Source organism: Paraburkholderia sp. GAS206C, assembly GCF_050435645.1.
GTDB lineage: Bacteria > Pseudomonadota > Gammaproteobacteria > Burkholderiales > Burkholderiaceae > Paraburkholderia > Paraburkholderia phenazinium_B.
Genome location: NZ_JBNDKR010000002.1, coordinates 341,779 through 399,449, shown reverse-complemented (window position 1 = coordinate 399,449; position 57,671 = coordinate 341,779). Strand labels below are relative to the sequence as shown.

51 protein-coding genes and 4 pseudogenes (2 of these 55 only partly in view) are annotated in these 57,671 nt (G+C 59.5%); 38 read left to right on the top strand and 17 right to left on the bottom strand.

Annotated elements, in window-relative coordinates; all coding sequences use genetic code 11:
- The 18 genes and pseudogenes from P3T20_RS06200 to P3T20_RS06115 form a co-directional block, all read left to right on the top strand.
- On the top strand, positions 1-2,073 hold the 3' portion of the coding sequence (locus P3T20_RS06200; RefSeq protein WP_429286392.1) for an ADP-ribosylglycohydrolase family protein. It extends 24 nt beyond the left edge of the window; the window shows 2,073 of its 2,097 coding nt (coding positions 25-2,097); its start codon lies beyond the left edge, outside the window; the stop codon is at positions 2,071-2,073.
- A 243-nt stretch (positions 2,074-2,316) separates the two neighbouring features.
- A pseudogene (locus tag P3T20_RS06195) lies at positions 2,317-2,583 on the top strand (transposase); the annotation flags it as partial.
- A 1,210-nt stretch (positions 2,584-3,793) separates the two neighbouring features.
- Positions 3,794-4,153: a hypothetical protein gene (locus P3T20_RS06190; RefSeq protein ID WP_429286391.1), complete on the top strand. Its 360-nt coding sequence runs from the start codon at positions 3,794-3,796 to the stop codon at positions 4,151-4,153.
- Between the two features lie 300 nt (positions 4,154-4,453).
- Complete coding sequence (locus tag P3T20_RS06185; protein WP_429286390.1) at positions 4,454-4,723, top strand: hypothetical protein; 270 nt, start codon at positions 4,454-4,456, stop codon at positions 4,721-4,723.
- Positions 4,723-5,049 carry a hypothetical protein gene (locus P3T20_RS06180; protein WP_429286389.1) on the top strand — a complete coding sequence of 109 codons (327 nt, stop codon included), beginning with the start codon at positions 4,723-4,725 and terminating at the stop codon, positions 5,047-5,049. The genes P3T20_RS06185 and P3T20_RS06180 overlap by 1 nt, the downstream gene beginning before the upstream one ends.
- A gap of 914 nt (positions 5,050-5,963) precedes the next feature.
- Positions 5,964-7,442 (top strand): AAA family ATPase, encoded by a 1,479-nt coding sequence (locus tag P3T20_RS06175; RefSeq protein ID WP_429286388.1) that lies wholly within the window; start codon positions 5,964-5,966, stop codon positions 7,440-7,442.
- Positions 7,349-7,924, top strand: coding sequence for an AAA family ATPase (locus P3T20_RS06170; protein WP_429286387.1), 576 nt, complete (start codon positions 7,349-7,351; stop codon positions 7,922-7,924). The genes P3T20_RS06175 and P3T20_RS06170 overlap by 94 nt, the downstream gene beginning before the upstream one ends.
- A gap of 1,929 nt (positions 7,925-9,853) precedes the next feature.
- Entirely contained in the window at positions 9,854-10,270 is a 417-nt protein-coding gene (locus tag P3T20_RS06165; protein WP_429286386.1) for a hypothetical protein, read from the top strand.
- The gene (locus tag P3T20_RS06160; RefSeq protein ID WP_429286385.1) at positions 10,255-10,596 is read left to right on the top strand and encodes a hypothetical protein; all 342 of its coding nucleotides are present in this window, start codon (positions 10,255-10,257) and stop codon (positions 10,594-10,596) included. The genes P3T20_RS06165 and P3T20_RS06160 overlap by 16 nt, the downstream gene beginning before the upstream one ends.
- 77 nt (positions 10,597-10,673) lie before the next feature.
- Positions 10,674-11,663, top strand: a pseudogene (locus P3T20_RS06155) (IS4 family transposase); the annotation flags it as partial.
- A gap of 62 nt (positions 11,664-11,725) precedes the next feature.
- Positions 11,726-12,025 carry a type II toxin-antitoxin system RelE/ParE family toxin gene (locus P3T20_RS06150; protein WP_429286384.1) on the top strand — a complete coding sequence of 100 codons (300 nt, stop codon included), beginning with the start codon at positions 11,726-11,728 and terminating at the stop codon, positions 12,023-12,025.
- A 1-nt stretch (position 12,026) separates the two neighbouring features.
- Positions 12,027-12,314, top strand: a complete 288-nt coding sequence (locus tag P3T20_RS06145) for an addiction module antidote protein (protein WP_429286383.1) — start codon at positions 12,027-12,029, stop codon at positions 12,312-12,314.
- Between the two features lie 243 nt (positions 12,315-12,557).
- Positions 12,558-13,070 (top strand): hypothetical protein, encoded by a 513-nt coding sequence (locus tag P3T20_RS06140; protein WP_429286382.1) that lies wholly within the window; start codon positions 12,558-12,560, stop codon positions 13,068-13,070.
- Between the two features lie 159 nt (positions 13,071-13,229).
- On the top strand, positions 13,230-13,625 hold the full coding sequence (locus tag P3T20_RS06135; RefSeq protein WP_429286381.1) for a hypothetical protein: 396 nt from the start codon (positions 13,230-13,232) through the stop codon (positions 13,623-13,625).
- Positions 13,626-13,885: 260 nt separating this feature from the next.
- Positions 13,886-14,380, top strand: a complete 495-nt coding sequence (locus P3T20_RS06130) for a hypothetical protein (RefSeq protein ID WP_429286668.1) — start codon at positions 13,886-13,888, stop codon at positions 14,378-14,380.
- A complete protein-coding gene (locus tag P3T20_RS06125) occupies positions 14,377-14,649 on the top strand; it encodes a hypothetical protein (protein WP_429286380.1) in 273 nt (90 codons plus the stop codon). The genes P3T20_RS06130 and P3T20_RS06125 overlap by 4 nt, the downstream gene beginning before the upstream one ends.
- Before the next feature lie 3 nt (positions 14,650-14,652).
- Positions 14,653-15,699: pseudogene (locus P3T20_RS06120) on the top strand (methyl-accepting chemotaxis protein); the annotation flags it as partial.
- Positions 15,700-15,990: 291 nt separating this feature from the next.
- Complete coding sequence (locus tag P3T20_RS06115) at positions 15,991-17,130, top strand: LysR family transcriptional regulator (RefSeq protein WP_429286379.1); 1,140 nt, start codon at positions 15,991-15,993, stop codon at positions 17,128-17,130.
- Here P3T20_RS06115 and P3T20_RS06110 read toward each other — a convergent pair.
- Positions 17,017-18,321 (bottom strand): Nramp family divalent metal transporter, encoded by a 1,305-nt coding sequence (locus tag P3T20_RS06110; RefSeq protein ID WP_429286667.1) that lies wholly within the window; start codon positions 18,319-18,321, stop codon positions 17,017-17,019. The genes P3T20_RS06115 and P3T20_RS06110 overlap by 114 nt on opposite strands.
- Positions 18,322-18,483: 162 nt before the next feature.
- Entirely contained in the window at positions 18,484-19,740 is a 1,257-nt protein-coding gene (locus P3T20_RS06105; protein WP_133891140.1) for a cupin domain-containing protein, read from the bottom strand.
- A 334-nt stretch (positions 19,741-20,074) separates the two neighbouring features.
- On the opposite strand from P3T20_RS06105, the gene tatA reads away from it, so the two are divergent.
- The 3 genes from tatA to P3T20_RS06090 all read left to right on the top strand — a co-directional run bounded on the left by tatA (position 20,075) and on the right by P3T20_RS06090 (position 22,128).
- Entirely contained in the window at positions 20,075-20,296 is a 222-nt protein-coding gene (tatA, locus tag P3T20_RS06100) for a Sec-independent protein translocase subunit TatA (protein WP_429286378.1), read from the top strand.
- 47 nt (positions 20,297-20,343) lie between these two features.
- Positions 20,344-20,940, top strand: coding sequence for a Sec-independent protein translocase subunit TatA/TatB (locus tag P3T20_RS06095; RefSeq protein WP_429286377.1), 597 nt, complete (start codon positions 20,344-20,346; stop codon positions 20,938-20,940).
- 132 nt (positions 20,941-21,072) lie between these two features.
- Positions 21,073-22,128 (top strand): hypothetical protein, encoded by a 1,056-nt coding sequence (locus P3T20_RS06090; protein WP_429286376.1) that lies wholly within the window; start codon positions 21,073-21,075, stop codon positions 22,126-22,128.
- A 19-nt stretch (positions 22,129-22,147) separates the two neighbouring features.
- Here P3T20_RS06090 and P3T20_RS06085 read toward each other — a convergent pair.
- From P3T20_RS06085 to P3T20_RS06050, 8 genes and pseudogenes are all read right to left on the bottom strand, one after another.
- A pseudogene (locus tag P3T20_RS06085) lies at positions 22,148-22,719 on the bottom strand (GDP-mannose 4,6-dehydratase); the annotation flags it as partial.
- A 274-nt stretch (positions 22,720-22,993) separates the two neighbouring features.
- The gene (locus P3T20_RS06080; protein WP_429286375.1) at positions 22,994-23,305 is read right to left on the bottom strand and encodes a hypothetical protein; all 312 of its coding nucleotides are present in this window, start codon (positions 23,303-23,305) and stop codon (positions 22,994-22,996) included.
- Positions 23,306-23,788: 483 nt separating this feature from the next.
- Entirely contained in the window at positions 23,789-24,082 is a 294-nt protein-coding gene (locus P3T20_RS06075) for a hypothetical protein (RefSeq protein WP_429286374.1), read from the bottom strand.
- Between the two features lie 245 nt (positions 24,083-24,327).
- Positions 24,328-24,732: a hypothetical protein gene (locus P3T20_RS06070; protein WP_429286373.1), complete on the bottom strand. Its 405-nt coding sequence runs from the start codon at positions 24,730-24,732 to the stop codon at positions 24,328-24,330.
- Positions 24,733-25,103: 371 nt separating this feature from the next.
- Complete coding sequence (locus tag P3T20_RS06065) at positions 25,104-27,287, bottom strand: alpha/beta hydrolase domain-containing protein (protein WP_429286372.1); 2,184 nt, start codon at positions 27,285-27,287, stop codon at positions 25,104-25,106.
- A 229-nt stretch (positions 27,288-27,516) separates the two neighbouring features.
- Positions 27,517-28,056, bottom strand: coding sequence for a GNAT family N-acetyltransferase (locus P3T20_RS06060; RefSeq protein WP_429286371.1), 540 nt, complete (start codon positions 28,054-28,056; stop codon positions 27,517-27,519).
- A gap of 283 nt (positions 28,057-28,339) precedes the next feature.
- A complete protein-coding gene (locus tag P3T20_RS06055) occupies positions 28,340-28,954 on the bottom strand; it encodes a hypothetical protein (RefSeq protein WP_429286370.1) in 615 nt (204 codons plus the stop codon).
- A gap of 589 nt (positions 28,955-29,543) precedes the next feature.
- Entirely contained in the window at positions 29,544-30,647 is a 1,104-nt protein-coding gene (locus P3T20_RS06050) for an alpha/beta hydrolase (protein ID WP_429286369.1), read from the bottom strand.
- Between the two features lie 301 nt (positions 30,648-30,948).
- Between P3T20_RS06050 and P3T20_RS06045 the strand changes: the two genes are divergently transcribed.
- Positions 30,949-31,569, top strand: coding sequence for an MCP four helix bundle domain-containing protein (locus tag P3T20_RS06045; protein ID WP_429286368.1), 621 nt, complete (start codon positions 30,949-30,951; stop codon positions 31,567-31,569).
- 521 nt (positions 31,570-32,090) lie between these two features.
- Positions 32,091-32,816 carry a hypothetical protein gene (locus tag P3T20_RS06040; protein ID WP_429286367.1) on the top strand — a complete coding sequence of 242 codons (726 nt, stop codon included), beginning with the start codon at positions 32,091-32,093 and terminating at the stop codon, positions 32,814-32,816.
- Between the two features lie 197 nt (positions 32,817-33,013).
- Here the strand turns inward: P3T20_RS06040 and P3T20_RS06035 are convergent, their stop codons facing one another.
- A complete protein-coding gene (locus tag P3T20_RS06035) occupies positions 33,014-33,799 on the bottom strand; it encodes a lysozyme inhibitor LprI family protein (RefSeq protein WP_429286366.1) in 786 nt (261 codons plus the stop codon).
- A gap of 151 nt (positions 33,800-33,950) precedes the next feature.
- Here P3T20_RS06035 and P3T20_RS06030 point away from each other — a divergent pair, with 151 nt between their 5' ends.
- Together P3T20_RS06030 and P3T20_RS06025 are read left to right on the top strand one after the other, a co-directional pair.
- Positions 33,951-34,625 carry a hypothetical protein gene (locus P3T20_RS06030; protein ID WP_429286365.1) on the top strand — a complete coding sequence of 225 codons (675 nt, stop codon included), beginning with the start codon at positions 33,951-33,953 and terminating at the stop codon, positions 34,623-34,625.
- Between the two features lie 19 nt (positions 34,626-34,644).
- Complete coding sequence (locus P3T20_RS06025) at positions 34,645-35,169, top strand: hypothetical protein (RefSeq protein WP_429286364.1); 525 nt, start codon at positions 34,645-34,647, stop codon at positions 35,167-35,169.
- 266 nt (positions 35,170-35,435) lie between these two features.
- Here P3T20_RS06025 and P3T20_RS06020 read toward each other — a convergent pair whose 3' ends face one another.
- The 3 genes from P3T20_RS06020 to P3T20_RS06010 form a co-directional block, all read right to left on the bottom strand.
- Positions 35,436-35,747 (bottom strand): hypothetical protein, encoded by a 312-nt coding sequence (locus P3T20_RS06020; protein WP_429286363.1) that lies wholly within the window; start codon positions 35,745-35,747, stop codon positions 35,436-35,438.
- A gap of 383 nt (positions 35,748-36,130) precedes the next feature.
- Positions 36,131-36,610 (bottom strand): alpha/beta hydrolase, encoded by a 480-nt coding sequence (locus P3T20_RS06015; RefSeq protein ID WP_429286362.1) that lies wholly within the window; start codon positions 36,608-36,610, stop codon positions 36,131-36,133.
- 372 nt (positions 36,611-36,982) lie between these two features.
- A complete protein-coding gene (locus P3T20_RS06010; protein WP_429286361.1) occupies positions 36,983-37,564 on the bottom strand; it encodes a hypothetical protein in 582 nt (193 codons plus the stop codon).
- Between the two features lie 306 nt (positions 37,565-37,870).
- Here P3T20_RS06010 and P3T20_RS06005 point away from each other — a divergent pair, with 306 nt between their 5' ends.
- Both P3T20_RS06005 and P3T20_RS06000 read left to right on the top strand, forming a co-directional pair.
- On the top strand, positions 37,871-38,641 hold the full coding sequence (locus P3T20_RS06005) for a molybdate ABC transporter substrate-binding protein (RefSeq protein ID WP_429286360.1): 771 nt from the start codon (positions 37,871-37,873) through the stop codon (positions 38,639-38,641).
- A 246-nt stretch (positions 38,642-38,887) separates the two neighbouring features.
- On the top strand, positions 38,888-41,119 hold the full coding sequence (locus P3T20_RS06000) for an alpha/beta hydrolase domain-containing protein (RefSeq protein WP_429286359.1): 2,232 nt from the start codon (positions 38,888-38,890) through the stop codon (positions 41,117-41,119).
- A 212-nt stretch (positions 41,120-41,331) separates the two neighbouring features.
- Here P3T20_RS06000 and P3T20_RS05995 read toward each other — a convergent pair whose 3' ends face one another.
- Positions 41,332-41,508, bottom strand: a complete 177-nt coding sequence (locus P3T20_RS05995) for an NIPSNAP family protein (RefSeq protein ID WP_429286358.1) — start codon at positions 41,506-41,508, stop codon at positions 41,332-41,334.
- An 820-nt stretch (positions 41,509-42,328) separates the two neighbouring features.
- On the opposite strand from P3T20_RS05995, the gene P3T20_RS05990 reads away from it, so the two are divergent.
- The 8 genes from P3T20_RS05990 (at position 42,329) to P3T20_RS05955 (ending at position 51,103) form a co-directional block, all read left to right on the top strand.
- Positions 42,329-42,838, top strand: a complete 510-nt coding sequence (locus P3T20_RS05990) for a hypothetical protein (protein WP_429286357.1) — start codon at positions 42,329-42,331, stop codon at positions 42,836-42,838.
- Positions 42,839-43,520: 682 nt separating this feature from the next.
- On the top strand, positions 43,521-45,524 hold the full coding sequence (locus P3T20_RS05985) for an AAA family ATPase (protein ID WP_429286356.1): 2,004 nt from the start codon (positions 43,521-43,523) through the stop codon (positions 45,522-45,524).
- Between the two features lie 365 nt (positions 45,525-45,889).
- A complete protein-coding gene (locus P3T20_RS05980) occupies positions 45,890-47,935 on the top strand; it encodes a M3 family metallopeptidase (RefSeq protein WP_429286355.1) in 2,046 nt (681 codons plus the stop codon).
- Positions 47,936-48,036: 101 nt separating this feature from the next.
- Entirely contained in the window at positions 48,037-48,183 is a 147-nt protein-coding gene (locus tag P3T20_RS05975; RefSeq protein WP_429286354.1) for a transposase DNA-binding-containing protein, read from the top strand.
- Positions 48,184-48,289: 106 nt separating this feature from the next.
- Entirely contained in the window at positions 48,290-49,312 is a 1,023-nt protein-coding gene (locus P3T20_RS05970) for an IS110 family transposase (protein WP_429286353.1), read from the top strand.
- A gap of 279 nt (positions 49,313-49,591) precedes the next feature.
- Positions 49,592-49,822: a transposase DNA-binding-containing protein gene (locus P3T20_RS05965; protein ID WP_429286352.1), complete on the top strand. Its 231-nt coding sequence runs from the start codon at positions 49,592-49,594 to the stop codon at positions 49,820-49,822.
- Positions 49,823-50,525: 703 nt separating this feature from the next.
- On the top strand, positions 50,526-50,744 hold the full coding sequence (locus P3T20_RS05960; RefSeq protein WP_429286351.1) for a ribbon-helix-helix protein, CopG family: 219 nt from the start codon (positions 50,526-50,528) through the stop codon (positions 50,742-50,744).
- Entirely contained in the window at positions 50,738-51,103 is a 366-nt protein-coding gene (locus tag P3T20_RS05955) for a type II toxin-antitoxin system VapC family toxin (protein WP_429286350.1), read from the top strand. The genes P3T20_RS05960 and P3T20_RS05955 overlap by 7 nt, the downstream gene beginning before the upstream one ends.
- Positions 51,104-51,783: 680 nt before the next feature.
- On the opposite strand, the gene P3T20_RS05950 is transcribed toward P3T20_RS05955, so the two are convergent.
- Positions 51,784-52,722: a hypothetical protein gene (locus P3T20_RS05950; protein ID WP_429286349.1), complete on the bottom strand. Its 939-nt coding sequence runs from the start codon at positions 52,720-52,722 to the stop codon at positions 51,784-51,786.
- Between the two features lie 2,189 nt (positions 52,723-54,911).
- Here P3T20_RS05950 and P3T20_RS05945 point away from each other — a divergent pair.
- The 3 genes from P3T20_RS05945 (at position 54,912) to P3T20_RS05935 (ending at position 57,388) form a co-directional block, all read left to right on the top strand.
- Positions 54,912-56,042: an integrase domain-containing protein gene (locus tag P3T20_RS05945; RefSeq protein WP_429286348.1), complete on the top strand. Its 1,131-nt coding sequence runs from the start codon at positions 54,912-54,914 to the stop codon at positions 56,040-56,042.
- Between the two features lie 10 nt (positions 56,043-56,052).
- Positions 56,053-56,424: a hypothetical protein gene (locus P3T20_RS05940; RefSeq protein ID WP_429286347.1), complete on the top strand. Its 372-nt coding sequence runs from the start codon at positions 56,053-56,055 to the stop codon at positions 56,422-56,424.
- A 103-nt stretch (positions 56,425-56,527) separates the two neighbouring features.
- On the top strand, positions 56,528-57,388 hold the full coding sequence (locus tag P3T20_RS05935) for a hypothetical protein (protein WP_429286346.1): 861 nt from the start codon (positions 56,528-56,530) through the stop codon (positions 57,386-57,388).
- A gap of 55 nt (positions 57,389-57,443) precedes the next feature.
- Here the strand turns inward: P3T20_RS05935 and galE are convergent, their stop codons facing one another.
- Positions 57,444-57,671, bottom strand: partial view of a UDP-glucose 4-epimerase GalE gene (gene galE / locus P3T20_RS05930; protein WP_429286345.1) — the 3' end only. The gene runs 801 nt beyond the window's last position; only the last 228 of its 1,029 coding nucleotides appear in the window; its start codon lies beyond the right edge, outside the window; it ends in the stop codon at positions 57,444-57,446.

The window sequence follows — 57,671 nt, the reverse complement described above, 5'->3', positions numbered from 1 at the left end:
GAACGTGTCTATGCCGGCGTCCTGGGCAAGCTGATCGGCGTGTTCCTTGGCCGGCCTTTTGAGAACTGGACTCATCAGCGCATCATGGCCGAACTCGGGACCATCGAGTACTACGTGCACGACCGCCTAGGTGTCCCGCTTGTCGTGACCGACGATGACGTCGCAGGCACCTTCACGTTTCTGCGTGCGTTCGATGAGCATGGCGTCAAGCCGGAACTCTCGTCCGAGGAAATCGGCAAGACCTGGCTCAACAATATCGTCGAGAACCGGGCGATTCTCTGGTGGGGCGGCAGCGGGAACTCCAGCGAGCACACCGCGTGGCTGAACCTCAAGCGCGGCATTCCGGCACCCGCTAGTGGCTCCATTGAGGTCAATGGGCAAACCGTCGCGGAGCAGATAGGTGCGCAGATCTTCATCGACGGCTGGGCCATGGTCTCGCCTGGCCAGCCCGAACTAGCGGCGCGCCTCGCAGAACAGGCCGCCACGGTGAGTCACGACGGCGAGGCCGTGCATGCGGCGAAACTGCTCGCCGCCATGGAAGCCGAGGCTTTCGTTTCAGACGATGTCGAGCATCTGCTTGAAGTCGGACTTTCCGTGATTCCCAAGGATAGTCTGATCGCCCGCCTGATCAGCGACGTGCGCCACTGGCGCGCTGAACTGCCGGAGTGGCGCGATTGCCGGCAACGCATCCAGGATCATTACGGCTACGACAAATTCCCGGGCAACTGCCATGTGGTGCCCAATCACGCGCTCATCATTATGAGTCTGCTTTACGCACCAGACGATCTGCAAAAGGCGCTCATGATCGTCAACACGTCCGGCTGGGACACCGACTGCAATTCGGGCAATCTCGGCTGTCTGCTGGGTATCAAGCTCGGTCTCGCGGGGGTGGATGCGGGACCTGACTGGCGCGGCCCCATCGCGGACCGGATGCTGATCTCTTCAGCCGACGGCGGCAGCGCGGTTACCGATGCGGTACGAATCGCGTATCAGATCGCGGGTTTTGGCTACCAGCTCGCGGGCATGCCCGCCCCGGATGCACCGAAGAACGGCGCGCTTTTCCACTTCTCCTTGCCGGGCAGCGTGCAGGGTTTCGAGGCCGATTCCGGGAAGGGCTCGCCGGGCGCATTGAGCGTGGAAAACAGCGATGGCGCGCTCGCCTTGCGCATCAAGTCGCTCGCGCCGGGTCAGACGCTCGCGGCGATGACGCCGACTTTCTCGCCATCCAATGCGCCGCAAATGCCGGTGTATGAGTTGATGGCCACGCCGCTCGTCTACTCGGGGCAATGGATCGAGACGAAGCTTGCCGCCGAGCCTGACAACGCGGCGCCGGTGTCCGTCAATCTGCGGGTGAAGGTCTACGGCAAGGGCGATACGCTGAACACGATCGACGGTGAGCCACAGACGCTGTCACCGGGACAAAGCACGCTATTGCGCTGGCGCCTGCCCGATACCGGAGGCCAGCCGATCCAGCAGATCGGCTTCAGTCTGACGACCGCCGCCCCTCAGGCGAGGGGGACGGTGCTGGTCGACTACCTGCGGGTTGACGGACCGCCTGAGCTTCGTCTGCGTCGTCCCGACGAGGGGGGCGATTTCTGGCGCTTCGCCTGGATCAACAGCGTGAGCATCTTCAGCAAGAATTTCCCGGCTGCGTTCCGCATCTCGCAAAGCGTGGGCGAAGGCATCATCATTCACGGCACGCGGCAGTGGGGCGATTACACAGTGTCGTCGAGTATCGCCGTCCATCTGGGGCATGAGGGTGGATTGGCATTTCGGGTTCAGGGACTGCGCCGCTTTTACGCCATGCTTTTATCGCGCGATGGCTATCTGCGCCTCGTCAAGGTCAGGGACGGCAAGCGGACGGTGCTCGCAGAACAGGCGTACGCGTGGGCGCTCGAGCGGCCCTATCAGATGTCGGTGACGCTGAATGGTAACCAGATCGGGTGCTCGATCGAGGGACAATCCGTGTTCTCGGTTCGCGACGTCATGCAGCCTTATGAAAACGGGGGAATCGGACTTTTGATCAACGAGGGGGCGCTATCGACATCAGAGATCCGCGTGAACGGCAACTGACCGTGAGGCGGGCTCCGGGCGATCGAGGGGAGGGCGAAGCGGGGCCGGCACCTTTGCGGACCACTGTGCCTGGGCATTCAAAGCGACAGTAGTTGGTCGGCTACGGTTATTGATAAGACGGGGTAGGTTGATTTACGAGTCAATATGGTAAGACGTTCGGGCGAAGCCGCGAACATTCCTCTTGACCTTGCCCCCGAAAAACGAATCCCTTGCTGAGTGTGTAAACTCAAGCAAGGAGAAACGATGACGGTCAAGGCAAAGCGGGCGCAGTACACGCTCGAATTCAAACTGGAAGCAGTCCGGCTGGTGAAGAACGGCCAAAGTCTGACTGCGGTGTCAGCGACGCTGGGCGTGGTGCAGCAGACCCTTCACAACTGGGTCAAGGCGGACAGGGAAGGCAAACTGGTCGGAGCCGGAGCGAAGCCGGTCAGTCCAGAGCAGATGGAACTGGCGCGGTTGAGAGCGGAAGTGTCTCGCCTGAAGATGGAGCTCGACATCACAAAAAAAGCGGCAAGGCAAAGATCGATGGGAAGCCGAGCAATTCGGCAAACCTGACGGAATTGATCTGCGCGCACCTTGGTTCGCTACCGCGCGATGGTTGGGCCCGCTGCTTCCGCCGTCGCTGACCGATGACGCACCGTTGTAGGCAGCGTGGGAGATGGTTGTGAAGGCGACCCTAGCCAAATGCACTGGCGCGAAGGGTACAGTCGAAGGCCTGAACGATCCGGATGGCGAGTACGCGGCCTCTCACATGAGGGACGATGCGACCATCCAGATTGCGCGCTGGCATATGCCGGACCTGATATGCCCAGGTAAAACTCACGCCGTGTGGGTTGAACAGAGGTAGCTTTTCGTAGGGGGAGAACGGAGATGGTAGCGATCTGCCTGACGGTCGATGAAGGGAGCGCCTCCGCCTGCGCGCGCTCAGCAAATGGACCCAAAGGAATAAAAATGACAGCTATGGTCACCGGGTGGCCGCCGTTCATGCGGTAGTGAAAACGTTGTTAGACGAAGGCACGTCAGTTGACGAATACAAAACGGCTTTTGTCCGATGCTCGATGAACCGCAAAAAGAAAACGGTTATCCGCCATCGTTGCTGACGGGCTATACGGGAAGCCGGTTTGCATGCCCGACGCAGGCAGGTTGCTTTCAATCCAGGCGGATCGCCTCAACGCCCGCGATGACCGCGAGTTACCGCTGCTCGGTCGCGCCGGGGTTGTGCTGGCACAGGAGGGTCGGCCGGCTCAAACCAGCGACCTGCGTCGATCGTGCATACCGAATCTGCATCGAAGAGGTGCCTGACGCGGCTTCCATTGCTGCTCCCCAATTTCCCCAACGGGACCGCTTTCGGGCTGCACGATCTGGACTTGCCTCGCATGACCGGACATGTGATCACCATAGGTTGGCGAATCTGCTCACTGGCGAAATCCGTGTGCGAGCGGTGTTCAAGGGTGCGCTGCGGATTCGCCCGGGCGTACCGCTCAACCGCCATAGTCAGGTTCTCTCAGGCCGCATTTCTTTCCTGCCCTGGCCACCCATGAGACTTGTTCTCTTTTCATCGTTTTGACGACACCGCAAACCATCTCGTTGCTGTGCAGACTGCTTTGCTTTCCGAAACGCTGTTGTTGACTTGCATTTTTGCCGGCGTACCTGAGACTGGGTTCGTGGGTTCGATCGACGAACGCACGATCGTGTTCTAACAACAGCCAGGAGAAATCACATGCAGAAACGTCAACGTTGCTCCCGCTTTTCTGTCGTCAATTCGGCTTACGCTGAACTGCCACGCCCGGTTCATTGGCTTATTAACGGCGTTGGCGTGCTCAGTCTGGCCGCTCCTCACGTCTTCTCATTGCTGTCGTGGTTTCTGATCACTTGGGGTATCGACACACTGCAGTGGGTCCTGGGACATGGTGGAAGAGGCGCCGTGTTCGTGCTTCTCGACATGCTGAAATTCGTTACGTCGGTGTTCACGTTGGCATTCGCCCTTGAGCTCTGGTCAAGCAGGGCTGAGTGGACTGAAGAGGTCTACCAGATTGTCGACGACAGTTGTGAAGAGTTCTCCAGCCTGTTTCGCCGATGAGCCCCGCTACCGGTCATCGCCCGGGTGGTTTCTGTGGCCGTGTAACACCGTATTCGCAGTCATTGACAGCGATGCCTGACGCTTTCGCGATTGCCGGGCGGCCCGGCTGTTCCGTTTGCGACTGTTTGATCTCTCGGGTTCACATGACACTGCGAAACGTGCGCCGACGAGCGCGTGCGTTCCGCTCATGCAAAAGGATTGACCATGAATTTTCTCATCCTCGCAAACGTTCCGTTCGATCGCGCACAAGAAAGCACTGCATCGTGCAGTAGCGTGCGGTCTCGCGGTTCGAGGTTCCTGTTGTTTGACGATCCGGCCCGGCTGCTAGAGGCATTGACCGTCCAGCGGATGGAGATTGTCACGATGCTTCGGGAAGAAGGCCCAATGACGGCGGAGTCGATCGCGTCGCTCCAGGCTCGCGAAAAGACGGCGGTCATGCGCGACCTGGAAGCCCTCCTCGACCTTGAAATTCTCGACCTCGACCGTGACGCAAGCTACCTGTTCGGTTTCAGCGGCATACGCGTCATATTGCAGTTTCCACATCGCGGACATAAGGAAAGGGGGGCCTGATGAACGCGGAACGAAAAATGCCATGCACTCCGAAGGACACAGGCGAAGTGCTGATCGTGCGACTGGAATATGAGTCGGTGGAGGAAGACGGAACTCTGCCCTGCGGAGCGTGCATCGACGTGGAAGGTGCGTATCGCGTCGGCACCGTACCGGAAAAAGGTGGTGCGGACGGATGTGGATCCGTCACTGCATATTGGGCGCTCTTTCTGTTCCCGCGTGACGCACTTGGCAATGTCGTCGGATGGCTGATGCTTGCTAACGATGCGAGCTCACTTCCTGACGCGTTGCCTGGAATTCACACCGCCGGAACACCGAGGCTACATTGAGGCAAGAGGTGGCGCCCCAGCAGCGATGTGTCTTTCATGATGTCTTGCAGGCAGCTTGCGCTTCTGTTGTTCCGATCCGCGTGGGTTGCACAGACCCGACCGCACGCCCTCCTGGCCATGTATGAATGGAGCCGTGACTAGACCTCAGGCGGAAGGTTCGTATCGGACGGTTGGCTCATCCGAACCGCGCAACACCATTATCGGTTGAAGCACCAACTCTGTGTCGCATCATGCTGGACGGTTTGGGCTAGCCGCTTCACCTGATGACGTTGTGCAAACGGGCTGCTTCTGTAGGCCGACTCTCTGAGCGGTTCACGGCAGCGCCTTCTGAATGCAACCGGAGCTCTTGTTCAGCCAGGTCCGCGAGTTTGTCAGGGGTTGTGTAGCGACCTCGATATGGGCGGCGCACCTGGTGCGCGAACAGACGCGCTGCAAGTGACCCCGTCGTTTGAACAGTGCCGAATTGGCATGTCAGATCAGATGGTGAACGTAAGTTATATAAATAGGAGTATTAAGGAAAATGAAGACATCCGTTTTTGTGGAAAACGGTGAGGAAGCCATCAGGATGAGCAGCGGAAGCTTACTGCCTTTATCCCGGCTTCGGTCCCCCTGGAAGTCATCGAACTCTGGCGCCAGCGACTCGCGAGCCATCTCAGACGTCGGATTGGTCGGCTGCGACACGCGGAAAGACGCTGGAAGCGGCGCAGACTTAAGCCGGTACGTCTCACCACACGCATGCGCACGCTAAAAAAGCGTATCAGAAAGCCGCTGCGACAGTGGAACCCGGTTCCGCGCCGCTAAAACTTGCCCGGCGCTGCACGACGTGCGCTGGCTCCGGGAACAATTGACGGCAACGGTAACGCTGCACGATGAGCGCTGCTGTTGGCCTCCGACATACCAACTGAGGTGAATCAATGAACGGGTTCAATCATCCCGCCTGCTTTGTGCTGCGCTGGCTCTTCGTGGGACTTTTTATGGTCGCCATTACGCATTCATTTACAGCGGGGCACCGGATGGGCTTTGATCCGTGCCGCGAGTTACTGGAACTTACCGTCATTGCGGCGGCAGCGGTGTGGGTGCAGGACCGGCACAGCTCGCGCTGGACGCTGGTTGCGGTCCTTATCCTGAGCGCGGGCATGCTGCGGCTCGTGATCGCCTCAAGCACGTTCAGCCGATACGGTGTGGCTATCTGGACCATGGCCGCCGTCGCCATGATGATGCGACGCAACTGGCGCAATGGGCGGCCCGGCTTGGACCGGACCGCTGCGAATACGGGGGCTGCGGCGCAGGCGCTACGTGATCCGGTGCAGGTACCGCAGCCGGCTTATTCGTTTGACGACAACGTGCGTCAGCCTCGCTACCGGTTTGCCGACCTGATCGGTATGGCTGAGACGAAGAGACGTTTACTGGCGGCTGGTGAGAGCATTATTCATGGCGCTCGAGACAAAGGAAATGGGGTCCTTCTATTTGGGGAACCCGGCAACGGCAAGACGTTTTTCGCGGAAGCCCTCGCTGGTGAACTGAAGGTGCCGTTCGTGGCAATCACCTATGGTGACCTCGCGTCGAAGTGGATCAACGAGACTCCGCAGAAGATCGACGCGATGTTCAGGGCTGCACGTCGCATCGGCGTATGCGTCCTCTTCCTTGATGAGTTTGACTCAATGGCGAAACCGCGTGACGATGGCTTGCGCTCGCACTCGATGGATACCGATGTGGCCAACGTGATGCTAACGAACATCACCAGCCTGCACGGTACGCAGGTGGTGCTGGTGGCAGCCACAAATTTCATCGACAGGCTTGATCGTGCTGCGATCCGCGAAGGGCGCTTCGATTTCAAGATTGAAGTGCCGGCACCCGATATGGAAGCGCGTGTGGCAATCCTGCGCAGGTCGATCGGCGAAAGCCTTGGTTTTTCGGTGGTGGATCCCGTCGTGGTCACGAGTCTGGCAGAGCGTTGGGACGGCTTTAGCGCAAGCCGCCTCGCGAGCGTGGGTGGCCAGTTGGCGGACATGAGCAGGGACGGCAGGTTTCGGGTGGGCAGGGTGACGTTTGAGCTGGGGATGCAGGCGATGCGATTGCTGCAGGGTCGCAAGGGCAGGCTGCCGGTGGGCGTGAAGTCCATTGAGGAGATCATCATGCCGGCTGAGTCACGCGACGTTCTACGTGATATGGCTTACAAAATGCAGCAGGTCCATAACCTGGAGAAGATGGGGGGCAGCCTCCCCTCGGGCGTGATCTTCTTCGGCCCTCCGGGCACCGGCAAGACGGAAGCAGCGATGGCGATCGCTCAGGCGAGCGGGTGGGGTTCCTGTCGACCACAGCCGCCAGACTCATCGGCAAGCCGGGTGCGTGGGGCGAACTGGTGCGAGAAGCCAGCGATATCCGTCCCGTGATTGTGTTCATTGACGAGGCGGACCCCGTGCTGCTGGAGCGTCGTTACTCGAACGTTGAGGTTTTGGCTAACGAGATCCTCACGTCCTTGAGTGGCGCCCAAGGAAAGGCTCGTGACGTGATGTATATCGCGGCGACCAATCACTACGATCGCCTGGATAAAGCGGTGCTACGTGGTGGACGCTTCGAGGAGAAAATCCGCTTCGACGTGCCGGAGCGCGAGGACATGCGTCTGTACGCGAACCGGAAGCTGGCGAACATGACACGTAACAGATATACCGTCGCTTCGGCGTGCTCGATCGCTGCGTCGTGGTGCTTGACGGCAGGTCGATTGCAGACGCCGACGCGGTTATCGCAAAAACAATCAATATTGCCGCCGTTCGCGCACTGCGGGGGAGCAGTCGCACAGTTGCGCGTCAGCGACGTGTCTGTCGCGGCGCGCACGGTGTTTGCCGAGAACGTCGATACATCGGCGACGCGTTGATATGCAAGGCCACACCTTTCGGCTTCCGGGCGTGCCATTAGCTGCGGTTCGAGCTTCAGCGCCGGAACTGACCACTGTACGTGTCGCTGGCCTGATCGTATTTACGGAAACGGCGATGGCTTCTCCCAGCACAGGCCCCGGGGTTGTGGCGCTTCATCCGATCCGCCCTCACGCAGGCATTTTGGGCAGGGCAGGAAAATGGCGCGAGCCCCCTATGGATCCGGCGTACTGTTCCTTGGCGGTACATCCGGCGAACAGGCGTCGAGTCGATATCCACGTCGTGCCGTGCCAGGGCTCACGGCACCGTCCTTACGGTACTGACTGTCGTGCACTCAAGGCAATGCCACGTGTAGTGAGTCGCCGTGACGGCGCACGCACGGCTCCAGCCAAACCGCTGTATAGCACCTTGCTTCGAGATCGGAAGCGTCGGGCCACGATCCTGAACCAGGGCGACGCGCGCGTGCATTTGCGTCTGGCAATCGGTGGCAGACACTTGAATTGCGACAGGCAGTGGGGCGTCCACTATCTGATGATCGCATTCCATGTGAAATATAAATCGGAGTCCTTATGAAATGTGTTCGTAGGTTGTGGGGGTATTTTTTTCGCCACGACGATCACGATCTGTCACTGCTGATGCTTGCGGTTGCGGCCGCAGCGTCTGGTAGCGGCATCGTTGCTGCAGCGCTATGGATTTCGCATTCCCCACCGGCATTGCCGACGGTGAATTCCGCGTACCAGACATGCCTCAAAAGCTGCTCGAAGGTATGTGGCGAATACATTCGCTAGCAGCGGCGTCACATGAAAATTTTCCAATCCGTCGAGGATAAATCATGCAAAGTGTTCGAAAGTACTGGTATGTCTTCTGGACAGAGTGCGGCGCCTTGTTTCTTGATTGCATCCGGCCCTTGATTGACTTTGTGCGCTGGCTGCGAGGCAACGGATAGCGTGTAGTTCCGCCATGTAGAGTCCGCACCATACGCGGTGCGGACTCTACATGGTCTATTGGCATCGCAAGCGCAAACGTGCCGCCATGCACCGGCCGTTTGCAGTCCGGGACTACGCGGGGACACGCGTTGTTGCTGATTGACAGCTTTGACACTTTTGCGCCCCTGCGATTTCGCGGCCGTAGTCACAGCAACACTGGCGGGCGGGGTGCGCTTGCCCGCGGCTCTTCCCCCTGAAGAGAAAGCGGCGGCTTTGCGATGTGTGCTCGCTTGGCCCGCGCCTGACTTGACCGCTGCTTCTCCGAACTTGCCGACTCGTGTTTGCCGGTACGTCGCAGCTCTCCGGTGTGAGCCGCTCTTACTCAGACCTTGCAAAAGTTCACCCCGCCGGTCTGGGCAGGTTGCCGCCGGGCGCGATAACTAACCCGGGCCGAAGCGGGGCGACGCCTTGGGTTAGCCCGATTCGATGTACCCCCGGCACCTCGTGATTTCTCGATCGCCGAAACCGCCTGCGGGTTTGTGGGTCCCAGCCACATCGGAGTAAATGGCACATCTGCATGGCCGTCAAAGTAGGCCGCCGGGCACGTGGCCTTTGATATGGAACCGTTAAAAAGAGGGGGTGACCCAGCTATGGTCCCCTACGGGGCCAGACTGAATCTGTACAGCAAGGCAGTTCGATCTCCTTGCCCAGCAAGGGCCGCTTGTCGCACCGTGCGACAGGGAAAGCGTACCGACGCTCCACGCAATCGAAGTTAGTCCGGGTGAACACGCGCCATGGGCAATCCGCCTACCCTACGAAGTACCGATTTCGAATGATGTGACCCCATATATCGGGGTATCCGGAAGCGAGCCAGCTGTGCAGTGGCTTGGGGCATGCCGCGGATATATCAGGTGCCGTTAGCACACGATGAGGACCGCAGGAAACCGAAAAGCACCCCAAAGTCGGTACGCTTTCATAAAAATTTTTTTCAAATCTTCCTTCACAATGGATTTCAACCGGGCGACTCTCCACCCGGTCACCGAGATCTGGATCTCTTACCAAGTCAGTGAGGACTACGAAATGGAAATGAAAGGGAAAATCGATGAGCATGTTCGCTTCCTGCAGGTGCTGAACCACATGCGAAAGCTGGACCGTCCAATCGTCAGGCGGCCATTGCCGCGTGCGCTCGCCGAGCTGTGCGCACGCGACGATGCGGCCACGACGCTTCACGGGCAAACTGAGTTTTCCGAGCGGATCAGGCGGGTCGAGAACGAAGCGGCACATATCCGCTCAACGCGCGAGTATGCCGAAGCGCAGAATGACTGGCGGGCTCCCTGCTTCAATCAGGATACCGGTTGGGGGACGCGGGTCGTCCTGTCCAGAGTGAAGTGGACGATGAGGGGGGGATGGATGGGATCGTGATTGCCATAAGTCCGCATTCACTTGTGGCTACGCCATTGTTGACAATCCAGCGTGACGATGAAGGAAATTCTCTTGGCGAGCTCCTGCGCGACGCATTGAGTGAGCAACTCGCCTTGCATGAAAAAGGGCCTTTCGAGAGTCGTGCGATTCCCGTTCCGAGCGCGGCAAACCCGCTATCGCTATGTATTGTCTGGCCACAATCGACGCAGCCTGAGATCAAAGACATCGCGGATGTGATTCAGGCAGTTCTGAACGACAAGGCTATCGAGGCCGCATATTGTTCAGTAATCGATAGCGCAAGAAGGCGTGCGCCCTCCGTCGAGTAATGCGTGTCCGGGCACGTACGGGGTCCGCGTGAAGATGGCGCCTTCGGCCACGACCCCGCTTGAGGCTGTGCCCGGCCTGGAAGTGGCGCGGGCGCCCGGTCAAGCTGGTTGACGGTACAGGGATCTCGATGCCCGATACGCCGTCGAACCAGGCCCGCTTCGCGCAGGCCAGTTCTCAGGCCGAAGGGGTGGGATTTCCGTTGGCCTATCTGGTTGCGGTGATCTGTCTGGCAAGCGGCGCAGTGCTGCAGGCGGCGCTGGGCACTTACGCGGGCAAAGGCAGCGGGGAGCTGACGGCGTTTCGCATGCTGCAAGACACATTTCGTCGAGGTGACGTGATCGTCGCCGATGCGTTGTATTGCCACTACTTTCTGATGGCCTCAATGATCGCCGCCGGGGCGGATGTCGTGATGGAACAGCATGGGGCACGCCGCACCGATTTTCGGCGAGGCAAGTCCCTGGGCACGCGCGATCACATTGTGACGTGGCCCAAACCCCGGCAGTGCCCCGCCTGGATGACGCGTGATCAGTACCAGGCCTTCCCCGATGAACTGATGGTGCGCGAATGCAGACTGCATCACCGGGTACTGGTCACCACGATGCTTGATGCACGCAAGACCAGCAAACAAGACCTCTCGCAGTTGTATGCCAGGCGTTGGAACGTGGAACTGGATCTACGTAACATCAAGACGACGATGGGCATGGATGTGCTGCATTGCCAAACTGCCCACATGAACGAGAAGGAGATCTGGGTCCATCTGCTGGCCTACAACGTGATTCGGCTGCTAATGGCCCAGGCTGCCAGCCACTACGCCACCGATCCGCGAACACTGAGTTTCAAGCACGCCGTGCAGCTATGGACTGAATGGCTGGCCAGGGGGCTGACGGCAACTCACGGCCAGAGTCTCCTGTTCAGGCTGATCGCGCAGGCTCGCGTTAGGAATCGCCCCGGTCGTATCGAACCACGAATGCGAAAACGAAGACCGAAGTCTTATCCATGGCTGAAAGAGCCTCGTCACATCGCACGCGAGCGCGTCCGAAAATATGGGCACGCTCCTCGGGCTTAAGTAAGTGCCATTCTGTCTAGGGGCGACTTGACACGCAGTAGTTTATAAACTACAATGATGTTATGGCAATCGAGATCAAACAGACCGAAACGTTTCGCTTGTGGGAGTCCCGGCTCAGGGATCGACGGGCGCGAACCATGATCGCGGCCAGGGTGTTTCGACTGGCCCAGGGACTCTCGGGCGACATAGCGCCGGTCGGAGAAGGGGTGAGTGAATTGCGGATTCACTACGGTCCTGGCTATCGTGTCTATGTGCACCAACGCGGCAACACACTAGTCGTGCTGTTGTGTGGTGGCGACAAGAGTACCCAGGCACGCGACATCGCTACGGCGAAAAAACTGGCTCAGGAATGGAGCAAATGAAATGGCCGAAAAACTGACTACCTACGACCCGGCTGTTGCCCTGGTTGATAACGAAGAAATCGCGGCTTTCATGGCCGATGCATTTGAGACGGGAGACGCCGGTTACATTGCGAAGGCGCTCGGCGTTGTGGCGCGCGCCCGAGGGATGGCACAGATTGCTAGCGAGACTGGTTTGTCGCGCGAGCAGCTTTACCGCTCATTTAGTGAAAGTGGCAACCCAACCTTGAAAACGACGCTTGCGGTCATGAAGGCACTCGGGATTGACCTGACTGCGAAAGTCCACGCCTGACCCGCGCGCGGACTCTTGCTTCCTTTCTCTGCAAGGTCAGGGCGTTCGCATACCACGATCGCTTCGCGCGCACCGTCGCGCCCGGATCGAGGCGCTCTCCCCACGCGTCAGCGTGGGGAGAGCGCCGCCCCGGCGCATCGCGCAGGGGCGATCCGGTCGAGTCGAGTTCAACCAGCCCACACGGATGTCCGATGCCGCCAGGCAGGCGTTGCTGCGCGCTTTCATTTTGTTAAGGAATCCTCTATGCCAGCCATCGCCATTCCAACGACGGTCGAGAGCACGCCCACCACCTTCACGCCTGCGTTCACCTTCATCGCGCAGACCAATGACTTCGACGACGTCTTCGCATGTGCCGCGATGCTTTCGGGGAAGACAATCGAAGAAGTGCGGGACATCGCTATCGCCAAGACAAAGCATCCCGCGCGTGGGCCTTACTACCTCGGCGAGACACAGATTGCAGCGCTGCTTGCCCAGTTGGGGGTCGTCGCGACGGTGTACAAGGAAATCGGTCGTGTGGCGGATATGCCCGACGTTGCCTTCCTGATGGTCAACTACAACGCCGACATGGAGGTTGGCCGACACGTGCTGTGGCATCGCGCAAAGGCAAGGCACGCCTCCGGCTCGACAATCGAGTACGCACTTGATCCAGCGCCTTGGTGTAAGCCGGCTGACCGCGTTCGAACGAACTTCAAGAATATCGCTGGTCACTGGGCAATCGGAATTCATGCCATGAACACCAAAGCGGCCGGGAAGTAGTCGCGCCGCCAGAGCCGAAGATGCAAGGTCGAACCAGCTGGCCGTACAGCACGGCTCACGCATCCTGTCAGCGTATGAAATCGCAGGGGAACGGGTGTGGCTCATCACCGAAGCCGACCGCAGCGCGACAACGCTGCTGTTCCCGTCGGAGTATTGACCATGCCAACCATACCAACGACCGTGACCATGATCGGAGCCGGCTTCGTACCGGCTTACCGACACGTGCAGCAGAGGGGCGACTTCGATTGCGCGTTCGCGGTCATTGCCACGATCTGCGATACAACGCTCGAAGCGGTGCGCGATGTCGCAATCGAGCGGTTTGGGCATCCGGGGCGCGGCCCTTACTCGACATCGGGCGAGTTCGTCGCCCAGCTACTCGCGCGCTACGGTTACGCCACCGGCACATGCGAAGAGGCGGCATCGGTCAGCGAGGTACCCGATCTGCCGATTGCCATAGCGAACTACGACGAGCGCACCAACCTCGGTCGACACGTGCTGTTCCACCGTGCTCGCGCTGGCCACGACCAAGGCATCGTCGTCAAGTACGTGATTTAGGCTTTAATCGGAGCCGGGTGTCAATTGTCGACGGTAGGCATCGAACTCTATGCCTTCATCGATTTGGGATATACCCATTGCAAGATCGTGGTTGGGGACAAGGCGCTTGCTGCCGTCTCAACTCTTGTTTGACAGGCCAGTGTTTGAGCAAGCCAATCAACGATAGATCGGAAAAGCGCAATGAGATACATGGCTGCTGCGTGATCCGAAGTAATAGGAAAAGCTTGAGGGTGCTATGGGATGGCTAGAGTCCTTGGTGTATTGGGCATTTCGTCATCTCAGTACCGACCCAGAACGAGGTGTCGGCACAGGAATTTGCGTACGACGGATACAAGATTCAAACCGTTCGCAATGTGAGTCAATCGGAATTTCAGGCGAAGGTTGCGGCCCGGGAGAATGAACTACGGACGAAAAGACGTGTCGGCTCCAGCAATGGCAACGCTCAGACAAAATCCTCCGGGTTGCAGTTGGCCGAATCGCCGGACCAGAACTCGCGCATACTTGCCTTTAGCGGTGTTGAGGTCCCGAACGTTGAGCTCTCGTTTGACGTCGAAGGGTACGCGCGTGCCGGCTCGAACATGTATATCTTGCGGACCCAGGCAGATAGTGATTACCTTCCCAAGCTGATGCCGAAGGACGGGTCGCTTTTCAGGGACGTGCGCTATCGCGACGATCAGACTGTGCCGACGGAGAAGGGGTTTTGTTTTGACGGCGGTTACATTACCGGTGATACCAGCGCATGCAGTCCGGCATGAAGCACCAGGTCGAGCGAATCGAAGCAGGCGACATCAAAGGCGGAGCGGAGGTTAATCGGCTTGAAGTCAAAGAGAATGCCAATCAGGTGTTCAGCATATTGACCACGATGAAACAGCATGTGCAGTCCGCTGCACAGGCAAAGCTCATTGACGAGCAGACGGCCGCGAGTCACCTGCGCTTTCTATCTATTGCGATCGTGGCTCTTGTATCGCTGCTGGCCATGATCGTTGGTATTCGTGTTGTTCGCTCGGTAACAACGGCGCTGTAAACCGCGCTTGATGTCGCAAATCACATCGCGACCGGAAAGCTCGGCAATGAAATTGTCAACGTTTCACACGACGAATCCGGGCAACTTCTGGATGCGCTAAAGAAAATGGACCGGCAACTCAGCGATACGGTGCGCGGAATCAAGGCCACCACCGAATCGGTCACGGTGGCCTCGCGTGAAATCGCCAGCGGCAATACCGATCTCTCCGCCTGTACGGAGCAGCAGGCGAGTTCACTGGAAGAAACCGCGGCCAGCATGACGCAGTTGACCGAAACGGTAAAGCAGAACGCTGACAACGCCCGCCAGGCGAACTCGTTGGCCACCCTTGCCACGGACATGGCCGATGCAGGTAACGACTCGGTTCAGTCCATGGTCGGGACAATTGGGGAGATCAGCAGCAGTTCGAGCAAGATTTCCGAGATCACCGGTGTGACTGAAGGCATTGCCTTTCAGACGAATATTCTCGCGCTGAACGCTGCTGTTGAAGCAGCGCGTGCTGGTGAGCAGGGCCGAGGCTTTGTTGTCGTAGCCAGTGAGGTTCGCAGTCTGGCTCAGCGTTCGGCCGCCGCTGCCAAGGAAATCAAGGAACTGATCAGTTCTTCCGTGACAACGATCCACGAGGGCGCGCAGCAGGCAACAGAAGTGAGCGCCACGATGGGCCGGGTCAAGCAGGCGATCAAACAGGTTTCGGATATTGTCGGCGAGATCGCCGCAGCGTCCGAAGAGCAAAGCCGCGGCATCGAACAGGTCAATCAGGCCGTCAGCCAGATGGACGAAGTCAGGCAACAGAACGCTGCGCTCGTCGAGCAGGCTGCCGCCGCAGCTCAGTCACTTGAAGAGCAGGCGATCAGTCTGAAGGATGCCGTGGCCGTGTTCAAGGTAGCCGATACGGGGCAATTCGCGTCACACGTCGCGATTCCGCAAAGCAAGCCTCGTCTGCCCGCGCCCAAGGTTCCTCGCGTGCGTCCTACGGAGCCGCAAAAGCCGAAGGCTGACAGGCACGCTGCTACCGTTGAGGATACCGGAAAGGCGGACTGGGAAACATTCTGATCTGCAGTGGTCCACACACGTGCGCTCGATACCGAAGTACCTGCCATCCGGGCAGCTTACCGAAGGGGCGTTGTCTACGCCGGAGATCAGGGTGAGTGGCAACTGACCGCGAGGTTTGGTAGTCCGTCAACGCTGATATATGCACTGTTAAATCATATTCTACGAGTCGCGATTACAAACGTAACACGCTGTTGCATGCGGCAATTCGCCGCCGAGGCTAAACTGCGACGCAGTGCCTCCGGAGTTTGTTGGAGGAGTCAATATGTTCCAATATAGGAGACATGACTTCATATGAAAAATATAACAATCAGACAACTAAAGGCTTTCGAAAGCGTTGCGCGCAATCTGAACTTTTCCCGGGCAGCCGAAGATTTGCACCTCACGCAGCCGGCCGTGTCGATGCAGGTGAAGCAGGTGGAGGATCAAGCGGGGTTGCCGCTGTTTAGCCATGTAGGCAGGCGGATCCTGCTCACCGAGGCTGGCAAGCTGCTACTGCGTCATAGCATGGTGATTCTGGCGGATCTGAAAGCCGCCGAGCAGTCGATAGCGAACCTGCGGAGCGGCGACGCGCAGCGTCTGCGGGTTGGACTGGTTACCTCGGGCAGCTATTTCTTTCCGCGTCTGATCGGCGCATTCATGCAGGGCAGGAGCCATATCGATCTCGACCTGACGGTGCGTAGTCGCGATCAGCTCATCGGCCTGCTGCGAAGCGACCAGATAGATCTCGCCGTGATGGTGCACGCGCCAGATGACCCGGCCATCCTGGCCGAGACGTTCGCACCGAGTTCCTTCGTCCTGGTATCGGCCCCGACACACCCGCTCGCTGACGAACAGGACATTCCCTTTGCGCGCATCGCACTCGAATGCCTGATCGTCAGGGAGAGCGGTACCGACACGCGCAGTGCTGCTAACGATACGTTCCGCAGCCGTGCATCGTCGCCGCGTTTCATGGAGATCGGTTGCGCCGAAGCGATCAAGCAGTCGGTCATGGCAGGCATGGGTATCAGCTTTCTGTCGGCGCAGGCGGTTCAGTCCGAAGTACGCGCTGGTTTGCTCAAGGTACTCGATGTGCAGGGTTTTCCGCTTAAGCGCCACTGGTGCGTGGTCCATCGCGCGGACCGCCATCTGCCACCCTCGGCCGTCGATTTCCGGCAGTTTCTTCTCGACGAGGGCGGCGAGCGGCTCGAGCATTTCACGGGGATCGACAAGGTGCATACGGGCATGGATCTTCCACCTCCTGACGGCGCGACTCGAGAAACACAAACGATTGCCACCATGAGCGCCCGCCACGAGGTCGCCCTTCGCACCCGTGCACTCTTACGAGACGACGGATTGCCAGATAAGCATCACGTTCAGGGCCAGAATCACGCCGGTGGCGACGACGGCAGTGCCGGTCAGCTTGCGGCCCGCCGTAAATCCGCCCATCACTGAGCGCCGCGACGAGAGGACGACGAGTGCGACGAGCGGAACCGGCAGGATGATGCTCAGTACAATCTGGCTATCGATCATGGCGTTCATGGGATTGCACGTCATACAGACGATCACGGCCGGCACCATCGTGATGAGGCGTCGAAGCAGTACCGGTGTCTTGAATCCGACAAAGCCCTGCATGATGTTCTGGCCGGCCATCGTGCCCACGACAGAACTGGAGATGCCCGACGCCAGCAGCGAGACGAGAAACAGCGCGGCCGCACCGGCGCCCAGAACGGGAGTCAGGGTGTGATAGGCCACCGCGATGTCGGAAATGCCTGGCGCCTTCTTGCTGAAGACGGAAGCGGACATGGTCACCATCGCCAGATTCACGAAGCCAGCGAAGCCCAATGCGATCACCACTTCGCGGTTCGAAAAACGCACCAGCTTGCGGCGTTGATAATCGTTGCGTGCGGGCGCGCGGTTCTGCGTCAGACCCGAGTGCAGGTAAATCGTATGCGGCATGATGGTCGCGCCAACGATACCCACCGCGAGCATCAAGGCATTGTTGCCGTGAAGATGGGGCACGAAAGTATGAAAGATCGCGGCATGCCAGTCAGGCGGCGCAATGACAAGCTCGCACAGATAACTCAGACCGATAACGGTGATCAGTGCGGCGATGACGATTTCGAGCGGACGGAAGCCTTTTTTGTCGAGCGTCAGGATGCCGACCGTGATGACGCCCGTGATTAGCAGACCCCATCCCATCGCCAGATGGAAAAGCAGCGAGATGCCCATCGCCGCGCCCATGAATTCGGCCAGATCGGTCGCCATGGCGGCAATTTCCGAAGCGATCCACATCCCTATGACGAGCGGACGCGGAAACTCGTCGCGACACAGCTCTGCGAGACTGCGGCCGGTTACGATGCCAACCTTCGCAGACATCGCCTGAAACAGCATCGCCACGAGGCTCGAGACCAGCACCACCCAAAGCAGTTCGTACCCGTAGGTCGAGCCGGCCTGGATGTTGGTCGCAAAGTTGCCCGGGTCCATGTAGCCGACCGAGGCGATCACCGCGGGACCCGCGAATGGCAATAGAGCACGCACGCCGCGACGGTTGTTGTCGAGCGTGTCGCGCATCGCCGTGACCGTGTCGGCCGTAGCTTCGCCAGAAAGAGCGTAGCTGGCGGTTCGTTTAATTGCCATCAACATGATGAGCGCCTCTTCACGGTGCTGCGTGGTATCGATAGGGACCGACTGCTTCTGCCCGGACATCGGAGCGGGACTGCATCGAATCCGGGTGGGGCGCCGCAGGCCCGCAGTTCTGATTGAACCCGCGGGCGCACGGCGCCAGTTGCTGCAGGACTGTCGTACTTACGCAATCACGTCGCGGCGCTGCTTCAGGTTGTGGATCGCGTCAAGGGTTTCATCGTCGACGCGCAAATGCTCCTTGAGCATTTGACGCGGCACATTAGCCAGCCACTGGGACAGGGTCACCTCCGAGAAGTGGTCCGACTTGAAAATCTCGACGAACACGAGATCGTCCTTACCGGTGTTCTTGATGTAGTGACCGAGGTTTTTCTCCACGTAGCCCACGTCTCCCGGGTTGAAGTCCACCGTCTGTGCCGCAGGGCCCGTATTGAACACGGTCATGCGGCCGGTGCCCTTGATGAAGTACTGCCATTCATCGTTGTCCGGGTGCCAGTGCAATTCACGCAGACCACCCGGCCTCACCGTCACGAGTGCGGCTGCCACGGTCTTCGAAATCGGGAAGTTGCGGCTGTCGACAATGCGTACTTCGCCGCCTGCGCTCGAAATGGTCGGCGCCATCGAGCCCATACGGAAAATAGACGGGTGATCCGGGCGGCCTGCCGGCGACGCACAGTACTCCTGATCTGCTGCGAGGGGACCGGCCTTTGCTCCCTGATAGATCCACAGCTGGTCGAGCGGGATTTCCTTGAATTTCTCGGCCGGCACACCGAAGTTCTGGGCCAGAATCTCCGGCGGGGTGTGCGCGAACCAGTCCGTTACCATCAGCGTGTTGAATTCGCCAGCCGCGCCGTTATCGAACGCCAGCACGAATTCGCCGCCGTTGTCGCCCAGCCCTTGCAGCGAGTGCGGAAGACCCGGCGGGAAGTACCAGATGTCGCCGCTTTGGACATCGGCGACTTCAGCGCGGCCCCTGGTATCGATGGTCGTGATACGAACCTCGCCGCTGACCATGATGGCCCACTCGGCCTGCTGGTGCCAGTGCAGTTCACGCACGCCGCCCGGTCCGAGGCGCATGTTCACGCCGGCGATGTCCTTTGATACAGGGAACGCCTTCGTCGTCACTTCGCGTGCCCAGCCACCCGCCTGAATGCGCTTGTGCGCTTCGTTGAACGATGCCCACGGAATCGGCATGCCGCCGACATCGGTGGGTGGCGGGTTGTTGAACGACGGCAAAACGTCGCGCAGTTGCGGATTCTGCGGACCGGGCTCGGAAATCGCAGCAGGCGTCGAGTTGATACTTCCTTGCGCAGGACGATCCGGGTTGCCGAATTCCGCGGCTTTGGCAGCTGCCGACGCACCGAGTGCGACCGCCCCTGCGGCTGCTCCGGCCAGGACACTGCGACGTTTCATATCAGTCATGCTTTCTTCTCCTAACTATCCGTTTTTCGTCAATTCCTGGTGACCGGGATGAAGTCCCGTGTAACGCAGGATGCAGGGCAGAACCGGCGAGCTTCCGTGTTGCAGTGAACCGTCGGTCGACATGAGGCTCACTGCACGGGCGGGACCGTCGTCATTCGTTCCGTGGCGCAAATATTAAAAAGTTGGTGCACGAATAACCAATCAGGAATTATTGCGGAAGCTATAAGCACGTTTGATACACGGCCGATGCAAATCGCCTTACGATCTGCGCCTGACCTGTAGCACTCAGGTGTGGTTGGCGGGTCGGTTCCATGCAAACGAAAGGAGTGTGATTATGGGTAGCCTCAGCATTACTCACTGGCTGATCGTTCTGGCGATCGTCGCGCTTGTCTTTGGTACAAAGAAGATCCGCAACCTCGGTTCGGACGTGGGCGGCGCAATCAAAGGCTTCAAGGAAGGGTTGCAGGAGAGTGAAGCCGTTGCGGCGCAGACGGCCCCGATTCCTGCCGAGCCTGCTATCGACGCGCAGACGCGTCGTACTGCTTCGCAACAATGAGTCCGTTGGCCTGATTTTCAGTCCAGCAACGTGGAGATACGGTTGCCATGCTTGATTTCGACATTTCCAAACTGGCCGTCATCGGCACTGTCGCGCTGGTGGTGCTCGGGCCGGAGAGACTTCCCCGCGTTGCGCGTACCGCCGGCACGCTGCTAGGACGGGCGCAGCGATACATCGCTATCGTGCAGGCGGAAGTGGATCAGCAGATCCGGATGGACGATCTGCGCAAATTCAAGGACGGTGTCGAGCGGGCTGCCGGCGATATGCAGACTACCGTCGACCGTACCGTTCGCCAGCATGTGGGCGAACTGCAGGCGGGCGTCAATGCTGCGGCGGCAGATCTCAACGAAGGCTTGTCCGGCGTCTACCTGCCGTCGGTCCACGAAAGTGCAGGTGATTTGCAGAGCGAATTATTCAAGGCTCGACCGCCGTCGTTGCCGGTTTCGGTGCAGGGCGCAAGCTCGAACCATTCGGCTGGCTGGGTGGCGGATCTGCCGGTCGCGCCGAATTCTACCGGTCGGCGTGTGCGGGCGAAGTGGCACGGTACGGCATCAGCAGGCCGACGTGGCGCCGTCAAGCGCAGTCGCATCGTCTCGACGGCCGCCAGCAAGGCCATGGGGCGGGATGCTGACCGATGCGCGTAAAAAGAACCCCACCCTGGTAATCCTCAAGCCGGTGTTCGATTGTGGAAATGATATATTTGGTAAGGTTTTCCGGAATGTCTATTCCGGCTAAAACAGTCCACAAACATAACACTAGGCCCGTGGCCGAGAAAAATGAAAAAAGTCAGTCGGCCAGGGGTTGCTATCGCGGTTGTTTTGTCGGCTCTGCTGATGGGGTGTGGCCCGGGAGGCGGAAGCAGCTCGCCTCCGGCTGCTAACCAGGCAGCGTTGAGCGCGGATCAGAAAGCATTCGAACAGTTCACGTTAGCGCCGAATGCCTCATACGACATCGAATGGTCGTTGCCGGCTTCGGGGACACCAGTGAGCGGCACCAATTTTCTGTTTCAATCGCATGCGTCGATTGCCGCGTCGCCGTCCACCGCTGGGGCGCAGCAACTGAACGGCACCCCGCCGGTGTCGATTGCCAATTCGCTGACTGTTCCGAGCACCCTTCCGGTTGGCCGGTATTTAATCAACGGTGCAATCTATGTAGGCTCTGGATCGTTGAACTCTGTGAATTACCAAGGCACTGGCATCAAGGTCAACAGTCTCGCCGTCGATGGCGTGACGGTTGTCGATAGCCAACTGCGCAGCAATCTCTCAGTGGTCCCCTTGAGCGGAGCCGTCGCGGCCGCTCCGAGTGATCTGGCGCAATGGTTCAATGCGCTTTACTACAACCCGTCGCTGCTCAGTGCGTCGGCGGTCTGGGGGGCGGGTGCCGAATATCTGAAATACACCTCGACTGAGCTCGCCGATACCTACACGGTAGAGGATTTCACCGGTACCACGACGGGCAACACGCCAACGCCGGTCGTGACGGGTACGACGATCGCAACGTTGATGGCCGCGGGAGGCATTGCCTCAAGCGAGGACGGCACGACCTACACGCTGATTAACGGCAGTGTGGTGTCGGTCGGCGGCGTCACGACGTATGTCGCTTCGGTGGTGCGCCCCGATTTGACGATGCCCGCCTACAGGACCTATTACGAGCTCTATGGCAATGTGTATACGGGTAGTCTCGTGAAGGCGGGGACCGTACTGGGTGGCAATGTGTATCTTGTCGCCGCACCCGGTACGCTCACCGGCTATACACTCGACTACTCGCAGCAATATCAGATCCGTTTGAACGCCGCAGCTGTCGCCAGCTTGCACACAGCCTTGACGTTTTAAGAGGGCTTGCGGGGGGCGCTCAGGCAAAGCCGTGGGGATTCTTTTCCTGCCAGCGCCGGTGGTCCACACACATGCGCTCGATACCGAACTGCGCCTGCCATCCGAGCAGCTTCGCTGCGGCTGCCGGATTCGCATAGCAGGACGCCACATCGCCGGGGCGCCGCGCCACGATCTCGTACGGTACGGGGCGGCCCGAAGCCTTCTCAAGCGAGCGCACCACGTCGAGCATGCTGCACCCCTGATCCGTACCCGGGTTCACAACAAAACTCGCGTCCTGTTTCACCCGCGTATCGAGTGCGGCCAGGTGCCCACGCGCCAGATTGACCACACGAATGTAGTCGCACCGGTGCCATCCGGAGTGTCGTAGTCGCCGCCGAACACGGGAAGCCTGCCGAGCTTGCCGACAGCGATCCGCGCTACACACGGCGGCAGAGTGCTCGGAATGCCAGCCGGATCTTCGCCAATCAGCCCGCTCTCACGCGTACCCTCCGGATTGAAATAGCGCAGCGTCGCGCTGCACCGGCTGGCACCCGATACGTCGAGGTTGCGCAACGACTAGTTGACGATCAGCTCCGCCCGCCCATGAGGACTGTTCCTCCCGGCGCAGGCGCCAACATCATTGCGGAAGGAGGCGGCACGGCGATCGTGCAACCCGTGAGGCAGGTCGCGATGACGGCTGCGCCAATGCTCAGGGTAGACTTCAGTTGCTTGTTCATAGGATCTCTCCGGTTTCATGCCTGATGACAGGCGGTTAAGTGAGGAGAGAGCGCCTGCGCTCTGATGAGTGAATCTCAGCAGAACGCAAAGGTGCTTGGCCGCGGGCCTGATCTGCCCACGCGCGCTGTGAAAGGGCGCGTGGGTCCGGTCAGGAGTCGTGCCGCCAGCTCGGGGCAACGCCAAGTCGCGAGTCGGCTCGCCGGTTCCGGATGCGAAGCGCGGCGGCGTGTGCCTCCTCGAGGGTGGCAAAGTTTGCAGTTTTGACAGCCGAACCTCGCACCTTGATCAGGCCGTCGGTTCCAGGCGTTCTGTCGTCAGCCGATCCACCGAAGAACGGATCACCTCTGCCGTGGTATTCGATTACGATCATCGAGACGGGTTTTGCTGGCCACGAGGCATTGAACTGATCGACATAGCGCGAGTCGGTCAGGTCCGGTGCGGCGGTTTCGTTGCTGGTCATGAGAGTTCCTTTATGGTGCCCGGGTGGACGTGGAGAAAGGAAACGCAGAGCATTCGGGGGGGCGGCAGGCCAGTCGGATGTCGCTGCACGGCAGCCCGTACTCTCCGAGGAGGAGAGGTGGGGCGTGATGGCGGGCGGTGGAGAGGCCGCTAAAGATTGCAGGGTGCAGACAACGTCCCGGACTCACGGAAGGCGTGTCAGGGCGTATAGACGTGAATTCTCTGTCCGTGACCCGTCCAGCCGAAGGACATGACGCTGTAGAGTTGATCGCCTTCCGTACGGGGCTGTTCTTTGCGCCCCGGAAAGATCGACTGGTTAAATTACGCCGCAAAAATTCCTGCGGCTTTATGCGGATTCGTCGCGTCGACCATGCGTTCGACACGAACGGTATGGTTCTCGTCGGTATAGGCTGAGACGCGATGGGTTATCGTGTTGCGCGGTGAGATGCTGCCGGAACCGGTGCTTTGTTTCAGCGAAACATCGTCAGTCGCCAGATTCTCGACAACCTTGTGGGTCGCGCAATGACGCAAAACGCGCACGACTTCGTGCGTTGCGCGGGACTGTCGCGTCAAAGTTCCGGGAAATGCGCTCGGCGAACTCGACGAGTGAGAGATGCTCGTTGCGTTCGATCAGAAAGCCGTAGGCGCTGAACGCGTACTCAAGCGTGTCGCGTTCGTCCCGCGAAGTCGCACCGAATTGCGCCGTGACCTTACCTGCGACAGTCCGGGCAACAGACTGTTGAACCTCGCGAGTGGCGGCGTACTGTTGCTTATCCATGATTCCTCCTTGGTGCCTTGAACAGGCGGTTTGAAAGGAGGTCGTACTGCTACGGTGAAGGACATGCCTCAGCGGAGCAGGGGAATTTGCGTGGGGGGGTGTTTCAGAATCCGCTTTCCACGCGTGGCGTCTGGAAAGGACGGAATGCGATGCGCTCTGCTGACGGCTTCCCAGCGGAACGATCGTGGAATGCAACGCCGCGTGCGCGGGCCGTTGCGAAGATGATAAAAAATGATCCTGCCGATCTAACGGCTGCTTTGGTTGTAAGACGAGGCCTTGATCGTTGGCAAGGGGGAGTTCTGCGTGCCGCGGGCCGGTTGTTCAGGGGTCGCGCGGGGCGCGTGTGGACGTCGTGCGCCACGCACCCACCGCACGTCAGCGGGACGCACCGGTTGCGAAAGCGAACCAGCTTTTTCGCGACGTTCAGCGCCGCTGCCAGTGTGACCGCGCTCGTCGGTGCACAGACAGTACAGCGCGCTTGAGGAAAGAAGAAAGACAAGCAGCGTGGTCACTGCGCACGTCGCGTGGACGTCGGACTGGCCGTACACAGCGATTACCTCCTCTATGAGCGCGACGGAGACAGTGAGCGAAATCAACATCGTGAGAGTGAGAAACAGCGGCAGTAATCTGAGCAGTTTTTTGAGCAGCATGCCCTATCCGACTTTCATTTGAAGGGTGACAACCGGGCGCTGTATGCCCAGAGGAGTCGGGCATACAGCGACACCATCACGTACAGATCCTATGCACCGAGCAGTGCACCTTCACGGCTGCGCAGGGTCTCCTGTGTGAGCGCTGGCTAGCCTGATAGCCCGACATGGATTTGACAGGAAGATTTTATGAAACGCCTTGTAGGACCTGGATTGCTCGTCCTGGCGATCGCGTCGGCTTCTCTTTCGCGGATGGAGAAAGCACCAGTAAATTCTGAAGCGGAAGTTACGAGTACAGCGATTCCTTCATCGCCAAGCCCGTGCTGCTGCTCACAGGCACGCCAAGCGTCAATCGCGTGGCGTGCCTGTACACCTCAGAATGTGTACGAACCGTACACCGGACTACTGATCACCGTGACGGGCGCCTGGGCATTCGTAATATACGTCTGCACATCAGCCGGCAACAGCAGCCGTTGCGCTTCGAGTGCCTGGGCAGCCGCCGTGACCGCCGCGACGTAACCTGCATGCGTACCGTAGCGTTCGACGAGCGACGGCCGCGGATCGCCGATGGCGGTGCGTGCCGCCGCCGTCGGTGCGAACGGAATCAGCGAACCGGTCGATTCACAGCCGTCGTTGCCGCCGAAAGCCGCGCTACGCAGGTTCCATCCCGTCGTCGTCGCGACCGGTGCCGCCACGGGCGGCAAACGGATGCCGGCCACCTCGTTGCCGTCCGAATCGACCGTCGAGACGAACGACGGATAGACTTGCCCGGTCGCTTGCGGCGGATTGATGCTCATGATGCCCATCGACGAAAACTGCGGCCCGAAGTTGAAGCGGTTTCGCACGGTAACGAGGCCCGTATACAGCACCCCGGGAATCGTCGGCCAGTTGAGCGTGCTTTGCGCAATCGTACCGATGCCGAGCGGCGAGAACGGCCCCGTGCTCGTGAAAATGGCCGTACTGTTGCTGCGGCTCGGGACCGCGCTGGCGGGCGGCTGGGTACCATCGATCCACTGATCCAGATCCTCGAACAACGCGCGCAGCACCGGATTCGGATCGGTGGAATTGCCAAACTGCTGGCAGATGCCGAGCGAATTGGCCGGTGCGCCGCTGGCGTGCTGCAAGCCTGACAGCAGATAGTTGCGCACGTTCACAGGATCGGGGATGTCGTTGCCCTGCAGGTCGGTATGCAGCAGCGAACCCGCCTTCACCCAGTATTCGTTCGCCGAATCGATGTTCATGATCAGCGGACAGGTACCCGTCGCTGTGCATTTCATGTCGCGTCCATCCGTTTTGCCGGTGAACGGATCGGTGAGGGTCGAATATGAGAACGGGAAGCTCGCCTCGGCATAGAGGTGGTCCTGCCGGTTGCGCTCGGTCGGCTGGGTGTGCGCGAAGCGCACGTTCATGTCGACACCATCGCCAGCCCCCACCCAGTTGAACACACCGTCGAACGCCTTGTTGCCGGGCACGGCCTGATTAAAGCCTAACCAGATGAAGTCGTTCATGGTCCGGGCGGGCTGGGACAGGCTCCAACTGACGATGCGTGAGGGTGGTTGGCCCGCCAGCGGGTTCGGCGTGCCGAGCGTATCCGGTTGCCCACCGCGCAGGAACGAGGCGAAGTCACGAATCGAGGCGAAGCCGATTCCCGCCACGTACGGGTCTTTGGCCGTGTACTGGAGTTCGTAGATCGCACTCTGCTGGAAAGGCGTGGCCGCCGGAAGCAGCGCAATGCTATTCGGCGCGGTGAAGGTCCAGCCGGACGAAGAGACGGGTTGCGGTGTGTCGGTCAAATGCTGCCTGACCGTGAGCGTCGCCTGCGTGGTGTCCGTGCTATTCGCGTTATACGGCAGCGTCATCGAGGTCGTCGTCGCATCGTCCGTTTCGAGGTATTCGTAATCCGGACCGGTGATCGACGAGCCGCTGGCATTCTTCGCAATCGGCAGACTGATCCGCAGCAGGTTGTCGGCCGAATCGAGCTGCACGGGCTGGCCAGTAGGCGCGACGCCCGGATCCCAGCCGGTCCATACCAACGTATAGCCCTGATTCATCAGGAACGCGTTGCCGGCGTCCGCGGCCGTGGTCGGATTGTTGCCACCCGATGACTCGTCGAAGGCACCAAACATCTTGCTGCCGCGGTTTTCAATTTCGTAGAAAACCTTGTGATTGCCCTTGCTGAGATCGACCGGCCGCAGGACGTAGAAGTCCATCGAGTATTCGACCATGCCACTCGAATCGCGCGGCGCCAGATTGATGTCGACGATGCCGGAGTTATGAGGATCGGCAGGATTGAGGCGACCGAACGCAATACCGCGTATTTTTTCGTAAGGGCCGACGCTGCCGAACGATTCGCCACCGAACGTAGGATTCTGGCTGGGGCCGTTCGGATCGCTGCTCGAATTGATTACGATCTTATAGATACCCTGACTTGCCGCGACCGGGGTCTGTCCAGCGCCGGGAGGCCCATTGACGGTGCCGCCGCATCCGAACAATGCCATAACGCACAAGACGGCCAGCAACGGGCCGCGCGAAAGCGCGGCCCGTGAAATTGCACCCATGTTATGTCTCCAGTGTTGTTGATCTCTCTGTTGCTCAACATTGGTCGTGCGCTGGCAGATGACATGAGCGTCGACCGCTGGCAACGGTTATTGCCTGTCCGACTTCGGATGAAGGACATCCTCGTTGCACACGGCCGCGAGAGTGATGGTCGCGGCCTCAGCCCGACAGTCGCCGGTTGTGGGAGGATGAACTCATCGTCTTGCGACGCGCCGGATCACACATTGGTTCCTAGGGCGAATAATGATATTCATCGCTGATAGAGCCCTTGAGCTCGTCAGCATTCTGCACGTGCCGAGTGAATACAAAACCAAGGGATTCGACGAGTCGAATTGACGCTACATTCCGTGTGTCGATTTCCGCATTGGACTGAACTATGCCGTAGGCTTTGCGAAGAGCAGGGAGGAGTACGTCTAAAGCTTCCCTTGCATAGCCTTGACGTTGACTCGGCGAAAATATGAAATACGCGATAAAAGCCTCTTCTGAATTCAGGTTGACCGTCGCCTGAACATAGCCGTGCGCTTTGCCATCAAGGCCAATTAGCGCCCGGTTCAACCAAGCCTCGGTACCATCAGGAGAGCGGCGGTTTTCAAGCTTCCGATATCTGGCCGCCAAATCTTCCAGTTTTGTCGGCGGCTCTTGCGGAATGTAACGATACCCAACGGGGTCGGCAAGTCCGTCAAACATTACTGCTGCATGGCTTGCGACAAGAGTCTCAAGCCTGATACGTGGTGTCAACAGAATTGAAGAATCAAAAGGTGTCGTGGTCAAGGATGTCCACTCGTTAGTTTTTGAAGGTCTGTTCAAAAACGTGGTACAGCCATTCGAACGACAAGATAATATCGCGCGCGAATGGCTGTTGCTGGCCGCGACTGCCTCACGCAAAGGGCATAAGTGATTCGGACTACGCACGTCTGCGATCATCCAACACGCGTCCCGATGTGGTCTCCTGGGTTTATCCAGAGCGCTCATTGCCCGTGCGTGCGGTCCCGTAGACCTACTATTCCGAACGTCGCTAGCTAGCGGGCAGGTCATCTATGCGACCGCCAACCGATTACATCGGCGGAACGACTCCATCCTTTTCGACCACCACGCGCTGCGCCACAAACGCACCCTGCGATGCGGCCGTCGCAACGACATACACCTTCTTTCCCGCAGTCAGGTCGGTGCGTGCGGCCGGCGTGAAAGTCACGACGGGTACGTTGGGCGGCACGGTCACCTCATTGCTGCCGCCTTTGTACGACAGCGTCAGGTTCCGGCCGCTGGTACCCTGAACGACCGTGTCGACGTTCGCATTCGTCATCGAGCTGTTCGGACCCAGGTCCCACGCGTAGTGACCTTCACCCGTGCCGCGCGCGGATTCCGGGAAGACATGCACTTCGGTGGCCGTCAGTTTGCCGTCAGTGCCGGTGATCGTGGTCGTGCCGACGAACGAGCCCTGTTTGATGTCGGCAAGCTGCATAAGTTTGACTGCCGACACACTGACGGCTGGTTTCAAATCGACCGTAACGGTATCGCCGCTACGGCGATGCACTGTCAGGACGTCGCCGTTGAGTGAGACGATCTCGCCTCGGATGCGCGACAGTTTGCTGGCGGGCATCTGAGCGAGCGCGTCCCCGGCAAAAGCCAGCGCGGCGAGGGTAATGCCAAGTTTCAAACGGATAGACATGGATGCTCCATAAAGGACTGTTGAGCTGAGAGTGGCCTAATGCACATCAGGAAACCGAACCAGTTGTGCCCTGGCCGTCCTGGTAACCACTGGGATATTCGTTCCGGCGATTGATGAGGCTGCCCATTGTCAGAAAGGCCAAGGCGCGGCCTTGCGATTCGTTGTCGCCTACAGCACGCGCGTCGCGAGACCGATGAGCAAAAATGGGCCACCTGGTAAGTCGGACTCCTGGCCGGACGCGACCAGGCAGAGTCACCGTAGGTAAACATCAACAGCGCGCAACTATTCCATTGCACGACAAATGATTTTTCTTACAAGCGGCCGACGCTTCGACTGCATGCGCGGCGTTGTGACCGATAGCCCCAGTTGGTCCATGTTTCGAACGCAGGGATTAGAGTCAGGCACGAACCAGAACCGCGCATTGATGGTCGGGCGGTGCCGCACCTGTACCCATGCAGGACTTTCCGCTGCGGGAGACGGAAAGATCCTGCGCGCAACCGCTACTCTCAACTGCCACGAACAACCAGTATTATCCAGTTGTTCGTGTAGCCACGCCTGGGCCGGCCGCCTGACACGAAAGACCGAAGGACTACTTGGCCAGGTACTGATCGAAAAATTCAGTGATCTCGTGGAAAGCTTCCTTGGTTTCCGGCGCAGTGGGATCGGAGAGGTATTGCGCATGCGAGAAACCTTCGAAGACCTCTAGCTCGGCGCGCACGCCTGCTTCGCGTAGTTTGCGGTGGGTGCGTACGGTGTTGGAGAGAAACAGATCGCGCGTGCCGGTCGTCAGAATGGTGGGGGGGAAGCCATGGAAATCGCCGTAAATCGGGGATAGCTGGGGATCCTTCAAGTCGTGGCCATTCGCATACAGGGCTGCAGCGTGACTAAGGTAACCGCTGTAGCTTACCAAAACGTTGTCCACCCATTCATTCGTTTTATAGCTATCGCCCGTCTCCGTCAAGTCGGCCCAAGGCGTGCCAGGAGCGATGGCGGCGGGCAGCGGCAAGCCTTCCTGCTTGGCGCGCAAAATCATAGCCAGCGTCATTCCGCCGCCAGTCGACGTGCCCACGATTGCCATGCGTCGCGGGCTTTGCATTTTCAGTGCGGCCTTCCAGACGGCCATGGCATCGTCCATCGCCGCGGGGTAGGGCGCGTCCGGAGGCATGCGGTAATCAAATTCGATGACCTTGTAGCCGCCGTACGCTGCCATCAGCATCGCTTCGGCGGTGCCCGACTCGCCCGGACCATAGACATATCCCCCGCCGTGAACATTGATGATTAACTGGTTGCGATGGGCGGCCGGCATAGACTTGGGAGTAAAGATGAAACCTTTCACCCCACCGATCACTGTAGGCTTCATAGTCACTCCGAGCATGGCACGTGCTTTGGTTAATCCGGGCAGCGAAGCATCGGCCAGTTTCTTGACCAGCGCGCGCCATTCACCGGCAGTTGCAGGGTTGGCATTCCAGGCTGGCAAGCGGTAGGGTGCGGCGATTAACGCCTGGGCAGCCGGCCCGACGTCGGTCGGCACGGGCACCACCTTAGCCGGCACGGAACGCGGCCCTGCCACCGCGTTGGCGGCATTCTGCGACGTTTCCAGAGGCGGCGGGGTGGCTTGCTGGGCACTTGCGGTATGGTTTAAGGCGAGGGCGAAACAGAAAGCTAAGGCAATCGGGCAAGCAACACGTATCATTTCGTCTCCTGGTTAATAAGTAGATTTGTATGAATGGCGAACTATCCAGCGACTACCGGTTCGTCCAGTGCCAACTTGAACGACCGAGTATACGAAATGACCATCAAATATAATTATCTATAGAGAATAGAATTTACTTCTAGCGTGGTATTTATTGGCACTGCAGGCGGACAGCGGCCGCGACTGCATCGCGCGTCTTTTTCGCCCGTGCGCTACGCGGTCGCGCCGCCTTCTGACCGGTCGAGATGCGCGTCGGCCGGCTCTTCTACGAAATCCCATATCCGATGGCTCGCAGAGCAATATGTTTGTCTTTAACAAACTTTTCTGGCCGGTACTCGGCATATCCCTGCCTCATCCTGCTGTAGTTGTTGAGACATTTTCCGGAAACGTATCCATTGATTGTTTTGCGATCTCTTTATATCGGCTTTTAATTTTGGGTTTTCCCGAAAAAAACTCACCTAACCTTTCCAGAGTCAAAAAAATGGGCGGCTTTCTGCAAACAATCAGATTCAAGATCGTGCTGGCGCTTGGGCTTTGCGTCGCCCTGATGGCGACGATCGGGCTATTCGGTATTGGCGGCCTGTCCAACCTGAATTCGAACATGAGCGAGACGTATTCCGAGGCGATGCTCCCGATTGCGTATCTTGCGAATGTGCGAGGGGCCGAGTTCAGCCTGCGGAGCAAGCTCAGGGCACTGGCAATGACCCACACGTCTGAGTCTGCCGCAAAAATACTCCCGGAACTGGATGAGGACATGGCCATCATCAACAAGGTATGGCCCGACTACTATCCAGCGAAGGTATCGAGTGAGAAAGAACGCGCGGTCGCAGACAAGATCGCCCACGATGGGACCGCTGGTCGGTCACGTCACACCCACGCTCGACGATCCGGAAACCGCACCGAAGGAACTCGAAGGCCTTAAGTACACCGGCAACCAATCCAGCGCGGACGCTCAGAGCCCGGCGGCGGACAAGAGCAAGCTTTAACCGCCGCTGGCATTTGCCATCGAGCATATGCAGGCAGCAGGTAAGATCTGCCTGCCGCAGCATGCTCTTGCAATTCCACCTGACGTTACGAACTGCTCTGTCGCGATAGTCAACCAGCAATTGTCTCGGAGGATTGTCAACGCTTTTGCCACCTGCGTCGGATAACAGCCGACAGTGCGGTATATCCCTGAACCTCGCATCGCCACTCGGATCGGCCGCATACCGGTGCGGAGATGATTTGATGCGCCCTGAATATGTGACGAGAAAAACACTTCGTTGTGCACACCAGGCTTATCGCATGTGCCATTATTGCGATCCTGTTAGTCCGCTTTCTCTCATGCATCGACATTGCCGCGGCGCTATGGATCGGGTATCCGAATCTTTCTGCTCCTCGCAGGCGAACCGCGGTGATGCCTGGCTTAAAACTCACTAAACAACATACGGACCTCCTGTGCGAATGACCCGTTTCGCTATTCCGCTTCTTGCACTCGTCCTCGGATTTTCTTCGACTGCCGCCTTTGCCGAGTCTACGTTGCACGTGGACATCGAAGCGGCGAATCTTGATGTGAATCGGAATCGCGTCTCCCTCCTTGTGAAGGTGACAGATAACAGTTCAGATAAAGACAACTCTGGCAGGATCACCACGTCGTTACCTCCGCCGGGAAGTTGTTCTTCAAACTTCAAGGACGACGTGCAATTCGTTGTCGGCTCCTGTTTCGCGGTGCAACTTCGGGACACCGGCATTCCGGTCGAGTCGGTGAAGGTGCGTGTACTTGATACGCATGGTGCCAGCAACTATGCGGTGCTGACATGGAAGTCCAACATCACGCTGCCCTTATTCCAACGATCAATCAAGCTTATCGTCGGCGTCGCGAACGGGTGGTATTCGGATAACCCGGACACGGATTTTGTGCTCTCGGACGTTCCATCATTCAATCCGAACCGGCCGTATGCCTTTCTGCTGAGACGTGATGACAGCGCACTGAATTTGGCCTATCAGAATGCCATGTCCCGTTTCTCCGGGAAGGACTCCGACAGAAAAACGGCGTCGTTACGGATCGAGGAGCGTGTATGGGTAAGCCACAAGGAGAACGACTGTCGCGAAGCGAGCGACCCGGATCGCTGCCATTGGCTCGCGACGGTCGATCGACTGGATGACATCAGCGACGTCGGCCAGGAGTAACGGCCCTCTCGTGCGACCCGCACAGAAACTGGTAACCAGTTACGGCCGATATCCGCGACAACCCGGAACGGCGACGGTCGTTGTTGTGTCCAGCGGCCGCAACAAGAGTGCTGACATTGACCTTCAGACGCGTATTACAAATCGCGGGTGTGTCGAACGACGCAAGGCCTCGCACAGTCGCTTGGCGACGCTAGTGTCTATTTCGTAAACCGGATCGACTCCACGCTGCGCGCGGTGTCTGCGTCGTCACCAATTGACCCTTCCGTGTCGACAACAACTGCCCGTGTGCTGTTACTGATAACCGCATTGAAGCAACCACCGGTATGCGGGCCGGATTCAGGGTCGAAAACTTCGCAGGCACGAGTAATTCGCATGCCCTTCCAGCCGCGACCACTAAAGGTTTCGACTTCCTCGGCAACACCGGGACCGCCGACAGCGACCCATTTACCGTCATCGAGTGCGAATCCGCCTTGATCTGTAGCGACTTTCTCCAAGGTACCATTTGCCACTTCAAACGCAATAATATAGTCGCTGATGCCCATATTTCTCCCCACCAATGCCACGCAGCGCTGGTCGAATCGTCGTGGACAAGGTTTTTTGACCTCGCGATTCCCGAGGTACTCGAATGAAACGCCGAGGTCCGGGTCACTGTAGGTCTTCCATCCCGCCGGCTTAACGTTGTTGAGCGCCGCGAGTCGATCCGAATATGATTGCGCGAGACAGGCAACATCGGTGCAGCGGTTGCGCGTATTTATCCAGGCGCGTTGAGTTTGAAGAAGCGACGACTGGTCGGCTGCCTCGCTGAGCGTGGTCTCGAAATTGCGTCCCATCTGATCATCAAGATGACCGAGCTCCGCGTGATCACACACGAGATGCTCAACTTTGGTTTTGGCGCTACGGCAATCGAAGCTTGCGGCGTGCGCCCAACCGGTATGTAGCATCACGAGAATCACAAGGAAGCGTATATGAGTGACTTTTCGCATGATTGTCTAGTGTGAATCCAGCAAGCGATACCCTGCTGTCCGTTTATTTCCCTCGACGGCAGCGCCGACACACGATCCTCGGCAGAGAATACTCTTTCCATGAACTGGAAACCGGTGTTGATGCGCCGCCGACAGAATTTAGAGGTGGCAGATGAAGGTCTTCTTGCCTGTAACGCTTTTCTGGCGAATTGCCAGTCAGGGACAAAAACACGAAAACCGAGGGCTGGGTATGCCAGTTGGGCAGAGACTCCTTAAAGCAAACGCAATTGTCACTCTCACGATGGTCACTCAGTTGGCCATCGCATCCGCACTGGGTGACAGCCAGATCGGCTCAAAAAAGGACCTGGGAGCGGCATTGGAGAAAGCCGTCCAATGTGATAACAAAGACTGGGAGCGGGTCATGAGCGCGCTCGCAGCAGATGAAAAGACAGCAGGCCAGCTAGGTATAGCGGAAATCCAGGATACCTCGATGGAGACCGATTACGAACTGTCTCCCGGCATAAAAGTATTCGGTCTTGATGCAGCGAAGGTTGCCATGCTGACAGCGGGAACCGATTTCTTCTGGGTATATCTGGCGGGAAACTCCAGCGACTCGGGCAAACTTGCGAAGAGACTGCACATGCATGCTTACCCTCCGGATTCCATTGCCGTCGAACAGGAAGACATTCCATGCCCTCTCTATTACAAGAAAATATGCGAAGGTCGTCGGCAGAAAGGTGGTAGTTTTGTTGGAGAAAGCGAATCCGCAGAACTAGGTACAGTTGTGTCGCATGGTCAACGTCTGCTAGTGATTGGCTGTTCGTACTACAGCGGTGATCGAGGATGAGACCGAAGACAACCACACCATGAAGATCTCCCGGTTCATATGCTCAATCGTTCCCGGCCTCATCGCATGCATCGGCTGCCCGCTCGCGCTGGCAACGACCACATGTCCGCTGGATCACGTCGTTTTCACTGACCAGGATAGCGGTCGAACCTTCGTGGCAAAGCGCGTGGCGCAGGATTTGATCTATCGGTGCAACCATGCCGGCACACTGCAGACCTATCATTTCTCCAGGCACCAGCCCCGACTCGAGGGCATTAACGATTGCAGAGGCCCGTTTGGGGACACGATCGTGCAAGGCCGACTCGGAGATAAAACCGTGTTCGCCATCTATTCAACGGAAGCCGGCGCGCCGTGCTGCAGTTGGGACTCGTTTGCTGCAAGGGACAAGGCTGTCGTCGGCAAGCGCTTCGTCTGGCTGACCGGAACGGATGTTCGGCGCATCGAACTGAACGACCCTTGGTACAGTATTTCTAACACCCCGGTGCGGGGCCCGGTGACCGGGCCGCTCGCAGGTGGCGAATATGTTCCAGGCAAGTGCCGCTGAGTAGCCGCTGTCAACAACGCGATTTTGCAGACCCAGCAATCGGATGTTTCGGTTTGACCAAAACCGTGTCGAAACTCAAAGTCGCCCGGTTTTAGGAGTTGCTGTACCCCTCCCGAGATCGCAGGCGGGCCGTCCAAAACGATTTGCGCAGCCGGTAAAAAGCAGCGCTCGCACACAATGTGCGGAGCGCTACCGTCAGCGAAGGATCTTCAGGAAATCGATCGCTGAAACCCGGGTCTAACGAAACCCTAGAACGCAGTTCGAGTTCAATGAATAATGATCCGCTCGTTGGTGCGAACAGACCCTGGAGTACATCGCTCCGCGTGCGGAAAAACAGCCGGCAGCGGTGCCGGCCGCTCAGGTGCAACGCTGACAAGACTGGATTGACTGACGCGGCGCGGGTTCTTCGAGGAAGTTTGCACCGCGTTGAACAGTTGCAGCCGGTTTTTCTCCATGATGACCGTGTGCGTCCCTTCGCCGATCAGATCGTATTGCTTCCACGGGGTACCGGTCAGCAGCGGAAACAAGGCCTGCGACGTGTAAGGTGGCGTGTCCTGGTCCCACTGCGCCTGAACCATGAGCGTCGGCGCCGTGATCTTGCCCGGTCGTAGGTCGCCTTACCGGACATGTAGTAGCCGCGAATGTCTTGCGTCACGCCGTTGGGCGCACGCAGGGCTGGCGGGTTGGCCGATGCCGCCTTCGGATCCGTCGCCCACGTCGCCTGCTGCCACTTGTCGAACCAGCCGGGCGGAATCAGGTCCGCGCGCTTGTCCTCGGGCACTCCCTTGTACCAGCGTTCTTTCGCCATCTCCGCAGTGACCATGCGATACGCGCCGAGCTTGGCGGCATCGCTCGTTGGCGGCGCATCATGTGAGAGCCAAACCGATGCGTAAAGCACGAGGCGATTCACCTTCTCCGGCTGTGCGGCCGCGAAACCGCCGGCAATTGTCGTGCCCCACGACTATCCCATGACATCCAGCCTGGTCAGGTGTTTGCGCGCCAGCACCCAATCGACGACAGCGGCGTAGTCCTGCACCGCTTGTGCAGTCGTTTCCACGGGCTGCCCAGCGTCAGCCGGCTGGTCCATGGACGCAGGACGCGTTGAATGCCCGTAACCGGGAAGATCGAGCAAGTAGACATCGAAGCCGCGTCTAGCCATGTAATCCATCCACGACATGCCGTTCAGTTCGAGATCGAACGCCGTGCTGGCGGGATACGTGGCGCCGTGGACGAACACAAGCGTATGAGCGGCGTCAAAATGCGTTTGATTGGCCGGATGCTTGTTTCGGACATATATTTTTATGTCCGGCTGCGGCGATGCCACCATTGCTTCTTCGGTGACCAGCTTGACGGGCGCCGCGGCATAGGCGGATGTCGTTCTAGCTGCACCAGAAGTAAATGTAAGGATAACTGATGATTCAAGACAATGTGAGAACTTCATTTACGTCTCCGTAAGCCGTTTTTCCGGCCGTCTTTTTAGGATGGAGACGTCACCCTATCAAGACCTGAGACATCATGTGAGAAGGTACTAAAAACCGGGCACATCGACCGGCCCGGCATGAACCGCAGAGATGGCGTAGAAGGCCCGCACAACGATACGGATGGGTCGATCCCGGACAACAAGTGAGGCGCTAGCGATTGCAAATCGCTGCTCTGAGCAATTCAGAATTGCTAAAACATGTTGCCCCCTGTCGGGGGCGAAATCACTAAAACCTGCAAACTCAGCTTAGCCGGGCTTCACGTAAAAACTTGTCGTTCGTTATTCCAGCCGCAAGGCTGCGGCACAGGTAAACACGTTGAGAACAGTTTCTGATTACTTGACCCGCATCCAGTGAAGCTCTTTGCCCGCTTCGTGGAACTCCTTGAGAAATGCCGCGATCTCGACTTTTGTCACTTCAGGAACGGATTGCCTCGCGAACTCCGATTGCTCGCGCTGCGATAGCTGAAATTCCGCATGATGGACAGTGGATGACTCAACGCTACTAAGAGCAAGAATGTCGAAAGGAACACCCAGTAGTGTCGCGACGAAGAGGATGAACCGCTCGCCGACCGCGTGGGATGTCACTCTGCCGGGGATGCTCACCGAATAGTGGTGGACAAATCGGTCGTCCCGCTGCTTGATCGTGTACACCAATGCCAACCCAGCGGTTGTGATTCGTGCCCTAGGATCGTCCGCCGGGAGATATTCGCCGTCGCCATGCTCTAACGCGGCAGCCTTTACCTGCGCGACTATTCTGGCCACGTCTGCGAAATGCCTGTCGGCAAAGATACGGCGATAGCTGGAAACGCGCCACACGATGACGCCAGCAGCTAGCAAAGCTATGAATATCCAAGTCATCATCACAATGCAGATTCCGGTCAGTTGAGTGAACAGGATGCGGATGAAAGGGTGCATGCATCTACGCTAGCGTCCCTGTGCGATTCTCGACGATCGCGGGTTCGTTGTCGAACAGAGGAATCAACATCGTGTGCGTCGATGACCTTGACGTTGACGATGCGTTGAGTGCGCCGATTGACTATGGGAATGGCCTGCAAAACGATTGCGGCAATCCACCATCGGAAACCCTGCATCTTTGACTCTGTCAACGATCTGTCTGCCGGGGTGGAGTGTCCCTTGCTAGCCTTACCCAGTCAGCGGCCAGAGCGGCGGTTGCATGCGTGCCTATAAAATGCAACGAGACCTATAGGGAGTTCTATTGCAATGAAAGGCCAGGCGAAACTTTTGATCTGCGTACTGCTTGCCGCAACGCAACCAGCGCATGCAGCCGATGTGGTGGTGTTCTCGGCGGCGGCGATGAAAGGCGCCCTTGAGAACCTTCCTGAACAATATCTGGCGGCGAGCGGCGATCATGTGCGCCTGGTCTACGGTACCGCTGGCCAGATCCACGACCGGGCCGTGTCGGGCCAGGCTTTCGACCTAGTTATTCTCCCGCCCAAGCAGCTTGCGGATCTGGCCGCGCGCCACCTGGTGACGGAAGACTCGGAGAAAGACATCGCGCGCGTACGGCTCGGTCTTGCGGTGAAGACCGGCGCCGCCCTGCCTGGCATCGCGGATGAACACGCATTCGCGAAGGTCTTGCTCGACGCACCATCGATAGGCATGGCCGATCCGGCAACTGGCGCGACATCTGGAGTCTACCTGGCGAAGCTGATCGACCGTCTTGGACTCGGAGACAAAGTGGGACCTAAGATTAAATACTACCCGGAAGGGCAGACCGCGATGGAAGCCATAGCGCGAGACGAGGTGTCGGTCGGACTCGGGCAGATCAGCGAGATCAAGCCCGTTCATGGCGTCACCCTGGTCGGGCCGATCCCTGAAGACTTGCAGCTCAAGACGACCTATGCGGCGGGAACCAGCGTGAGCAGTGGGTCTCCGGATGGGGCGAGGAAGCTGCTTACCTGGCTCAGTGGACCCGCCGCGCAAGCTTCGTTGAAGGCAAATGGATTCGAGCCGGCAGCGCCCCCTAACTGAGCGTCTGCGAGCGTCGGTGCTTGCCATGGGTGTCAGGCCGGACGAGTCTACGCTCATAATCATGGGCGCCAAGATACGGCGCGCTGCAGCGAATACCACCGCCCACCCATCGTGAAGACTCCGTGTAGACTACGCGGGCATTGAGATTTATAGGCTGCACGTCAACCGAAAATGATCGCTTGAACGCGCGGGTATTTGCGGTGCTTCGTTAGCAAGTCAACCTCGCAGTGGGTCGGATAACCAGCTATGAAAACACGCGCATGGCAGGCCTTCACTCTCGCCGTTGTGCTCACCGCTTTCTGCGAGCGTGGTATCGCCACCCCGCCGCCAGTGGCTGTCTTCATTCAGAATTTCGAAATCCTTTCGGTTGCACCTGCGTATGGCGGTGCAACGCCGCCAGGCGCTACCGGACCGTACGAAGTCATTACTGCCGTCGCGCATGGCGAGCTTGATCCGAACAGCCCGGCGAATGCCCGCATCGCCGATCTGCGCAACGCGCCGCGCGAGGCGGACGGGCGCGTCGCCTACAGCACCGACGTCGTGATCCTGCGGCCAGTTCATGCCGCGGATGCGAAGCGCGTGCTGTTCTATGACGTCGTCAATCGCGGCAACAAGCTTGCTATTCCGTCGTTCATCGGTGGCGGTGCACTCACCGGCTCGGAGCCGCCGCCCGCCACCTTCCCCTCGCTGCTGCGCGGCGGTGTCACAGTAGTGTGGAGCGGCTGGCAGGGAGACCTGCCGCAGACTGGCACTCCAGCTATCGCCGCCGCCGCGCCGATTGGCACTGCGTTTCCCACCGCGCACGGCGATAAAGGCGCACCCATCACTGCGATCAGTCGCGAAGAATACATTCCTGACTATGCGGGCGGCGCGGCCAACACGATTGCGCTGTCCTATCCGCCGGCTGATCCTGCGGACCACGATTCCGTCACCCTCACCGCGCGGCAATCGTGGTTGACGCATTACGGCGCATCCGATCCTGGTGACCAGAGTTATGCCGCGCCCTCCGTGGCGGTCGCCGATTGGCACTATGCGCAGACGACGGATGGACACAGCACGGTAATCTTCACTCCGCCTGCCAGCGTCCCAGGACCAGACGAAAAACCGGTGCCAGCCGACGCCGGCACTATCTACAGCTTTGTCTATCGCGCACGTGATCCGCGGGTGAACGGAATCGGCTTCGCGGCGGTGCGCGATCTTATCTCTTTCCTGCGCTATGACCAGGTGGACGCCGAGGGTCACGCGAACCCGATCGCGGATCTGAAGTCTGCGCCCTGCGTTGCGGCATCATGTCCGGCGCATCCTCCGGCGACGGTGGATCTCGCAATCGGCGAAGGAATTTCGCAGTCCGGAAGATTTTTACGCGACTTCCTTTATCAGGGCTTCAATCGCGATGCGCACGGCCGCCGGGTGTTCGACGGGATGATGCCGATCATCTCCGGTTCGCGCCGTACCTGGATCAATAGCAGCTTTTCGCAGCCTGGCCGCTGGTCAAAACAACACGAGGACCATTGGCAACCTGGCGACCAGTTCCCGTTCGCCTACAACACCATCAAGGACCCGGTCAGCGGGCGCAGCGGCGGTGTGCTGCAGCGCTGCTCGGCGACGCACACCTGCCCGCGCATAATGCAGGTCGACGGCGCTTTTGAATGGTGGGGCGCACGCGCCTCGCTGGTGGTGACGGATGGGCGTGGCCACGATCTGAAGCTGCCGTCGAACGTTCGCTATTATCTGGTGCCGGGGACCATGCACGGTGGCGGGTCCGGCGTCGGCGACGGGCTCTTTACCATTCCGGCCGCGGGCAATCTCTGTCAGCTTCCGGCCAGCCCGGTAGCCGAAGCACCGGTGGAGCGCGCCCTTATCCCCGCATTGATCGACTGGGTCACTACGGGCAAAACGCCCCCGCCCTCGCAATATCCGAGCGTCGCCGACGGCACTGCGGTTGCACCCACTCGCGCCGCCACCGGCTTTCCCGATCTGAGCGATGTGATGGTCCCAAGCGGCGGCAAGCCAGTCGAGTTGCATATCGCGGAGATGGGCATGTTCAACCAGCTCTTCGTCACCGATTACAGCCGCGCGGTGCCGGTAGCGCAACTCGATAAACGCTATACCGCGCTGGTACCAAAGGTAGATGTCAACGGCAACGAGGTCGCGGGCGTGCTCGTGCCGGATGTGAAAGTGCCGGTTGCCACTTTCGCGGGATGGAACTTGCGCGGAGAGGATCACGCGGTAGGCGAGAGTTGTACGCTGAACGGCGGAGCCATTCCGCTTGCCGTGGACGAGGCGTCGCAGTCGGGCGGCCATGACAGCCGCGCCACGCTCGAATCGCTTTATGCCGGCCGCGCGGATTATCAGGCGAAGGTTGCGGCGGCTGCGCAGGCGCTCGTGAACGCTGGGTATCTGTTGCCGCTCGATGCGCAGAACGTCTTTGAGGCACAGGCCGCGACCATCTCTCCGATGCTTGTTCCGAAGCCTTGAGACAGCGCTGGGTTTCCTTCGGCTTTTTCCAGCAGCGAAAGCCTTATCTGCCGAATTCTTGAACCATGGCCTCCAGTTTCGGGGCGAAAAAGGAAGCGGGACGTAGTATGCGCGCCTCCTGATGTGCGATCAACGGCAACAACGTTTTTAGTACTACTTACCAGTCACTGTCAGCCATCATGCGATCACGGCACTGCATGCGTTGATTGATGTCATCGAACGCCCACAGATGAACGGACTTGATTGAGTGTGCCGATTTCGGACGAGTGGTACCCGATCAATTTTTGCAGATGCCTCGGCTGTATTTCCATCACCTCTTCTTCGTAGAGCTTCGGAAAGTCCTTTGTGCGTCCCGGATGCACGGTGTAGATGCGCTCTTCAACGAACATATCAACTCCTATAACTGAATTCGCCCACCTGTCACCGACTATTCAAACGCCTGTTCGTACAGCGCTTCGATATCAGTCTTCGTTGGCAGCTTTGGGTTATTGGCTGGACTGCCCGACGCCAACGCCTGTTCAGCCATCAGTGGCCCTTTTTCTTGCCAGCTTTGCAGACTTATTCCGAAAGCCCACTACAACGGGATCGCGACATCGCTCGTCAAGGAGGGATACAAGGCGAGGGTTATTTCGGTGGCTGAGGATGCGAGGGCGAACACGTTGCCTCATAGAGTCGGGCGCCGCGTGACGAAGTGGCATGGATCAGCTTCAAGACGTCACTGAAGGAGGACGAGAAGCAGGGTGTGCGGCTACTCATCGCGCAGGCGATCACGCTCTGTTGCCGGGAGGCGCCCGAGCCCGGCTACGCCGTCGCCTTTGTACGGATCGCTTCTCGTTGACTTGCCGCGGATCTGTGGAATTTGCAGGTTGCTCGCCAGCGTGTGTCCGTGCAGGGCGAACACGGCCAGACGGAAGAGTTCCTGGCAGTCAAGCGCGCACGCCGATTGATCCTGCGATCCAGGGTGCACCCCGGGCGATACATGCTCTCGATCTGGCAATTCATTGTCACGGCAATTACCATCCGCATTTCCGGAGCCCCCCGACTTGCATCTGCAAAACCGCATGAGAACCTGGATTTGTCACCGCACCGAAGCACGCGGTGACAGGACGGCCGGATAACAGGTTTCACCTGTTCCCGGCCCGTTGAACCACCGCGCACTTTGCGCACCGCCATCGTTGTCCGGCGGACTCTCAATGCCAGGGGAATCTCATGAAGCAGATCATCAGTCGCACCGTTATCGCCGCTGCATTCCTCGTGTCCACCAGCGTATTCGCCGGTACCACCAGCGCCCGACCCGTCACCGAGTTCGAGCTGATGGACGCCGGCCTCGGACCCGTCGATATCATCACTCCCGCCAATGCCGTATCCGGAGAAGACCGGCATCTTCAGTCGCTCGCTGTCAGCGTGCGGGACGAAGAGGGCAACGTGGTGGCCGGCGTCACCTGCACCCTCTCCAACGATCAGGGATCGTGGTCAGTGCGGGGAGGAGAAACAGTCGCAATCCGCCGCTCGACCAGCGAACTGCGCGCCACCTGCACAAAGGATGACCATGTCATCGCCTCCGCTGTCGTTCCCTCTGCACAGACACGGGTTCGGGTCGCGACCGGTCCGTTTGGTGGCGGGGTCATCGCCAATCTCCCGGCTTATCCCGTCGCACTCGACTTTGCCCCAGCCAATACCGCAGCAGCTGCGGCGGCCAGTCCGCTCGCCCAGCACTGAGCGCCGTTCCACAACTTTCGGGCCGCCGCTGCAGGTGGTCCACTTACCTGGGGTTTCGCCATGACCAGCCGACACAGGCTCTGGTGGGTATTCGTCGACGAGGTACGTGCGTTACTGCGCGACTACTTCCTTCCTCTGATCCAGCTCATCCGCTGGATCAGACGCCGGGGCAAATAAACCCGTGGGCCGCGCCGTGCATTTCGGCCACGCGGCCCGCATTCGCCGGGATAGGACATTTTCATGAAGGCAAGAATCCAGACTCTTGAGGAATTTCTGCTCAGGCTGCAGGACGAGGGAATTCCGGGGATCGGGCCGCTGCTGCGGATGGCGAGAGACCAGGAGGCACGGCCTCTCGCATGGGAACATCGCTGGACGCGACAGATGCGCCGACGGCCTGCGAAGCAGTTGCGTAGACGTGTGCGAATTCAGCGCCACGTGCGCGTCCGTGGCCCAGGAAGCCGCCTGTGCATCGAGCGGCGGCTCTCCGTGTGTCATAGGACTGGCAGGTGGCATCGCACCTTGCATCCGCAGTTTCGTGCCGGAGACTGAATGACACGCAGGACGTCACCCACCTGGGACGACGTCCATCGCTCACTATCCTGACGAGATCAATATGAACCCATCTCTCTTATCTGTGTGCCGTCGGATTCGTATCTCCGGCATCATTCTCGCGCTAGCAGTGATGTCGATCGAATTTCACAGACTCACGCATGGCACGTTCCAGGGTATCGTCCTCTTTGTGGCCACGCTGATCGCCGCGCTCTGCATCTGGTTGCAGAATCCGACCGTGCGAGGCTTCTGCTGGGGCGCTTTCATCGTGCTCGCCACCGGCATGGTGCCGCTGGTCCTGATGGAGGGCAGCATGACCGCGCTTGCACTCGTGATCGCAGCAGCGGCTGGACTGGCATACGGTCACCATCGGCGCGGCACCCCACGTTCGCAAGCAAAGTCGCCATCCCGGCTTGTCGTGAAGGGGACACAGGTGTGGGTGCCGCTCGCGATGAAGATCACCCCGCAGCCAGGCGGCGGTCGGGAGAACCACATCTCCCAACATGTCGCCCCGCCGGCGCCGGCACCGGTGCAATCCAGCACGCCAGCTCCAGCGGCCCCGCCGGGGCGCCCCATAGCCCCCGTCAAGGTGCCGCGTCCTCAACCTGCCCCGGTTTCGCAGTACGACTTCAGCGACTGCGTGCGTACACCGCGACACGCGTTTGATACCGTGATAGGCATGGCTGACACAAAGCGGCGTCTTCTCTCTTCTGCAAAGGGTGTCCTCGAAGGGGGCGAGCCGATGCGTAACGGGATCCTCCTCTTTGGTGAGCCAGGAAATGGCAAAACCATGTTCGCCGAGGCACTCGCCGGCCAGCTCGGTGTGCCGTTTCTCTCCATCGCCTTTGGAGATGCCGCCTCCATGTGGGTGAACGAAACACCCCAGAAGGTGAAGGCGATCTTCAATGCCGCGCGGAAACTCGACACGTGTGTGCTGTTCATCGACGAGATCGACTCGTTCCTCAAGGCACGGGACGGTCACGCTCACCACATGGACCGCGATCTCACCAACGTGATGCTCACCGAGACAGTGGCGCTGCGCGGGTCGAAAGTGATCCTGGTTGCAGCAACCAATTTTATCGACTCGCTGGATGGAGCTGGCATCCGCGAGGGGCGCTTTGACTTCCGGATCGAGATTCCGGCTCCGGACCTGAGGGCGCGTCAGGTGCTCATCTGGCGCTCGGTACGGGGGCTCGGCGAAGAGTTCGTCGACCGTCGCACCATCGAATCCCTCGCCAGCCGCTGGGAGGGGTTCAGCGTGGCGAGGCTGACTGCCCTGCGTGGCCAGTTGCGTGAGATGCACCGGGAAAGCCCGTTCGGCGCTCCGATGACGTTCGATATCGGTATGCGTGCGATGCGCCTTCTGCAGGGCCGCAAGGGAAAGCTGCCAGAGAACGTCAAGGCGATCGGTGAGATCCTGATGCCAGACATTTCGCGCGATGCGCTTCGTGATCTCGCGTTCAGGATGAAGCACGCCTTCAGCCTCGAAGAGGCAGGCGGGAAACTGCCACCTGGGGTCATCCTTGCCGGGCCGCCGGGCACCGGTAAAACGATGTCGGCGATGGCACTCGCGAAGGACGCTGGCTGGGCATTCCTGAGCATCATGGGAGCCGAGATCATTGCAGATCCGAAAGCGTGGGACCGGTTGTGCCGTACCGCCCGCGACATCCGCCCTGCGATCGTGTTTCTCGATGAGGCGGACGGGATCCTGCGTGACCGGCAATACTCGCACTACGGGATGTTGACCGAAAAAATCCTGACGACGATGGATGGCGCAGAAGGCCGGTTGCGGGATGTAATGTTTGTGGCCGCCACGAACTACTACCCCGGTCAGATCGATGCGGCTGCGCTTCGCGGTGGACGCTTCGAGGAGAGGATTTTCTTCGATGTACCGGCAGCAGCCGACATGGCCGCGTACGTCAGCAACGCCTTTGCCCGGGTGGCGAGGGATTACCGGGTCTCGAAGCGGGCGGTCCGTCTGGTGACTGATTGCCTCACCGGCCGATCAATTGCTGACGCTGACGCAGTCATCCAGAAAGTCATTGATGTGGCAGCAGTACGACGCCTGCGCGAACAGACCCGTGACATCCGGCCGGAAGACATCAAGCCTGCACTCGCCGTTGTCCTGGTCACCTGATGCGCATGCAAACGCCCGGCCAGCGATCCTGCTCGCTCCCATGGCTCGCACGGGACCGGCAGGAATTGCCGGGCGTGCGACCTCCACTTTCGCACACCGTTGCCGGCTCAACGCTCCTTATTGCGCGCACTCCGGATGCATTCACAGATCCTGTGAGCAAACCGGTGTGAACCTTGCCGGCGCCAGGTCGGCACGTAACTGCGGACTTCGGATGTGATGATTCCGGGATCGTCCGAGGCCCGGCCCCCGGTGTCGTCGCAACTCTGATTCTCGACGACTTGAAAGTGAGGTTCAACCGGAATCCGTCTAGTGCGCATGCGCCATTCACCCCCCCCATTTTGAAGAACCGACAGGAGGATGTGTAAATGTACGATCAGGAAGAAAATCCGTTGCTCCTGGATTGGCAAGAAGCCGATCAGTTTCCTCCCTTCGCGAGCGTCAAACCGCATCATTTTCCGCCCGCTGTCGAGCAACTGGCGAATGCGCACATGGCGCGGATTGACGACATCGCCAAATGTTGCGATGAAGCCTCGTTTGAGAACACCGTCGTCGCCTTTGGTGAGGCAGGCGGTCACCTCGAACGTGTAGCGGCTCTTTTCAAGATGCTCTGCATGACGGTCGCGACCGCGGAGTTGAGAGCGGTCGAGCTCAGCGTGTCCGTGCTGCTTGCTCGGCATCGCTCGCACGTGCTCACACACAAGGCGTTCTTCCGACGTCTCGGTGGCCTGTACGAGCGCCGCGAGACCATGGGTCTCGCCGAGGACGAGTTGCGATTGCTCGAAAGAATTCGCCTGGATTATGTCCGGGCTGGTATCGCTCTCAGTGCGCAGGACGGTGCGCGACTGTCTGCGCTCAAAGAGCGGCTGGCAGAACTGGATGTGATGTTCAACCGCAATCTGACGGCATCGACGGATGCCTTCAGGCTGGAGTTATCCGCAGAGGATGACCTTCAAGGGCTTCCCGAATGGGTGCGCAATGCCGCGCGACTTACTGGCTCAGGTACGCAGGTTCCAACATATGTTTTCACGCTGCATGATCCATGCGTTGTGGCGTTTCTAACGTTCTCCGCACGGCGGGATCTCCGGGAAAATATCTGGCGCGCATGGACCAGCCGGTGTAGTGGCCAGGATTTCGATAACCGTGGGATTGCGTATGAGATGGCGACGCTCCGACTGGCTCTGGCGCGGCTACTCGGACACAAGAGCTACGCCGACTTCGCCCTGGAGGATCGCATGGCGGCGACTCCAGATGCTGTACTGTCATTGCTACGCGAGTTCTGGCCCCGAGCGAAGTTGTTGTGTGTGCGCGAACTGGAGGACCTCAGGGCGCTTGCGGTTGAGCTTGGCGAGCCGGCTACGATCGAACCTTGGGACTGGCGATACCTGTCCCAATTATCGAGAGGGCGGCGATTCGAAGTCGATACGTCGAAGATTGGCCAATACTTCGAGCTGGAGTCTGTTATAAAATCATCATTTAGTTGTGCGAATCGATTGTTTGGACTGACCTTTCTCGAGCGGTTTGACGTGGTGCTTCATCACCCGGAGGCGCGCTTGTGGGATGTACACCGCAACGGCAAGCTGATTGGCTACTTTATCGGTGACTATTCCGCACGTGAGAACAAACAGCCGATCGCCTGGCAAGCGGAGCTTCGTGTGCAAAGCAGCGGTCGCTCTCCGCAACTACCCGTAGTGGTTAATAGCGCTTCAATTTCCAGCAACCCTGCGACCCAGACACTGCTCACTCCCGGCGGCGTCAGGATAGTATTTCATGAGTTTGGACATGCGCTGCACGCGTTGCTGTCGGAGGTACGCTTTAGCTGGTTGTCGGGCACCAGGGTCGCACGCGACTTTGCGGAATTCCCGTCGCAACTTTTCGAGAACTGGGCGTTGCACCCAGAGGTCCTGAAACGTCACGCACTGCATATCGTGACCGGCGAACCTATTGGATCGGAAATGGTCGTGCAACTACGCACGTCCCTGAAAGTCGACGAAGGATTTGAGCTTGTTCGTTATCTGGCGTCTGCACTGGTTGATATCGAACTGCACAGTCTCCGGGATACGGAAAGGCTCGATATCGAGGCGTTCGAGACGGATGTGCTCCACTGCCTTGGCGCGCCACGAGAAGCCGATGTCAGTATGCACCTGTCTCAATTCAGGCACATCTTTTCGGAAGACGCGTACGCGGCCGGCTACTACGGATACTTGTGGGCGCAGACCTTCGAAGCCGACGCTTTCAGCGCGTTCGAGGAAGCCGGAGACCCGTTCGACGCATACGTCGCGCGGCGCCTGTACCGGGATGTCTTAAGCGTTGGCAACGCGCGGGATCCGGGTGAGGCGTTCCGTCGATTCAGACAACGAGCACCGGATCCAGAGGCGCTGGCGCGGAAAAGGGGACTCGTACATCTCGTGTAGACCTCGGTGTAACGTAACCGTGCCGTAGAACCTGCAATTGCCCACTTCGTTGCCACGCAACCTGGTAGCCTGATATACGTCATGATCAGTGCGCGAGACAGATGGCTGGCAAACGGCGGGGGGACGAACGACCCTGGTTCAAGACGGAAGTCGAGACAAGCGAATTTCAGGATGCCAGATTACGCGAGCGCCTCGGCATGGTACTGGAAATGGAATGGACGCCTCCCCCCGTAAGGGCTAGCGACTGAAGCGGTTCGGGGAATGGGTGAAGGAAGGTGGGTTCTCACAACCGACGGCATCAGATGTGCCAAAGTGGAAGTTCTGAAACGTACCACTTGAGGTAGGAGAACCCGAATGAAGCTTACCGCAGTCGGCGTCGATGTTGCGAAACGAGTTTTTCAACTGCACTGGGTCGAGGCGGAAACCGGTGAAATCATCAGCAAGCAGATCAAGCGGGCGGCGTTCCTGGAGCATTTCGTGAACCGCGCGCCGTGCCAGATCGGGATGGAGGCTTGTGGTGGCGCGCAGCATTGGGCACGCCGGCTGATTGAGATGGGGCACCAGGTACGACTGATGCCGGGCAAGACGGTTAAGGCATTCGTCAGCGGGAACAAGAACGATGTGGCCGATGCCCGGGCAATCTGGACTGCAGTGCAGCAGTCGAGCGTGAAATCGGTCGCGGTAAAGAGCGAAGCGCAGCAGGCGGTGCTGGCACTGCACCGGATGCGGCAGCAGTTGATCAAGTTCCGCACGATGCAGAGCAATGGCCTGCGCGGCTTGCTCACGGAGTATGGCGAAGTGATGGCGGTCGGCCGCGCGGCGCTGAACAAGGCGATGACTGACGTGCTGGCCCGCCTGAGCGAGCGACTGCCGGCGGCGCTGGTGCACACACTTCGCGAGCGATGGAGTCGACTTGGAGATCTGGATGAACAGATCGCCGAGATCGAGCGTCGGCTGTCGGCGTGGATGAAGGAAGACCGGTCTTGCAGGAAGCTCGCGGAGATCCCCGGCGTCGGTTTGTTGACGGCGACAGCGGCCGTGGCGACGATGGGTGATGCGAAGGCGTTCAAGTCAGGGCGGGAATTTGCAGTGTGGCTCGGACTGGTGCCCGGTCAGGTTGGCACCGGCGGCAAGGTGAGACTTCTCGGGATAAGCAAGCGTGGCGACACATATCTGCGCACGCTGCTGATACATGGCGCTCGGGCGGTGCTAACGCACGCAAAGGAGCCCGGGCCGTGGGTGCAGCAAATCAGTAAGCGGCGGCCACCAAACGTCGTCACGGTCGCGCTGGCAAACAAGATGGCGCGAACGATCTGGGCGCTTCTGGCTCATGACCGGTCGTATGAGAGAAGTTACGTGAGTGTCAAACCGGCATGACCGGCGCGACGTTTCAATAAACCAGTTTTGCAAAAGGATGGGCACGTCAAAAGGTTGCGCAAGGTAATTGAGTGTGATGGCAAACAGGTCAGACCGGGACTCACGAAACCTGAATAGCCTTTTGGGCTAACAGCCCGCTAAGGAAATGAGGCGTGGGTCAGCGGATTCCATTGAGGCCAGCGGGTTCGACCCGCAACAAGGTCGGATATAAAACTGCAGCCTTCCTGTCCACCAGCACACACAATCTCTTGGCAAACGGGAGGCGTCCATATAAAGGCTATGTCAGGCATGGGCCAGACGATTCCCTTCGCATGTCAGGATTGGGCCCCGAGCAGAGCAGCTTATCGGTTTCTGTCTAACGATCGGGTCAGCGAACGGGACATCCTGGGCTGTCACTCTCAGGCAGGTGCTCATGAAGCGGTTCCACAAGCCGGGAGGCGAGAAGCGGTCGGCGATGGTTGCTCCGACGAATTCATACGAAGACTGGTGCGGTCGCGGCAGCACCGATGAGGCCCGGGCGTTCCTGAACCTGTAGCCGCCCGTAAAGATGGGTGCCGGGGCCTAGCCGTTGCCACCTGGAAAGCGCCTCGTGACGACGGCCGATCAGCTCGCCGGCCAGGGCAGCTCTGACCGGTCTACCGAAAGCGAGCATCAGATGCCCGTGACGCACTTTACGCATCGAACGATGCATTCACGCCTGGATATCGCAGTCCCGTAGCCGCTCGTAGCGTTGGGTGAGTTTATCGGCGCACGTGCGAAGCACACGAACGATGCCTACGAAAATTTCCACCTGGACCATTGCGAGAATATAGTGTGCAGGGCCGGCCCCCCTGTTTCCGACGGCCGCCGGCACACACTTTTTGTTCACGCGCCCACATACGTCAACCAGCAAGGTCAGTCACCGGTGCGCGAGCCTGACAGCCATCATTCGCGATCTGCATCATCAGGCGGGAAGCGAAAGCGGATCGGCCAGCGCCACGTGCCGGACCGTCGCGGTCCAGTTGCGCGGTAACGGCACCGATCTGGATACGATCCACCGATTGCTCGGCTTGAGCAGCTTATCGGCGGTGAAGTGCATTGCAGACAGCGACCGGTGCGCCCTGGCGTTAACGTGGCGTGTGCCAAGTATCCGGAGGTCGCCCGAGTTCGCGATTTTCTTGCAGGGTGACACCAGATAATATATGAGATGTATATCATGAAAAGGAGGGCGTTGATGAGCCGAATCCTGATTGACTTACCCGACTCGCAGATCGAGGCGTTGGCAGTGCTTATGGAGGCTGGGCAACGTCCGCGCGCCGCTGTCATCCGTGATGCGATTGAAGCGTATATCTCGCAGCATAAGGCGGCGCCTGGGGCTGACGTTTTCGGGCTCTGGAAGGGCAAAAAGCTCGACGGCCTTGAGTACCAGCAGGCACTGCGCTCGGAATGGTAACGGCTCTCTTCGACACCAACATTCTGATCGACTATCTCGGCGGTGCCGGCGCAGCAAAAAAAGAGCTTGCACGACACGAGAACAAGGCGATCAGCACCATTACCTGGATGGAAATACTCGTTGGGACCACGACGGATGACGAGCCAGCGATTCGTGCATGGCTCGGATCATTCGATGTGATCGCATTGGACACTGCGATTGCGAGTCGCGCGGTCGAAATCCGCAAGCACAAGCGGATTCGCCTGCCCGATGCGACTGTATGGGCGTCAGCCCAGGTACGCTCCCTGTTGCTCGTTTCGAGTAACACGCAGGATTTCCCTGCGGATGAACCCGGCGTACGCGAGCCGTACAAACTCTAGGAAAGGCGGGCGGCCGCCGGTGCATGGGAAAGCGCACACGGGGAGAGACGACAGCGACACGACGGGTTTTATGTTTGGATTTGGATTGACGCTGCTCTAGATGCGGTCGCTGCCTGACACGGCACAGACAAACTGCCCTGCGAATGGCAGGGATTTCGAAGGGTGGTTGTATGGAGCTGCAACTCCGAACATCTGGATGACTTCCTTGGCGTTCCTGACGCATGGGAACACCGGGAATTGCAAAGCGGGGTCAGTCGAAAAGCCACGCCAGATTCGCACGCTCGACCCCGTCGCACTCAGCGCTTGTTAGACACTTCCCCGATCCGGGCCGCTTCCATCACCTGATTAATCCGAAGCCAACGGCCGGTCGTGGCGTGGCTGATGGATTGCGCTATCACAAGAAAACAGAGCGGCCTGGTGCCTCAGCGCCGGCTGGAGCGTGCCGGTACGTGTCTGACCATACTGCGCCCAGGCGCTCGCCAGCATCGATCAATACGTTGACCAGCCGGCTGCAGCGGAAGCGGATTGACAGCTCACGATTCGAGTTACGGATGTTGCTGCAGGTGTGGGAACCGCCGCATCCACAGTAGCAATGCCCGCCTCATCCCGATCGGATCATGGCTGTCGCAGTCCAGCGGCCTAGGGATGGCGGTAAAACGCCTGGGCCAGATGTCCTGACGTCAGAGAGCGCCCTTCATGTCGTCGATGTCGCGCCGGATCGCCTCGATTGAAGCTGCGATCTCTTCGATGCGCCGGCCGGACTTATGTCGTTGAGACAGCTCCTGACCCAGGGCAACGTCTCCGGCGATCGCACTGTACTGCGACTTTCGCTGACCGGTCACAAGCTGATCGAACCGCTGGGCGAGGGCGTTCACCTCGTCCACGGTGCGCTCAGCGCTCTCGAGCAGGTAGTGACGAAGGGCGTTTAGAAGCTCCATGGGTTCGCCCGTCATTGAGACGGCCTCGATCTTTTCGAGACGCCGTTCGTGGATGGCGGCCTGGACATGCGGCTCGTAGTCGCGTTTGTCGGCCAACACCTGGCGCAACTTGAGGCCGTGGGCTGCAAGCTGTGAGTAAACGGGCGTTTCCCACAGTGCGGCGTCCATACGAACGTTGACGCCGTGCGCTCGCGCGAACCGGAGAAATTGCGGAAATTGGTTGCCGACGCACTTCTCGAGCGACGCCCCTGGCTCGGCTCTCACCATGTTGAACAAGATGCGCAGTTTTCCGGGTGGTACACCGAGCGAGGTGAAGTTTTTCACGAGCACGATTGTCTCCTGCTGCACGTGGACGTCGGGCGTCAGCGGAACGATGATCGCGTCGAACAAGGGGACCGCTTGCGGGTGACTTCGCAATCCTTCCACGAATGCGGAGAACTGGGTGGCCGCAACCTCAACGATCACATTGTTCTTGGCGCTAAGGAGCGCATCGATAACCGGGACAGGGTCACTTGCTCCAAAGCGTCTGGCGGGATCACCGTCGCCCTCAGCGCGTTCCTTACGTGCATCAACGCGCAGCACTTCGACGCCTGTGCCTAGACGGGGCACTAATAGTTCATCAACGACGGTCGTTGTGCCGACTTTCTCCGAACTGTGACCGACGAGGATCTTGAGGGGCATTTTTTTCTCCAGCGGTTGTGGCATTGTTAAGGGTCGGGTTGCCGGCACCAGTGCAGCATGCGACTGGTGCTGGCCGATTTGTTTGACGCGGCACGGTGTTTCGCATCCGGCATGAAACTTCTGCTTTCGGATGAAAACCGGGGGCATCGAGCGGTCGAGCGCCTCACACAGGCATCGCCGAACCGTGATCACAATACTAAGTCGTGGGAGGGCCGGCGGGAGGACGAAAGCACGGGCGAAATGGCCTGTTTTTGGCCGCTGGGAAGAAGGTGAGACGGGCGCTTTCCCCGGGAGACGTCGCCGGTCATGTAGGTCACGCGCGCATTGGACTTCCTCGGGCAGGACATTTAAAAATCTCCGGATGGCAAATCACTCGCCGGTCACCAGACACGATTATTCAAACGCTTCTGACCGGGTATGTACCGTCGTGAAGAACGAGGCACGGGTCAAACGGATTGGTCAGCCTCATTGGCCTGCACAGTGCGATCACCGACGCAGCGAACGATGGTCGAGATGTGCTTCAGAAGTGAATCCGAAGCGCGCCCGAGGCGGCCGCCAGGGTGTGCGGCCCGGCTCTCAGACAGGCCATGGCCGGCCGATGTCATCTGGCCTGAAAGGACGGTGCGCGCCACAAACAGACCGGATGAGAACGGCAGCTGAGCGAGATGCAACGCCATCAAATCCTGCCTGAATAGCTGGGTGAAGGCGGATGTCAATGCGTGCCCGGGATGCTCCCGCTTGCTGTGACAATGCCCTCATGCCCGGTGCCTGCACCGGGCGATTTGCCCGGATCTTTTTTCATGCCGACTTTCTCTCCAGTCCCGGGCCGCGACTGGGGTCGCCCGCAAAGCCTTGTCGCGCGGGCCATGGTGCCCTTGCGCACTGCACGCCCGAGCGCCAGAGCGTGCAAAACGCACCTGCACCCGGGCACGGGAAGCCGCCGATAAAGACGGGAAAAAGCGGGGGTGCGTACGAGCATTGCGAAGTACCCTCATCCAGAATGCGAAATCCGGAATGGCAACCCAGCGCGCTGGCTACACCGAATTTTTCAGGATACCTAAGGTTAAAATTCACCTTCGTGTATCAGGTCTGAAGATGTGGTGGAAGATCGGCAGATATCACTTGCACAAGTCCGGCGAACATGATTCAATCTGAACATCGCAGTTCGCGGATTTCAAAACGCCTGGTTGCAGGCATGAGCGTCCCAGATGTTTGGGCAAGAAACAGCAGGCAACAGTCGCCGACACTGGTCGATGCGTGGCTTGCGTTGCTGGCGGTAAGTAAGGCGTAGTCCGGGCGTTGGCCCGCATGAGAAAGCGGTCGTGCCGCACGGCACGTCGTTCAGGCAATACGCTGCAATGTGCAGCTCTTCCCGTAACAGAACCACCCAGGCGAGGTCGCGCACGCGACCTCCGGCTGCGCCCAGGCGATTCATCCTGCCGCGCCTTGCCTTCTCCTGGGACATCGCAATCAAGGCTGGCCTTCGGGCGCTCACACGGGCACCTCTGCGGCTGGCTTCATCCAATCAATTCGGCTGGCTGCAACTGCGCGGCAACGAGCATGTGCCTCCGGGCGCACGTCCAGTCGTCCAGCATGCCCGATGTCGGGCATTCAATGAGCCGTCGCTGCACCCTTTCCGCCTGGCGGTCGCGCGTGCAGAAATCCGTGCCTTTGGTGGCACGCACCCCTCGACGCTCTCGATCTGAAAACAACACAGAGTCCAGATTTTTAGCCGGCACGTCCGGTTCCCTTAGCTGAACAGGACTCCTCCAGATGCTGTGCACTGAAGTTCATCACAGATGACGGGCAATTCCGGGATTACACGCCCCTCCTGCCGCGCCGGGGACGTGTGCATCGTTGGTCCGTTCCGGACCGCGATACCCCCGGCGCGTAATGCGCGAATCAAGGCGTGACCTCTCGTATGCCGATGGCTTGTCGCCCGATCGGCACCCCTGATCCTGAGCAGGAGACTGCATGACGTTTCACCGCTTTATATCGCCGCCGCTCGATGCGGCACCGTCCGTTGGCACGCGTCAGCGTGCCGCACGGCAACGCCTGTGCCGGGCGCCCCGGCACAGGTCCGGCCTGGCTTGCCGTCGGGCGCATGTCCATTGTCACGGACTGATTTCACGCGCGAGGACCACCGCGCACGCTGCGCGGGCGCCGCGCTATATCAAGGGAGAATTGAAATGAGCAGAAGAGGCAAACTGATTCACGAAGCGTGCGAGATCCGGCGCGGCCCCCAGGGTGCGTTTGCCACCCGGGCGAATTCGACGGACACCTGGAGCGACTTCTTCCGCTTCCTCCAGCAGCACGGGACGCTGCCGCGTCGGCTCGCCGACATTCCGGTGGCCCTCCTCATGTTGTACCTCCAGCATTGCGTCGCCCGTGGACTGAAGGTGGCGACCGTGCGAAACCGGGCCGCGGAGATCAGGGTCGTGATGACGCGCGCGGGGCGTAATCTTGAACACGTGAACTGCAAGTTGCTCGGCCTGGCGACGCGCTGCCGCGATGGAAAAAAGAGACCCCTCCATGACGGGGAACTTGACGTCATTTACGCGCGCGCGCGTGCTCTTGACTATGGCTTTTACCTGCTGCTTCGCCTCCAGCACCTCCTCGGACTGCGCCGGGCTGAGGCCCTGCGATGCGCGCCCGACATCCCCACGTGGGTGCGGCTGCTGGCGGGCGGCGCCAGCGAGTTGCCCATGCACCGGGGGGCGAAGGGCGGGCGTCCACGATGTACCGCCATCATTGAGGGAAAACGCGCCGAGACGCTGGCGTTGCTGCAGGACGCGGCCCGCTATTGTCACGCGCATGGCGGGCGACTCATCGAGGGGCGCAGGAAAAACCTCGAGAGCTCACTTAACCGTCTGAAAGCGCTGTACCGGGCGGTGGGCCTGAAGGGGGAAATCTCGGGACATGCCTTGAGATACACGTACAGCGGCACCAAGGCAACCGAAGACCTCGACAGGGGCATGCCCGAGCGCGATGTGCTTGTGGGGGTGGCTGCGGCACTGGGCCATGGACCGGAGCGTGGCCGGTTCATTCTGCGAACCTATCTTCTGAGCCTCGCGGACCGGTTCTTAAGCATTCTGCAGGACGGAAAATTCATTATGGATCCGGATTACAGGATTGACGACCGGTTCATTCCGCCACGCCGTACCCGGCCGGGGCCCGCCCGGGCCTACTGGCGGGCCCATATCAGGGACCAGCGGGCGGGTGCCGGGAAGCCTGCGGCGGCAGACCACGAAGGTGCGCGATGCACGGTGCACGCGTCATCAGACACATCGGCCAGCGATGGCCGTACTGGGCGATCCTGAGGCAGACACCATGGACAAGACAATGATCGGGCAACAGGCCGAAAACACTTTTGACGGGTTGCACGGAGGCGAGACGGTCCGCGAGACGCTCATGCCGCTGTGGCGTGATTTCGAGGCATATCTGGGCGGACGCGAAGCATTGCCGGAGCGCCTGGAGGACATCCCCGAAGCAAGCTTTGCACCCTTTGTCCAGTACTGCGAGGACAACGGAATGGATGATGAGCGTCTGCTACTGACGTTGTCCGCCGTCCGCATGATCCTGGTACGGGCGGGCTGGAAGCCCGCGCGGCTGGCCGCACTCGTGGCGCCGCGCCGGCGGGTACGCATCCGCAACAGTGAAACGGGCAGATACCGTTTCGTACTGGTGCCAAAAGACCGCTAGCACCTGTTGCAGGGCGCTGTTGCGCCTGCATCTCGCGCTGCACCGCGCGGCCCCTACAACCCAGGATTTAACACAGCACGCAGTCAACCCAAGGAGATGGAAAATGAAACACCCGCTCGCGTTACACGTTCGTACTACCAGGCATGCCGCACAGGGTCTTAGTGCATCCCTCATCCATTCCCAGATGGGCGGCCTGCGTGTGAGCATCGAGTCGCGGGCGCGCACGCCCAGCCCGCCTGGCACGCTGCGCTTTCGCGTCGACCAGCTTGAGGAAGCCCATGTTGCAGCCGCAAGCGCGAGTTGCTGTGTGGTGGACGTGGCCGAGGAGTGCTGGCGCGCGTTCGTGCGGTTCCTGCGGGATTGCCCGGGCACCGCTTCAGATTTTACGGCGTGTGTCCTGACGACGACGCCCGATGAGCTGTCGCAGGCCTCGACCATTGACGCGGCGAACGAGCTGCTGGCGGCAGGGATGCAGCCCGCGCAGATGCGCATCATCTACGCCGATGCGCCGCGCGAGCGCCTCCCGGAGACGGCGTACGGCCTGCTCGCGCGCTTCGTTGAACAGCGCGCCGTGCTCGACCACTGGCGCACCGACGCCGTCCTGAGCGACGCGCCGGCATTCTCGCGTTTGCAACGCGATCATAGCCAGCTGGGCGACCTGCTGCACGGCGCGCTCGACTTTGAGCTCGAGCTCGAGCGGGCCCGCAGCGCCGGGGCGGACGAAGCATCCCTGCGTGAGGTCATGCGCAAGGTCCTCTCCCAGCGCATGGTGCTGGGCGTCGCGGGCGACATCGGCAAGGTTTTTGACACGCTTTCGTTGCCGCGCATGCCATCATCGGCGTGGCGCGAAGAGGCTGAACGCTGTGCGGCACCCCGGCAGGACAAGCTCGTGTACACCGGGCCGCTTAGCGAAGATCGCATCCAGCCGATACCCGATGAGAATGGGACGGCGCCATCCATGTAGCAGACAGGAGGGCATAGGGGCAGGCAGCAGGTCCGACAGACCTGGTGCCGCAGTCCTATGCGTCAGCAAAGCCGTGCGGATTCTTTTCCTGCCAGCGCCAGTGGTCCACACACATGCGCTCGATACCGAACTGCGCCTGCCATCCGAGCAGCTTCGCCGCGGCGGCCGGATTCGCATAGCAGGACGCCACGTCGCCCGGCCGCCGCGTCACGATTTCATACGGTACGGGGCGACCCGAAGCCTTCTCGAACGAGCGCACCACGTCGAGCACGCTATACCCCTG

Bases quoted from the DNA above. Each gene is read 5' to 3' on its own strand.
- P3T20_RS06190 (WP_429286391.1), top strand. From the start codon at position 3,794: ATGCAGAAACGTCAACGTTGCTCCCGCTTTTCTGTCGTCAATTCGGCT.
- P3T20_RS06000 (WP_429286359.1), top strand. From the start codon at position 38,888: ATGAAAACACGCGCATGGCAGGCCTTCACTCTCGCCGTTGTGCTCACC.
- P3T20_RS05945 (WP_429286348.1), top strand. From the start codon at position 54,912: ATGAGCAGAAGAGGCAAACTGATTCACGAAGCGTGCGAGATCCGGCGC.
- P3T20_RS06115 (WP_429286379.1), top strand. From the start codon at position 15,991: ATGAAAAATATAACAATCAGACAACTAAAGGCTTTCGAAAGCGTTGCG.
- P3T20_RS06145 (WP_429286383.1), top strand. From the start codon at position 12,027: ATGGCCGAAAAACTGACTACCTACGACCCGGCTGTTGCCCTGGTTGAT.
- P3T20_RS05960 (WP_429286351.1), top strand. From the start codon at position 50,526: ATGAGCCGAATCCTGATTGACTTACCCGACTCGCAGATCGAGGCGTTG.
- P3T20_RS06010 (WP_429286361.1), bottom strand. From the start codon at position 37,564: ATGCACCCTTTCATCCGCATCCTGTTCACTCAACTGACCGGAATCTGC.
- P3T20_RS05995 (WP_429286358.1), bottom strand. From the start codon at position 41,508: ATGTTCGTTGAAGAGCGCATCTACACCGTGCATCCGGGACGCACAAAG.
- P3T20_RS05940 (WP_429286347.1), top strand. From the start codon at position 56,053: ATGGACAAGACAATGATCGGGCAACAGGCCGAAAACACTTTTGACGGG.
- P3T20_RS06080 (WP_429286375.1), bottom strand. From the start codon at position 23,305: ATGACCAGCAACGAAACCGCCGCACCGGACCTGACCGACTCGCGCTAT.
- P3T20_RS05950 (WP_429286349.1), bottom strand. From the start codon at position 52,722: ATGCCCCTCAAGATCCTCGTCGGTCACAGTTCGGAGAAAGTCGGCACA.
- tatA (WP_429286378.1), top strand. From the start codon at position 20,075: ATGGGTAGCCTCAGCATTACTCACTGGCTGATCGTTCTGGCGATCGTC.
- P3T20_RS06055 (WP_429286370.1), bottom strand. From the start codon at position 28,954: ATGTCTATCCGTTTGAAACTTGGCATTACCCTCGCCGCGCTGGCTTTT.
- P3T20_RS05975 (WP_429286354.1), top strand. From the start codon at position 48,037: ATGGCTGGCAAACGGCGGGGGGACGAACGACCCTGGTTCAAGACGGAA.
- P3T20_RS06110 (WP_429286667.1), bottom strand. From the start codon at position 18,321: ATGTTGATGGCAATTAAACGAACCGCCAGCTACGCTCTTTCTGGCGAA.
- P3T20_RS06180 (WP_429286389.1), top strand. From the start codon at position 4,723: ATGAACGCGGAACGAAAAATGCCATGCACTCCGAAGGACACAGGCGAA.
- P3T20_RS05970 (WP_429286353.1), top strand. From the start codon at position 48,290: ATGAAGCTTACCGCAGTCGGCGTCGATGTTGCGAAACGAGTTTTTCAA.
- P3T20_RS06030 (WP_429286365.1), top strand. From the start codon at position 33,951: ATGAAGGTCTTCTTGCCTGTAACGCTTTTCTGGCGAATTGCCAGTCAG.
- P3T20_RS06025 (WP_429286364.1), top strand. From the start codon at position 34,645: ATGAAGATCTCCCGGTTCATATGCTCAATCGTTCCCGGCCTCATCGCA.
- P3T20_RS05955 (WP_429286350.1), top strand. From the start codon at position 50,738: ATGGTAACGGCTCTCTTCGACACCAACATTCTGATCGACTATCTCGGC.
- P3T20_RS06005 (WP_429286360.1), top strand. From the start codon at position 37,871: ATGAAAGGCCAGGCGAAACTTTTGATCTGCGTACTGCTTGCCGCAACG.
- P3T20_RS05985 (WP_429286356.1), top strand. From the start codon at position 43,521: ATGTCGATCGAATTTCACAGACTCACGCATGGCACGTTCCAGGGTATC.
- P3T20_RS06105 (WP_133891140.1), bottom strand. From the start codon at position 19,740: ATGACTGATATGAAACGTCGCAGTGTCCTGGCCGGAGCAGCCGCAGGG.
- P3T20_RS06065 (WP_429286372.1), bottom strand. From the start codon at position 27,287: ATGGGTGCAATTTCACGGGCCGCGCTTTCGCGCGGCCCGTTGCTGGCC.
- P3T20_RS06095 (WP_429286377.1), top strand. From the start codon at position 20,344: ATGCTTGATTTCGACATTTCCAAACTGGCCGTCATCGGCACTGTCGCG.
- P3T20_RS06165 (WP_429286386.1), top strand. From the start codon at position 9,854: ATGGATTTCAACCGGGCGACTCTCCACCCGGTCACCGAGATCTGGATC.
- P3T20_RS06175 (WP_429286388.1), top strand. From the start codon at position 5,964: ATGAACGGGTTCAATCATCCCGCCTGCTTTGTGCTGCGCTGGCTCTTC.
- P3T20_RS06125 (WP_429286380.1), top strand. From the start codon at position 14,377: ATGAAGCACCAGGTCGAGCGAATCGAAGCAGGCGACATCAAAGGCGGA.
- P3T20_RS06045 (WP_429286368.1), top strand. From the start codon at position 30,949: ATGTTTGTCTTTAACAAACTTTTCTGGCCGGTACTCGGCATATCCCTG.
- P3T20_RS06090 (WP_429286376.1), top strand. From the start codon at position 21,073: ATGAAAAAAGTCAGTCGGCCAGGGGTTGCTATCGCGGTTGTTTTGTCG.
- P3T20_RS06160 (WP_429286385.1), top strand. From the start codon at position 10,255: ATGGATGGGATCGTGATTGCCATAAGTCCGCATTCACTTGTGGCTACG.
- P3T20_RS06035 (WP_429286366.1), bottom strand. From the start codon at position 33,799: ATGCGAAAAGTCACTCATATACGCTTCCTTGTGATTCTCGTGATGCTA.
- P3T20_RS05990 (WP_429286357.1), top strand. From the start codon at position 42,329: ATGAAGCAGATCATCAGTCGCACCGTTATCGCCGCTGCATTCCTCGTG.
- P3T20_RS06050 (WP_429286369.1), bottom strand. From the start codon at position 30,647: ATGATACGTGTTGCTTGCCCGATTGCCTTAGCTTTCTGTTTCGCCCTC.
- P3T20_RS06070 (WP_429286373.1), bottom strand. From the start codon at position 24,732: ATGCTGCTCAAAAAACTGCTCAGATTACTGCCGCTGTTTCTCACTCTC.
- P3T20_RS06140 (WP_429286382.1), top strand. From the start codon at position 12,558: ATGCCAGCCATCGCCATTCCAACGACGGTCGAGAGCACGCCCACCACC.
- P3T20_RS06015 (WP_429286362.1), bottom strand. From the start codon at position 36,610: ATGAAGTTCTCACATTGTCTTGAATCATCAGTTATCCTTACATTTACT.
- P3T20_RS06135 (WP_429286381.1), top strand. From the start codon at position 13,230: ATGCCAACCATACCAACGACCGTGACCATGATCGGAGCCGGCTTCGTA.
- P3T20_RS06020 (WP_429286363.1), bottom strand. From the start codon at position 35,747: ATGGTTCAGGCGCAGTGGGACCAGGACACGCCACCTTACACGTCGCAG.
- P3T20_RS05935 (WP_429286346.1), top strand. From the start codon at position 56,528: ATGAAACACCCGCTCGCGTTACACGTTCGTACTACCAGGCATGCCGCA.
- P3T20_RS06150 (WP_429286384.1), top strand. From the start codon at position 11,726: ATGGCAATCGAGATCAAACAGACCGAAACGTTTCGCTTGTGGGAGTCC.
- P3T20_RS05980 (WP_429286355.1), top strand. From the start codon at position 45,890: ATGTACGATCAGGAAGAAAATCCGTTGCTCCTGGATTGGCAAGAAGCC.
- P3T20_RS06075 (WP_429286374.1), bottom strand. From the start codon at position 24,082: ATGGATAAGCAACAGTACGCCGCCACTCGCGAGGTTCAACAGTCTGTT.
- P3T20_RS06040 (WP_429286367.1), top strand. From the start codon at position 32,091: ATGACCCGTTTCGCTATTCCGCTTCTTGCACTCGTCCTCGGATTTTCT.
- P3T20_RS05965 (WP_429286352.1), top strand. From the start codon at position 49,592: ATGTCAGGCATGGGCCAGACGATTCCCTTCGCATGTCAGGATTGGGCC.